The organism is Streptomyces sp. NPDC020192 (genome assembly GCF_044388685.1).
Taxonomy (GTDB): Bacteria; Actinomycetota; Actinomycetes; order Streptomycetales; family Streptomycetaceae; genus Streptomyces.
The window spans coordinates 281,505-337,369 of sequence record NZ_JBIRXG010000002.1; the positions used below are offsets into that span (position 1 = coordinate 281,505).

55 protein-coding genes are annotated in these 55,865 nt (G+C 71.8%); 29 read left to right on the top strand and 26 right to left on the bottom strand.

Translation table 11 applies throughout. From position 1 onward, the window contains the following. Positions 1-112: 112 nt before the first annotated feature. Positions 113-1,828, bottom strand: a complete 1,716-nt coding sequence (locus ACH47Z_RS05720; RefSeq protein WP_399070863.1) for a carbohydrate binding domain-containing protein — start codon at positions 1,826-1,828, stop codon at positions 113-115. Positions 1,829-2,026: 198 nt separating this feature from the next. Further along, positions 2,027-2,188 carry a hypothetical protein gene (locus ACH47Z_RS05725; protein WP_399071402.1) on the bottom strand — a complete coding sequence of 54 codons (162 nt, stop codon included), beginning with the start codon at positions 2,186-2,188 and terminating at the stop codon, positions 2,027-2,029. A 155-nt stretch (positions 2,189-2,343) separates the two neighbouring features. Here ACH47Z_RS05725 and ACH47Z_RS05730 point away from each other — a divergent pair, with 155 nt between their 5' ends. Beyond that, positions 2,344-2,745 carry a hypothetical protein gene (locus tag ACH47Z_RS05730; protein WP_399070864.1) on the top strand — a complete coding sequence of 134 codons (402 nt, stop codon included), beginning with the start codon at positions 2,344-2,346 and terminating at the stop codon, positions 2,743-2,745. Here ACH47Z_RS05730 and ACH47Z_RS05735 read toward each other — a convergent pair. Beyond that, on the bottom strand, positions 2,732-3,181 hold the full coding sequence (locus ACH47Z_RS05735; protein WP_399070866.1) for a hypothetical protein: 450 nt from the start codon (positions 3,179-3,181) through the stop codon (positions 2,732-2,734). The genes ACH47Z_RS05730 and ACH47Z_RS05735 overlap by 14 nt on opposite strands. Here ACH47Z_RS05735 and ACH47Z_RS05740 point away from each other — a divergent pair. After that, a complete protein-coding gene (locus tag ACH47Z_RS05740; RefSeq protein WP_399070868.1) occupies positions 3,173-3,382 on the top strand; it encodes a hypothetical protein in 210 nt (69 codons plus the stop codon). The two genes, ACH47Z_RS05735 and ACH47Z_RS05740, sit on opposite strands and share 9 nt — an antisense overlap. Beyond that, complete coding sequence (locus ACH47Z_RS05745; protein ID WP_399070870.1) at positions 3,379-4,074, top strand: SDR family oxidoreductase; 696 nt, start codon at positions 3,379-3,381, stop codon at positions 4,072-4,074. Before ACH47Z_RS05740 ends, ACH47Z_RS05745 begins: the two co-directional genes overlap by 4 nt. Positions 4,075-4,262: 188 nt before the next feature. Here the strand turns inward: ACH47Z_RS05745 and ACH47Z_RS05750 are convergent, their stop codons facing one another. After that, positions 4,263-4,775 carry a DUF2231 domain-containing protein gene (locus ACH47Z_RS05750; RefSeq protein WP_399070872.1) on the bottom strand — a complete coding sequence of 171 codons (513 nt, stop codon included), beginning with the start codon at positions 4,773-4,775 and terminating at the stop codon, positions 4,263-4,265. A gap of 80 nt (positions 4,776-4,855) precedes the next feature. Between ACH47Z_RS05750 and ACH47Z_RS05755 the strand changes: the two genes are divergently transcribed. After that, entirely contained in the window at positions 4,856-5,974 is a 1,119-nt protein-coding gene (locus ACH47Z_RS05755; RefSeq protein ID WP_399070874.1) for a CapA family protein, read from the top strand. Positions 5,975-5,977: 3 nt separating this feature from the next. On the opposite strand, the gene ACH47Z_RS05760 is transcribed toward ACH47Z_RS05755, so the two are convergent. After that, the gene (locus tag ACH47Z_RS05760; RefSeq protein ID WP_399071379.1) at positions 5,978-6,649 is read right to left on the bottom strand and encodes a dienelactone hydrolase family protein; all 672 of its coding nucleotides are present in this window, start codon (positions 6,647-6,649) and stop codon (positions 5,978-5,980) included. Between the two features lie 179 nt (positions 6,650-6,828). Between ACH47Z_RS05760 and ACH47Z_RS05765 the strand changes: the two genes are divergently transcribed. Further along, a complete protein-coding gene (locus tag ACH47Z_RS05765) occupies positions 6,829-7,251 on the top strand; it encodes a CBS domain-containing protein (RefSeq protein ID WP_399070876.1) in 423 nt (140 codons plus the stop codon). Positions 7,252-7,258: 7 nt separating this feature from the next. On the opposite strand, the gene ACH47Z_RS05770 is transcribed toward ACH47Z_RS05765, so the two are convergent. From ACH47Z_RS05770 to ACH47Z_RS05815, 10 genes are all read right to left on the bottom strand, one after another. Next, positions 7,259-8,902, bottom strand: a complete 1,644-nt coding sequence (locus tag ACH47Z_RS05770; RefSeq protein WP_399070878.1) for an FAD-dependent monooxygenase — start codon at positions 8,900-8,902, stop codon at positions 7,259-7,261. A gap of 81 nt (positions 8,903-8,983) precedes the next feature. Beyond that, positions 8,984-9,826 carry an SAM-dependent methyltransferase gene (locus ACH47Z_RS05775; protein ID WP_399070880.1) on the bottom strand — a complete coding sequence of 281 codons (843 nt, stop codon included), beginning with the start codon at positions 9,824-9,826 and terminating at the stop codon, positions 8,984-8,986. Between the two features lie 54 nt (positions 9,827-9,880). Further along, positions 9,881-10,489, bottom strand: coding sequence for a dTDP-4-dehydrorhamnose 3,5-epimerase family protein (locus ACH47Z_RS05780; RefSeq protein WP_399070882.1), 609 nt, complete (start codon positions 10,487-10,489; stop codon positions 9,881-9,883). 58 nt (positions 10,490-10,547) lie between these two features. Then, positions 10,548-11,657, bottom strand: a complete 1,110-nt coding sequence (locus ACH47Z_RS05785) for a DegT/DnrJ/EryC1/StrS family aminotransferase (protein ID WP_399070883.1) — start codon at positions 11,655-11,657, stop codon at positions 10,548-10,550. 29 nt (positions 11,658-11,686) lie between these two features. Further along, a complete protein-coding gene (locus ACH47Z_RS05790; protein WP_399070885.1) occupies positions 11,687-12,682 on the bottom strand; it encodes an NAD-dependent epimerase/dehydratase family protein in 996 nt (331 codons plus the stop codon). A gap of 1 nt (position 12,683) precedes the next feature. Further along, positions 12,684-14,111: an NDP-hexose 2,3-dehydratase family protein gene (locus tag ACH47Z_RS05795; protein ID WP_399070887.1), complete on the bottom strand. Its 1,428-nt coding sequence runs from the start codon at positions 14,109-14,111 to the stop codon at positions 12,684-12,686. A gap of 428 nt (positions 14,112-14,539) precedes the next feature. After that, positions 14,540-15,367 (bottom strand): SAM-dependent methyltransferase, encoded by an 828-nt coding sequence (locus ACH47Z_RS05800; protein ID WP_399070889.1) that lies wholly within the window; start codon positions 15,365-15,367, stop codon positions 14,540-14,542. A gap of 22 nt (positions 15,368-15,389) precedes the next feature. Then, positions 15,390-16,637 (bottom strand): cytochrome P450, encoded by a 1,248-nt coding sequence (locus tag ACH47Z_RS05805; protein WP_399070891.1) that lies wholly within the window; start codon positions 16,635-16,637, stop codon positions 15,390-15,392. A gap of 47 nt (positions 16,638-16,684) precedes the next feature. Next, entirely contained in the window at positions 16,685-19,933 is a 3,249-nt protein-coding gene (locus ACH47Z_RS05810; RefSeq protein ID WP_399070894.1) for a ferritin-like domain-containing protein, read from the bottom strand. Positions 19,934-19,991: 58 nt separating this feature from the next. Then, on the bottom strand, positions 19,992-21,506 hold the full coding sequence (locus tag ACH47Z_RS05815; protein ID WP_399070896.1) for a flavin monoamine oxidase family protein: 1,515 nt from the start codon (positions 21,504-21,506) through the stop codon (positions 19,992-19,994). Between the two features lie 363 nt (positions 21,507-21,869). On the opposite strand from ACH47Z_RS05815, the gene ACH47Z_RS05820 reads away from it, so the two are divergent. Genes ACH47Z_RS05820 through rfbB form a run of 4 tightly spaced genes read left to right on the top strand, consistent with a single transcriptional unit; the run spans position 21,870 to position 26,416 of the window. After that, entirely contained in the window at positions 21,870-23,171 is a 1,302-nt protein-coding gene (locus ACH47Z_RS05820) for a glycosyltransferase (RefSeq protein ID WP_399071381.1), read from the top strand. Beyond that, complete coding sequence (locus ACH47Z_RS05825) at positions 23,168-24,394, top strand: cytochrome P450 (protein ID WP_399070898.1); 1,227 nt, start codon at positions 23,168-23,170, stop codon at positions 24,392-24,394. Before ACH47Z_RS05820 ends, ACH47Z_RS05825 begins: the two co-directional genes overlap by 4 nt. A gap of 10 nt (positions 24,395-24,404) precedes the next feature. Further along, positions 24,405-25,469, top strand: a complete 1,065-nt coding sequence (locus tag ACH47Z_RS05830) for a glucose-1-phosphate thymidylyltransferase (protein ID WP_399070902.1) — start codon at positions 24,405-24,407, stop codon at positions 25,467-25,469. Continuing rightward, positions 25,466-26,416, top strand: a complete 951-nt coding sequence (gene rfbB, locus ACH47Z_RS05835) for a dTDP-glucose 4,6-dehydratase (RefSeq protein ID WP_399070904.1) — start codon at positions 25,466-25,468, stop codon at positions 26,414-26,416. The genes ACH47Z_RS05830 and rfbB overlap by 4 nt, the downstream gene beginning before the upstream one ends. A gap of 19 nt (positions 26,417-26,435) precedes the next feature. On the opposite strand, the gene ACH47Z_RS05840 is transcribed toward rfbB, so the two are convergent. Beyond that, positions 26,436-29,354, bottom strand: coding sequence for a LuxR C-terminal-related transcriptional regulator (locus ACH47Z_RS05840; RefSeq protein WP_399070906.1), 2,919 nt, complete (start codon positions 29,352-29,354; stop codon positions 26,436-26,438). A 173-nt stretch (positions 29,355-29,527) separates the two neighbouring features. Here ACH47Z_RS05840 and ACH47Z_RS05845 point away from each other — a divergent pair, with 173 nt between their 5' ends. After that, the gene (locus ACH47Z_RS05845; protein ID WP_399070908.1) at positions 29,528-30,481 is read left to right on the top strand and encodes an urea transporter; all 954 of its coding nucleotides are present in this window, start codon (positions 29,528-29,530) and stop codon (positions 30,479-30,481) included. A 22-nt stretch (positions 30,482-30,503) separates the two neighbouring features. Here ACH47Z_RS05845 and ACH47Z_RS05850 read toward each other — a convergent pair whose 3' ends face one another. After that, on the bottom strand, positions 30,504-31,112 hold the full coding sequence (locus ACH47Z_RS05850; RefSeq protein WP_399070910.1) for a DUF6461 domain-containing protein: 609 nt from the start codon (positions 31,110-31,112) through the stop codon (positions 30,504-30,506). Positions 31,113-31,550: 438 nt separating this feature from the next. On the opposite strand from ACH47Z_RS05850, the gene ACH47Z_RS05855 reads away from it, so the two are divergent. Then, complete coding sequence (locus ACH47Z_RS05855) at positions 31,551-32,027, top strand: flavoprotein (RefSeq protein WP_399070912.1); 477 nt, start codon at positions 31,551-31,553, stop codon at positions 32,025-32,027. Continuing rightward, a complete protein-coding gene (locus tag ACH47Z_RS05860) occupies positions 32,024-32,182 on the top strand; it encodes a hypothetical protein (RefSeq protein ID WP_399070913.1) in 159 nt (52 codons plus the stop codon). The genes ACH47Z_RS05855 and ACH47Z_RS05860 overlap by 4 nt, the downstream gene beginning before the upstream one ends. Positions 32,183-32,231: 49 nt before the next feature. Here ACH47Z_RS05860 and ACH47Z_RS05865 read toward each other — a convergent pair whose 3' ends face one another. Then, positions 32,232-32,615 carry a hypothetical protein gene (locus ACH47Z_RS05865; RefSeq protein WP_399070914.1) on the bottom strand — a complete coding sequence of 128 codons (384 nt, stop codon included), beginning with the start codon at positions 32,613-32,615 and terminating at the stop codon, positions 32,232-32,234. A gap of 103 nt (positions 32,616-32,718) precedes the next feature. Between ACH47Z_RS05865 and ACH47Z_RS05870 the strand changes: the two genes are divergently transcribed. Both ACH47Z_RS05870 and ACH47Z_RS05875 read left to right on the top strand, forming a co-directional pair. Beyond that, entirely contained in the window at positions 32,719-33,198 is a 480-nt protein-coding gene (locus ACH47Z_RS05870; protein WP_399070916.1) for a MarR family winged helix-turn-helix transcriptional regulator, read from the top strand. A 124-nt stretch (positions 33,199-33,322) separates the two neighbouring features. Then, the gene (locus tag ACH47Z_RS05875) at positions 33,323-34,540 is read left to right on the top strand and encodes an alginate lyase family protein (protein ID WP_399070918.1); all 1,218 of its coding nucleotides are present in this window, start codon (positions 33,323-33,325) and stop codon (positions 34,538-34,540) included. A 41-nt stretch (positions 34,541-34,581) separates the two neighbouring features. Here ACH47Z_RS05875 and ACH47Z_RS05880 read toward each other — a convergent pair whose 3' ends face one another. After that, positions 34,582-35,277, bottom strand: a complete 696-nt coding sequence (locus ACH47Z_RS05880) for an alpha/beta hydrolase (protein ID WP_399070921.1) — start codon at positions 35,275-35,277, stop codon at positions 34,582-34,584. A gap of 207 nt (positions 35,278-35,484) precedes the next feature. Between ACH47Z_RS05880 and denD the strand changes: the two genes are divergently transcribed. Next, positions 35,485-36,516: a D-erythronate dehydrogenase gene (gene denD, locus ACH47Z_RS05885; RefSeq protein ID WP_399070923.1), complete on the top strand. Its 1,032-nt coding sequence runs from the start codon at positions 35,485-35,487 to the stop codon at positions 36,514-36,516. On the opposite strand, the gene ACH47Z_RS05890 is transcribed toward denD, so the two are convergent. Then, positions 36,506-37,876, bottom strand: a complete 1,371-nt coding sequence (locus tag ACH47Z_RS05890) for a Fic family protein (protein WP_399070925.1) — start codon at positions 37,874-37,876, stop codon at positions 36,506-36,508. The two genes, denD and ACH47Z_RS05890, sit on opposite strands and share 11 nt — an antisense overlap. Positions 37,877-37,954: 78 nt before the next feature. Beyond that, on the bottom strand, positions 37,955-38,809 hold the full coding sequence (locus tag ACH47Z_RS05895) for a class I SAM-dependent methyltransferase (RefSeq protein ID WP_399070927.1): 855 nt from the start codon (positions 38,807-38,809) through the stop codon (positions 37,955-37,957). 136 nt (positions 38,810-38,945) lie between these two features. On the opposite strand from ACH47Z_RS05895, the gene ACH47Z_RS05900 reads away from it, so the two are divergent. Further along, positions 38,946-39,530 (top strand): TetR/AcrR family transcriptional regulator, encoded by a 585-nt coding sequence (locus tag ACH47Z_RS05900; RefSeq protein WP_399070928.1) that lies wholly within the window; start codon positions 38,946-38,948, stop codon positions 39,528-39,530. A gap of 52 nt (positions 39,531-39,582) precedes the next feature. Here ACH47Z_RS05900 and ACH47Z_RS05905 read toward each other — a convergent pair whose 3' ends face one another. Next, positions 39,583-40,416 (bottom strand): SDR family NAD(P)-dependent oxidoreductase, encoded by an 834-nt coding sequence (locus tag ACH47Z_RS05905; RefSeq protein ID WP_399070931.1) that lies wholly within the window; start codon positions 40,414-40,416, stop codon positions 39,583-39,585. Between the two features lie 227 nt (positions 40,417-40,643). After that, positions 40,644-41,222, bottom strand: a complete 579-nt coding sequence (locus ACH47Z_RS05910) for a TetR/AcrR family transcriptional regulator (protein WP_399070933.1) — start codon at positions 41,220-41,222, stop codon at positions 40,644-40,646. A gap of 271 nt (positions 41,223-41,493) precedes the next feature. On the opposite strand from ACH47Z_RS05910, the gene ACH47Z_RS05915 reads away from it, so the two are divergent. The 10 genes from ACH47Z_RS05915 to ACH47Z_RS05960 all read left to right on the top strand — a co-directional run bounded on the left by ACH47Z_RS05915 (position 41,494) and on the right by ACH47Z_RS05960 (position 51,347). Next, positions 41,494-42,051, top strand: coding sequence for a (2Fe-2S)-binding protein (locus ACH47Z_RS05915; RefSeq protein ID WP_399070935.1), 558 nt, complete (start codon positions 41,494-41,496; stop codon positions 42,049-42,051). Continuing rightward, on the top strand, positions 42,048-43,040 hold the full coding sequence (locus tag ACH47Z_RS05920; protein ID WP_399070937.1) for an FAD binding domain-containing protein: 993 nt from the start codon (positions 42,048-42,050) through the stop codon (positions 43,038-43,040). The genes ACH47Z_RS05915 and ACH47Z_RS05920 overlap by 4 nt, the downstream gene beginning before the upstream one ends. After that, entirely contained in the window at positions 43,037-45,175 is a 2,139-nt protein-coding gene (locus ACH47Z_RS05925; protein WP_399070939.1) for a xanthine dehydrogenase family protein molybdopterin-binding subunit, read from the top strand. The genes ACH47Z_RS05920 and ACH47Z_RS05925 overlap by 4 nt, the downstream gene beginning before the upstream one ends. Beyond that, positions 45,168-46,358 carry an XdhC family protein gene (locus ACH47Z_RS05930; protein WP_399070941.1) on the top strand — a complete coding sequence of 397 codons (1,191 nt, stop codon included), beginning with the start codon at positions 45,168-45,170 and terminating at the stop codon, positions 46,356-46,358. Before ACH47Z_RS05925 ends, ACH47Z_RS05930 begins: the two co-directional genes overlap by 8 nt. 65 nt (positions 46,359-46,423) lie before the next feature. Beyond that, on the top strand, positions 46,424-47,716 hold the full coding sequence (locus ACH47Z_RS05935; protein WP_399070942.1) for an FAD-dependent oxidoreductase: 1,293 nt from the start codon (positions 46,424-46,426) through the stop codon (positions 47,714-47,716). Positions 47,717-47,753: 37 nt separating this feature from the next. Then, positions 47,754-48,542 carry a DUF6596 domain-containing protein gene (locus ACH47Z_RS05940; RefSeq protein ID WP_399070944.1) on the top strand — a complete coding sequence of 263 codons (789 nt, stop codon included), beginning with the start codon at positions 47,754-47,756 and terminating at the stop codon, positions 48,540-48,542. Between the two features lie 23 nt (positions 48,543-48,565). Continuing rightward, positions 48,566-48,988, top strand: coding sequence for a hypothetical protein (locus ACH47Z_RS05945; protein WP_399070946.1), 423 nt, complete (start codon positions 48,566-48,568; stop codon positions 48,986-48,988). A 481-nt stretch (positions 48,989-49,469) separates the two neighbouring features. Then, complete coding sequence (locus ACH47Z_RS05950) at positions 49,470-50,255, top strand: DeoR/GlpR family DNA-binding transcription regulator (protein WP_399070948.1); 786 nt, start codon at positions 49,470-49,472, stop codon at positions 50,253-50,255. 76 nt (positions 50,256-50,331) lie between these two features. Then, positions 50,332-50,685: a DUF4406 domain-containing protein gene (locus ACH47Z_RS05955; protein WP_399071384.1), complete on the top strand. Its 354-nt coding sequence runs from the start codon at positions 50,332-50,334 to the stop codon at positions 50,683-50,685. Then, on the top strand, positions 50,682-51,347 hold the full coding sequence (locus ACH47Z_RS05960; RefSeq protein ID WP_399070950.1) for an NUDIX domain-containing protein: 666 nt from the start codon (positions 50,682-50,684) through the stop codon (positions 51,345-51,347). The genes ACH47Z_RS05955 and ACH47Z_RS05960 overlap by 4 nt, the downstream gene beginning before the upstream one ends. A gap of 5 nt (positions 51,348-51,352) precedes the next feature. On the opposite strand, the gene ppk2 is transcribed toward ACH47Z_RS05960, so the two are convergent. Together ppk2 and ACH47Z_RS05970 are read right to left on the bottom strand one after the other, a co-directional pair. Further along, a complete protein-coding gene (ppk2, locus tag ACH47Z_RS05965) occupies positions 51,353-52,156 on the bottom strand; it encodes a polyphosphate kinase 2 (RefSeq protein ID WP_399070952.1) in 804 nt (267 codons plus the stop codon). Between the two features lie 59 nt (positions 52,157-52,215). Next, positions 52,216-52,593, bottom strand: a complete 378-nt coding sequence (locus ACH47Z_RS05970) for a winged helix-turn-helix transcriptional regulator (protein ID WP_399070954.1) — start codon at positions 52,591-52,593, stop codon at positions 52,216-52,218. A 74-nt stretch (positions 52,594-52,667) separates the two neighbouring features. On the opposite strand from ACH47Z_RS05970, the gene ACH47Z_RS05975 reads away from it, so the two are divergent. Together ACH47Z_RS05975 and ACH47Z_RS05980 are read left to right on the top strand one after the other, a co-directional pair. Then, the gene (locus tag ACH47Z_RS05975; protein ID WP_399070956.1) at positions 52,668-53,345 is read left to right on the top strand and encodes an NADPH-dependent F420 reductase; all 678 of its coding nucleotides are present in this window, start codon (positions 52,668-52,670) and stop codon (positions 53,343-53,345) included. Positions 53,346-53,402: 57 nt separating this feature from the next. Then, positions 53,403-53,753: an ArsR/SmtB family transcription factor gene (locus ACH47Z_RS05980; protein ID WP_399070958.1), complete on the top strand. Its 351-nt coding sequence runs from the start codon at positions 53,403-53,405 to the stop codon at positions 53,751-53,753. 5 nt (positions 53,754-53,758) lie between these two features. On the opposite strand, the gene ACH47Z_RS05985 is transcribed toward ACH47Z_RS05980, so the two are convergent. Further along, a complete protein-coding gene (locus tag ACH47Z_RS05985) occupies positions 53,759-54,484 on the bottom strand; it encodes a TetR/AcrR family transcriptional regulator (protein ID WP_399070960.1) in 726 nt (241 codons plus the stop codon). A gap of 141 nt (positions 54,485-54,625) precedes the next feature. Between ACH47Z_RS05985 and ACH47Z_RS05990 the strand changes: the two genes are divergently transcribed. Further along, a complete protein-coding gene (locus tag ACH47Z_RS05990) occupies positions 54,626-55,849 on the top strand; it encodes a saccharopine dehydrogenase family protein (RefSeq protein ID WP_399070962.1) in 1,224 nt (407 codons plus the stop codon). Positions 55,850-55,865: the final 16 nt, after the last annotated feature.

The following is a 55,865-nucleotide window of genomic DNA, read 5'->3' on the forward strand; positions in this document are numbered from 1 at the left end:
GGAGGACTCTACACCGCGCCTATAACGACTGTCATAACGGCAGTACGAAGGCGCGGCGCACCTCCTGTGGGGAGAGGTGCGCCGCACGCGGGGAGGAGCGGTCCGGGGTGGTCTAGCCGAGGGTGAAGTCGTCGGCGTACACGTCGGCTTGGCCGTACCAGCCGTGGACATACACGGTGACGGTTCCGCTGCTGCCGGTGGTGAAGGTGACTGACTGCTGGTTCCAGCTCGAGCTGTTCGACCAGGTGCTGGCGGTGGCGCCGCCGCTGACGCCGATGTAGGCGTAGGGGCCCTGGACCCAGCCGGCGAGGGTGTAGCGGTGGTTGGGGGACAGGGTGACCGTCTGGTCGCACTCGCCGGTGCTGCTGGAACTCGGGGCCACCTGGAGGCTGTGGCTGCCGGAGTGGACCGGGCCGGAGACCACCGCGCTGCCGCCCGTGCAGGTCCAGGGGCTGAGGCCGCCGGACTCGAAGCCGGCGTTGGTCAGTGAGCCCCCGCCGCCCCCGCCGCCCCCGCTGGAGGTGACGGTGAGCGTGTACGTCGCGCTGTGGCTGCCGCCCGCCGCCGTACCGGTGACGGAGATCGGGTAGCTGCCCGCCGCGACGGACGGGCCGACCGCCGCCGTCAGCGTCGACGTACCGCCGGACGTGACGGAGCCGGGGCTGAAGGAGACGCTCACGCCGGAGGGCGCGCCGGAGGCGGAGAGGCTGACCGACTCCGAACTGCCCGAGGTGACGGCGGTGCTGACGGTCGCGGTCGCGGAGCCCCCCTGGGCGACCGAGCCGGAGCCCGGCGACAGGGACAGCGAGAAGTCACTGCTCGTGCCGCCGCCCCCGCCGCCCGTGCTGCCCTCGTACGGTACGAACGCGTCCGTGAACGCGAGGCTGTTCTGGCTGATCTCGCTGCACGTGGGCAGGGAGTTGGCGCTTCCGCTGCACGGCTGGTCCCGGTTGACCGACCAGAACGCCAGCCGTCCGACGCCGTTCTGCGCGGCGAAGTTCTCCACCGTCTGGGCGTCCGCCAGGGTGAACGTGGAGCCGTCGTCGTTCTTGCCGATCATCGGGGTGATCCCGAGATCGGCGTAGGCGTAACCGGAGTCGACGGACTGCATCTGCGCCAGCGTGGCCCTGGCGGCGTCGACCGCGCCCTGGCCCATCTCGGTGCCGGTGCCCGCGTAGTAGTCCATGGCCATGATGTTGACCACGTCGATCCTGATGCCCGCGTTCTTGGCGGCCTTGAGGATGTTGACGCCGTCGTTGGTGAGACCGCTCGTCAGCACCGGCAGGGTCATCGAGAACCGCAGGTCGGGGTTGGACGCCTTGAGGTCCTTCATGGCCTGCATCTGCCGGGCTGCTGCCCCGGTGTCGGCGACGGCGGCGCCCTCGACGTCGAAGTCGAGTTGGGTGACGCCGTAGTCGTTGATGAGGGCCTGGTATCCGGCGTCGATACTGCTCTGGGTGGAGCACGTCCAGGCCAGCGGCTCACCGCTCGCCCCGCCGGAGGAGATGATGACGGACGCCCCCTCCGACTTCGCCCTGGCGATCTCGGGGTCGGTGTAGGAGTCGTTGCCGATGGGGAGCGTGTCGCCCCAGATCTGGTTGCAGCCGGTGCCGAGTACGAAGGCCGCGGTGTAGGCCTTGAGGTGGTGTCCGGTGATGGCGGTGTCGAGCAGGTTTTCCTGACCGTTCGACATGTCGACATAGGGAGCCACGGAGTAGACGCTGCTCGCCGCGGTCGCCGCGTTGCCGGCGGGTGCCAGTGCGACGACCGCGCCGGTGGCCGCGAGCGCGAGCGCGCAGGCGGAAGCCGCAAATTTTGCCAGGTGCATGACAGTGCCCCTCTCGGGGATGCCCCTCGGGCGAAGGGTGGGGTTGGTGCCGTACCGGGCCGACGTTGGTACATACCAAACAACCCGCGGGTGCACCCGTCAAGAGGACTAGACCAAATCAAAACAATCCGTGGGACGGGGCCGGTGCGTACGGCTGGTGGCAGACGTGGCAGTCCAGGGTGACCACGACGGCCTGCCTCAGCTCCTCCAAGTTCGCTTGTTCGCCTCGGACTTGGGCGGCATGAAGCGCAGGTGGTCGATCTGCTCACCGATCTGCGCGATCAGGTAGACCAACGGGCCGACCATCAGCAGCAGCCAGATCGGGGTGGTCCATACCTGGAGCCACGACTGCGATGTCACCGCACACGGCGGTGAACGCTTCGTCACTCACCGCGCACGACGCGCTCGTCCCTGGAGGCGCATGTGCGCCGCTGCAACGCCCTGGCCGATATGGACGCCGGCGAGCGCCTGCGCGCCGCCGCGCGCTGCGGGCCCTGGCACTGCTGGTGCGCGCGGTGGCCGCGTTCGGACCCCAACCCAACGGTTTCGACGAACTCGGTGCCCTGCACGCGGGCGTTGTCGCCCTCGCCGTACTCGGTGCTCCCGGCCCCGCGGCGCGCCTGCACGCGGCGGTCACCGGCCACGCCGCACGCACCGGCACCGATCCCGGCCACTGTCTGCGCTTCGCCGGACTCCCTCCCGCCGAGAGGGGCTCCATGGGCTGGGAGGAGATGGTCGCGCTGTTCACCCGTACGGCCGAGGCGCTCCCCCTCCAGCAGGGTCGCGTGCTGCAGGACGTGATGGGGCGGCACCGGGACCCCTTGCTGTGGGCCGCGTTCGACCTCCAGTTCCGGCTCTTCAACATCGTGGCCCGAGGGTTCCTGGGCGGATCGGAACGGCAGGTCAGGCGGTGGTGAGGACGAGGACGACGTTGTGGCCGCCGAAGCCGAAGGAGTGGCTGACGGCGGTGCGCAGGTCCTGGCGGCGGGGTTGTTTGGTGACGCAGTCGATGTCGAACTCGGGGGCGGGTGCCTGGAGGTTGGCGATCGGGGGGACGCGGCGGTGCTGGAGGGTGAGGACGGTCAGGGCGGCTTCGATCGCGCCGGACGCGCCGAGGGAGTGCCCGAGCACGCCCTTGGCGGAGGTGACGCTCGGGCGGTGGGGCAGGACGCGGGCGATCAGCGCGGCCTCGGTGGCGTCGTTGAGCGGGGTCGAGGTGCCGTGCGCGTTGACGTGGTCCACGTCGCAGGCAGAGAGACCGGCCTGGCCGAGTGCCGTGCGCAGGGCCGCTTCGGCACCGTGGGCGCCCTCGGGCAGTTGCGTGCCATGGCCGGCGTTCTGGTCATGCCCCACCGTTCCGCCATCACCGTACAGGCCACGTTCCGCGCGTCGGACGGCGCGACCGAGCGTCTGCCGGCTCTCATCACCGCATCCCTCGCCGAGCTGCACGAAGCCGTCACCGGTCGGCTCGACGGGCTCTCGATCGCCGACCCGCGCCGATCCGCGGACTCCCTGGCCGGCAGCACACCCGTACCCGAAGGGACAGCACGATGAGAAGCGTCGTCGTCACCGGAGCCAGCAGCGGCATCGGCCGTGCCACCGCCCTGGACCTGGCCGCCCACGGCTTCGAGGTGATCGCCACGGCCCGCACCACCGAGAAGGCCGGGAAACTCACCGCCGCCGCACGGGAGCGGGGCACCGCGCTGCGCACCGTCCTCCTGGACGTCACCGACCCGCACTCCTGCCAGGACGCGGTCACGGAGATCGACGAGCTGACCGGCGGCGGCCCCTGGGCCCTGGTCAACAATGCGGGCATCGCCGTCCCCGGGGCCTTCGAGGACGTCTCCGACTCCGACGCGCGCGCCGTGCTGGAGACCAACCTGCTGGGCGTGGCCCGCATGACCCGCCTCGTCCTGCCGGGCATGCGGCGGCGGGGCAACGGCCGTATCGTGCAGATGAGTTCCGTCGGCGGGCTCGTCTCCCTCCCGCTGAACGGCTGGTACTGCGCGAGCAAGCACGGCGTGGAGGCCCTGTCCGACGCGGTACGACGCGAGACCGCGTCCGCCGGGATCCGTGTCTCGCTCGTCGAGCCCGGCTTCATCGACACACCGATGGTCAGCCGGGCGCTGGCCGGTTTTCCACCGGCTCACCCTTCGAGCCGGCCTACGCGGCCGCGCGCCGTCTCATCACCGCACGCGGGCCCCTCACCCCCGACCTCGTGGCACGCACCGTACGCCGGGCCCTGACCGCTCGCGTACCGAGGCGCCGGTACCGGATCGGGGTCGAGGCGCTGGCGGCCCGTCTGGTTTCCTGCTCACCTCCGGCCGCCGTCGATCTGTTGCTGCGTACGGCCCTGAACCTGAACGCTCCGGGAGCAGAGCGCCGTACGGCAAGGTGATGACGGCGAGGAGGGGCCGTACGCTCCGGCGCCGGATCAGGAGCCGTCCTTCGACCCCGTCGCCGTCTTCGAGTAGGCGTCGTGCCAGGAGGCCTTCGCCCCGGAGTCGCCGATCCGGTAGACGTCCACGACCGCGCCCACCGCGACGGCCAGCGAGAGCACGCCCATGACGATCCGTACGGGCAGGGCGGACCAGCGCATGGCACCGCCCTGCCCGGGCTCCGCCTGGGGGCGTCGGCCCGCCCACCACACGGCCGCCGCCAGGACGAACAGGCCCATGGCCCACGGCAGCAGTCCGTCGCCCAGCTCGGTGTGCCGGCGTACCAGGGCGTCGTCGTTCACGTGCCGTTCGAGCCACTCGCCGGCGTGGGTGGTCACCGGCACGCTGACCAGGGCGACGAAGGCCACCAGCGGGAGCAGCACACCCAGCCGCCGGGCGGCGCGCGGCCACAGCGCCGCCGTGACCAGGGCCAGCGCGGTGAGGGGGATCAGCACGATCACCACGTGGACGAACAGGACATGGGCGGGCAGACCGTTGATCAGAGTCATCCAGACGCTCCTGAGGGGGGACGGGCGCGCCAGCCTGGCACAGCAGACTCTCAGTTACCTCTGAGTCTTAGGGTGGGTACATGAGCGGCGGTGTGGTGACGCTGTTCCTGTGCGGTGATGTGATGCTCGGGCGTGGCGTCGACCAGATCCTCGCGCATCCCGGAGACCCGGAGCTGCGTGAGGGCTATGTCGCGGACGCGCGGTCGTACGTGGAGCTGGCCGAGGCGGTCAGCGGGCCGATCCCCGCGCCCGTCGACCCTGGCTGGCCGTGGGGCGAGGCGCTGCGGGTGCTGGAGCGGTGTGCGCCGGACGCCCGGATCGTGAATCTGGAGACGGCTGTCACGCGCAGTGACGAGTTCGCGCCGGGCAAGGCGGTCCACTACCGGATGCATCCGGACAACCTCGCCGCTCTGACGGTGGCCCGGCCCGATGTGTGCGTCCTGGCCAACAACCATGTGCTGGACTTCGGCCGGCCGGGCCTGGAGGAAACGCTGGACGTGCTGGCCGGTGCGGGGCTGAGGACCGCGGGCGCGGGGCGTACGGCCGACGAGGCCCACGCGCCCACGGCGGTTCCCGTGGGATCCGGCCGCCGTGTGCTGGTCCTCGCCCTCGGCGCGCTGTCCAGCGGCATCCCGCCCGACTGGGCCGCCACCGCGGACCGGCCAGGCGTCGCCTACGTCGGTGAGCTGTCGGCAGCGGCTGCCGCGAGCGCCGTCCAGCGGCTGCGGAAGGCCAGGCGACCGGGCGACATCGTCGTCCTGTCCGTGCACTGGGGCTCCAACTGGGGCTACCTCGTTCCCCGCGAACAGAGACACGTCGCGCACGCCCTGATCGACGGCGGCGCCGACCTCGTCCACGGGCACTCCTCGCACCATCCCCGCCCGGTCGAGGTGTACCGGGACCGGCTGATCCTCTACGGCTGCGGCGACTTCATCGATGACTACGAGGGCATCTCCGGCTACGAGGAGTACCGCGACGACCTCCGGCTCGGGTACGTCGTCTCGCTGGACGCGGACACCGGGCGACTGGCCGGCCTGCGGATGTTCCCGCTGCGGGCGCGGCGGATGCGGCTGGAGTACGCGGGGGAGGAGGACCGCGCCTGGCTGCGGACGACCCTCGACCGGATCAGCCGTGGGGTGGGCATCGACGTGGAGGCAGACGGCACGCTCAGCCTTGTGTCCGGACCGGAGAGGCGCTGACTTCTACGACGGCTCCTGCTCGGCCGGTGCCGCGCGCAGACGCTCCTCGCACCAGTCCCGGACCGTGACGGCGACCTGCTCCAGGGCGCCGGGCTCCTCGAACAGGTGGGTGGCTCCCGGGATCACGCACAGGGAGTTCGCGGCCCGGAGCCGCCGTGCCGCCTCCTCGTTGAGGCGCAGCACCTCGTGGTCGTCACCGCCGACGACGAGCAGGACGGGCGCGCGTACGGCGGGCAGCGCGTCGCCGGCCATATCGGGCCGACCGCCCCGCGAGACGACGGTCAGCACGCGGTCGGGTCGCTCGGCGGCGGCCTGGAGCGCCGCGGCCGCGCCGGTGCTGGCGCCGAAGAGGACGATGGGCAGGTCACGGGTGCCGGGCTGGGCGCCGAGCCACTCCATGGCGGCGACGAGGCGACGCCCCAGCAGCGCGATGTCGAAGCGGTACTCGCCGGTCACGACGTCCTCGTTCTCCTCCTCCGCGGTGAGCAGATCGATCAGCAGGGTGGCCAACGCGGCCTCCCGCAGGGCGGCGGCCACCGCCTGGTTGCGCGGACTGTGGCGGGAACTGCCGCTGCCGTGTGCGAACAGCACCACGGCGCGTGCGGAGTCCGGCACCACCAGATCACCAGGGAGTGTGCCGCCGTCGGCGGGCACCAGAACCGTCTCGGACTTCATGGTCATCGACTTCCCCGGAGGACTGTGAAGATCCTCGGCCGTCGGGTCGTACCTCGTTCATGTCTCACGTACCCCGGTGCGCCGCGCCTACCCCGTGGCACGCCCGGCTAGCACTTGAAAGGTGAACAGGACATTGTCATCCGCTGGGTGCACGCTGGCTGAGGATGGAGGGAAGAGCGATGACAACTGCGAAAGACATCATGCACCGGGGCACCCGCTGGATACCCCGGCACGAGACGCTGGCCAGCGCGGCCCAGATGATGCGGGACCACGGAGTGGGCGCACTCCCGATCAGCGACCCCGACAACGGTGACCGTATGTGCGGCATCATCACCGACCGCGACATCGTGGTGAAGTGTGTCGCCGAAGGTCGCGACCCCGCGCGGATGACGTGCGGTGACATCGCCGAGGGCACACCGCGTTGGGTCGACGCCGCCGCCGACATCTCCGAGGTCCTGCGGGAGATGGAGGACCACCAGATCCGGCGCGTCCCGGTGATCGAGAACAAGCGAGCAGTCGGCATGATCAGCGAGGCCGACATGGCCCGGCACCTGAGCGAGGACAAGCTCGCGGAGTTCGTACAGCGGGTGTACGCGGGCTGAGTCGAGGTCAACGGCCCGCGCCGGTGAGCGCGGGCTCGGCCCGGTCGCCCCGCACCGTGTCGACGAACTCTCCGGGGTCCTGCGGGAGTTCGTCGCCGCGCCAGGCCACGTGGCCGTCCGGGCGGACCAGGACGAAGGACCGTTCGTAGAGCCTGGCGACCTCCCGGCCGGCTCCGGAGCGCACGGTCAGCGGGACGTTCCGGTGGGCGAACGCCCGCTCCACCGCCGCGAGCTGGCCGTGGTCGCCGAAGCACAGCAGGGCGAAGCCGTGGCCGAACAGGTCGAGGGTGGAGGTGCCGGCGTCCCACCAGGCGTGCGCGGCGCGGTAGCCGGGCTCGCTGCCGGGGCGCCAGTCGGCGTCCGGCTTGCCATGGCGTACCGGTACCCGGGGGTCCTCGATGATGGCGGGTGAGCGGTAGCGCAGTCCGAAGTGGATCTCCGGGGCGTCGAACTCCCGTTGCGCACCGCTGTTCTCCAGCACCTTCGCCATCCGCGTGCGGGCCAACTCGCCCTCGGGGCCGTCCAGGTGGATCTCGGGCGGCACCTGCCGGCGCATGGTGCGCTGCAGATTGAGGTTGGCCTCCTGGAGGCTCTTCACGGCGATCGGCCGGCGCTCGGTGTCGTAGGTGTCGAGCAGCCGGTGCCCGGCCCAGCCGTCGAGTGTGGCGGCGAGCTTCCAGCCGAGGTCGGCGGCGTCGCCGATGCCGGTGTTGAGCCCGAAGCCACCGGAGGGCGACAGCGTGTGCGCCGCGTCGCCGGCGAGGAAGATCCGTCCGGCCCGGTACCGGTCGGCGACGCGGTGGGTGAGATGCCACTCGCCGTCGCTCATCAGATCCACCGGCGTGTCGAAGGCGAGCGCGTCGCCGATCAGCGCCAGCGGGTCCGCACGCTCGGCGTCGTCGTCCGCGGCCACCACCAGGTTGTACAGGTCACTGCCGTTGAGCGAGCGCAGGGGGAAGCGCAGCGTGGACGACAGCATGAGGAAGTAGACGAGGGCGGCGCGGTCGCCGAGCCGCTTGTTGAGTTCGGGGGCGCGGAAGAGGATGTTGCGGAAGACCTGCGTACGGTGGCGCGCCGGAGCGTCGATGCCGCAGGCCTGGCGAATGGGGGAGGAGGCGCCGTCGCAGGCGACCACATAGCGCGCGCGGACGGTGCGGATCGTGCGGGCGGCGTGGTCGGTGACGTCCGCCTCGACGTGGTCGTCGGCCTGCCGTACCCGGTCGACCGTGCTGCGCAGCCGCAGCGGGCCGTCCGGGTGGACGCCCACCGCCTGGGTCAGCACCGGGTTCAGCCAGTGTGCCGGGCACATCTGGTCCGGCTCGGGGGTGTGCGCGAAGGCCGGGCGGTCACCGGTGGTTCCCCGGCGGTAGCGGTAGACCTCGTGCCCGCCGACCTGGGTGACCCAGGCGATGTCCAGGGGATGGTCGGCCGGCCAGCCGGCGCCGCGGACGGCGCCGGCGACGCCCCAGCGGCGGAACAGCTCCATCGAGCGCGGACCGATCGTACTCACCTTGGGATGGCGGACCCGTCCGTCACCGGCGTCGACGACCATGCAGTCGATCGCGCGGTACGACAGGTCCAGCGCGAGCGCCATTCCGACGGGGCCGCCGCCCACGATCAGCACGTCGGTCCACTCGTCGGAACGCGTCATGTCTTCCTCGCCTTTCGTGCGTGAGTCCGTTGCGGGGGAGGGGTGTCGGGTGGCCCGGGGCCGGCCACCCGACACCCCGGTTCACGGGCGTTCGGCGGTGACCAGGAGGCAGCCGAAGCTCTCGACGCCGGCCAGGTCGGCCGGGTGGAAGGCGTCGTCGGCGAAGGCGAAGTTGCTCTCGACCATGGCCTCGGGGCGTTCGCCGAGGTCCGCCAGCCTCACCAGGTGGCGGGCGGTGGGCAGTGTGGTCTGCTCCGTGACGTCGAGGAGGGCGCGCACCCGCAGGCCTGAGCGGTGGAGCATCGGTACGTAGTCGTCCACGTCCGCCATGGTCGACATCAGGTCGCGGCAGAACTTCTCGATGCCCGGGTGCCGCACCTCCGTACGCGGGATCCGGTCGAACACATCGGTCAGGACGAGCCGGCCGCCGGGGACCAGCACCCGGGACACTTCCTGGAGAACCTGCTGCCGGTCCGGCATGTGGCAGAACGACTCCAGGGCCATCACGGCGTCGAACGACGCGTCCGGGAAGGGAAGTTCCATCGCGTCGCCGTGCCGGAACACGGCCCGGCCGGCCACCCCGGCCGCGGCCGCGAGCCGGTTGGCGGTCCTGATCTGCTCCTCGCTGATGCTGATGCCGGTCACCCGCGCACCGGTGCGCTCCACCACCCGCAGCCCGGGCCCGCCCACCCCACAGCCCAGGTCGAGCACATGGGACCCCTTGTCCACCTGCATGTGCTCGATGAACACGTCGGTGAGCCGGTCCATCGCCTCCTCGATCGAGGCGTCGGAGTCCGGCGAGTCCCAGTAGCCGATGTGCACGTTGGTGTTGAACGTGCCGTCCTTCATCGCGTTCAGCGTCAGCTCGTCGTACAGCTTGCCGACGGCTCCCGGCACGGGCAGCGTCTGGGCGGAATCGGTCATGGCAGTGGCCTTTCTGGTCGAGAGCTACGAGAAGGGAGAGGAAAACCCGCTGATTCAGGCGGGGTGATGCCAGGCGCCCTCGATATCCACGCACCGGGCGTAGTCCGGCAGCAGACCCCGCCCCCGCGCCTCGGCGAGCGTGGGCGCCGCGTGGTCCCGCTCGGACAGCACCGGTTCGGTGTCCCCGGCGAGGGGCAGCCCGAGGGCCGCATCCAGGACGGACAGGGCGAGTTCGTTCTCCGGTACGTAGCTCTCGGAGAGCATGTACGCCATGACGGTGTCGTCCTCCAGCGCCACGAACGCGTGCCCCACGCCCACGGGGAAGTACATGGCCCGGTGGTCCCGCTGGTCCATCAGCACCGAGTCCCAGCGGCCGTAGGTGGGCGACCCCACCCTGATGTCGACCACGATGTCGAGGGCCGTGCCGCGGGCGCAGTAGACGTACTTCGCGGTGCCGGGCGGGGTCGCGGTGAAGTGGATGCCCCGGACCACACCGCGCCGGGACACACTGTGATTGGTCTGGGCGACGGGGAACAACGGGCCCCCGTGCGCCTCGGTGAACGCCTGCTGCTGGAACGGCGAGAGGAACGTGCCCCGGTCGTCGGGGAAGACGCGGGGGGTGAACTCGAGTGCTCCCTGGACGACGAGTTCGCGTGCTTTCATGTGCGCTCTTTCGTGACTCGGTGAACGGCTCGGCGGAGAAGGGGTGTTCAGCGGGACGTCACAGCGTGCTCAGCACCTCGCGCAGCGCGTGGATGACCTTGTCCTGCAGGTCGGGCGGGAGCGAGGGGTACATCGGCAGCGAGAAGATCTCGCCGGCCAGCGACTCGGTGACCGGCAGCGAGCCCGTGGCGTAGCCGAGGTGGGCGAACCCGGTCATGGTGTGCACCGGCCACGGATAGCTGATGTTGAGGTGTATGTCGTAGGCCTTGAGACGTTCGATGATGTCGTCGCGACGGGGGTGGCGCACGACGTACACGTAGTACACGTGGTCGTTGCCCGGGGTGGTGTGCGGGAGCCGGAGTCCGGTGTCGGCGAGGCCCTCGGCGTAGCGCCGCGCGACCGCCCGGCGGCCGGCGATGTAGGTGTCGAGCCGCCTGAGCTTACGGCGCAGGATCTCGGCCTGGACCTCGTCGAGCCGGCTGTTGTGGGCCGGTGTCCGAAGGGTGTAGTAGCGGTCCTCCATGCCGTAGTACCGCAGCCTCAGCAGCCGCTCGGCGACAGCGTCGTCCGAGGTGATGACCGCGCCGCCGTCGCCGTACGCGCCGAGGACCTTGGTCGGGTAGAAGGAGAAGGCCGCCACGGCACCCGTCGTGCCCGCCGGGATGCCGCCCTGCCGGGCTCCGTGCGCCTGGGCGCAGTCCTCCAGGACGGCCAGCCCGTGCCGGGCGGCCAGTTCCTTCAGCGGCGCCATGTCGACGCACTGGCCGTACAGGTGCACCGGGAGCAGGCACCGGGTGCGTTCGGTGATCGCGTCCGCCACCTGGCCGGTGTCCATGAGGAAGTCGTCCTCGCGGACGTCCACGAAGACGGGGGTGGCGCCGGTGGCGTCGATGGCGACCACGGTCGGTGCCGCGGTGTTCGAGACCGTGATGACCTCGTCGCCCGGTCCGATGTCCAGTGCCTGCAGCCCGAGTTTGATGGCGTTCGTGCCGTTGTCGACGCCGACGCAGCGGCCCACCCCGTGGTAGGCGGCGAACTCCTCCTCGAAGCCGCGCACGCTCGCACCGAGCACGAGCTGCCCCGAGGTGAACACCGTCTCCACGGCGTCGAGGATGTCCCGGCGCTCGGTCTCGTACTCCGGCAGGTAGTCCCATACACGCGTTGTCATGTGCTGCCAGCCTTTCCAGGAAAGGGAGTTCAGTGGCGCTCGTCCCGCTGCCGGGCCAAGGCCGCGACCGTGCGGCGCACCCCTTCGGCGAGCGGGATCCGGGGGCGCCAGCCGGTGGCCGCCCGGAACGCGGACGAGTCGATGGTCACGCTGCGGAAGTCCGTCACGGGGGCGTGCACGGGTGGTTCCACGCACCGGACGGCGACCGGGCGTGTCCCGGTGTGCTCGGCCACGGTGCGGGCGATGAGCCGGAAGGCGTCGCCGAGCGCGTCGCCCCGGCCGGCGCCGATGAGATGGTGGCCGCCCACCAGGGGGTCGGGGTGGTCGAGGGCGGCCGTGAACGCCGCGGCGACATCGTCCACATGGACCAGATCGCGCCGGACCGTGCCGTCGTGCCACATCGTGAGCGTCTGGCCGGCGAGCGCCCGTCGGGCCATAGCGGACACGACACCGCGGTCACCGGGACCGCCCGCAGCGCTCTCCCCGAACACGGTGGGCAGGCGCAGGCTGATGCCGCGCACCCGGCCCTCGGCCGTGGCCTTCAGCAGGATCTGTTCCGCCGCCAGCTTCTGCCGGTCGTAGGCGGTCTCGGGATGGTCGGGCTCGCTGCCGTCGAGCGGTTCCCGGGGCGGCACGCCGACCTGCGAGGCGGCACCGCCGTACACCACCAGCGGGGGCGCTCCGCCGGGCGGTCCGAGGACCTCGACGAGGTCCCGCATCACGCCCACGTTGACGCGCTCGGCCCCGGGGTCGGACTCCGCCGCCCGCCAGCCGCCGTCCGCCAGCAGCAGGTGCACCACCACGTCCGCTCCCGCGACCGCCTCGGCGAGCGCCGCCCGGTCGGTGAGATCGGCGGTGACGACGGCGGTCTCGGCCGGGCCGGGCGCGGGCGCGCTCGGTCCGCGCGCCACGGCCCGAAGCCGGACCGGGCGGTGGGCCAGCGCGCGCAGGACCGCCGACCCCACGAAGCCCGAGGCGCCGAGCACGGTGATCAGCGGGGTGCGGGCCGCCGGTGTGGACGTCATGTCACACCCCTTCCCGGGACCGCGTCGCCGCCGCGTTGAGGCAGGCCAGAAGCGTGCGGGCCTCGACATTGAGATAGTGGCCGTGCCGGGTCAGCGCCCTGAGCTGGGCAGGGGTGGCCCAGATGAAGCCGGGAGGCGCCTCGAGCGGAGCCTCGGCCGCGTCGACCGCGAGATACCGGCTGCGGGCGTGCAGGAAGCGTCCGCCCTCCTCCGAGTGGACGGCCTGGTAGCGGATGCGCGACGGGTCGGCGCCCAGGACCGTGTCGAGGAACGGCGGACGGTCCGCCACCGGCAGATGGGCGTGGTTGCCCGGCGTGCACTGCACGGTCGGGGCCAGCTCGACCGTGTCCAGGAACCCGCCCTCGGCGCGGGCGTTGACCAGCACATGCGGCACCCCGTCGATCTCCCGGACGAGGAACGCCACGACCCCCGGACCCACGGGCTCGATCAACGGCTGGGTCCAGCTGACCCGTTCGCGACTGCTGCCCCGCACGGACACGGCGACCACCCGGAAATAGCGGCCGTGCTCGTGCTCGATCGCCTCGACCCCGTGCTTCCAGCCCCGTACGGCGGCGAGCGGGACGCACCGCGCCAGTACGTCGTGGCGGGAGCGCTCGCCGGTGAACCAGGACAGCAACTGCGTGTCGGAGTGCAGCGCACCGCGTGTCCCGTCCGGGTACGGCACGCACGACAGCACACTCCGGGCGTTCATGTTGATCAGATCGTCCTCGTGGAGGAGTTCGGCGATCTGACCGAGGGTGAGCCAGCGGAAGTCCGTCGGCACGGTGACCTCGCCGGCGGTCTCCACGATCATGTTGCGGTTGCACTTGTGGAAGAACCACGAGCCCTGTTCCGACTGCAGGACGTCGACGATGACCCGGTCCGGGTCGGGCCGCACGAAGTGGTCGAGGAGCCGTACGTCCGTGCCCCGGTGGGCCCGGGTGTAGTTGCTGCGGGTGGCCTGCACGGTGGGCGACAGTTGGAGCAGATTGCGGTTGCCCGGCTCCATCTTGGCCTGCATCAGGAAGTGCAGCACCCCGTCGAACTCCTTGGCCAGGATGCCCAGGATGCCGACCTCGGGCTGTCTGATGACCGGCTGCTGCCACTCCCGGTAGGGGCCGTCGCCGTAGGGTCCGTCGTGCTCCACCACGTGCAGGCCCTCGACGGTGAAGAACCGTCCGCTGCGGTGCACGAGATTGCCGGTGCCCTCCTCGAAACGCCACTCGTCCAGCTCGGCGAAGGGGATGCGGGCCACGTGGAAGTCCCCCGCCGCGCGACGCTCCGCCAGCCAGGCACGGACGTCCTCGGTCCGCAGCCACGCCCCGCGTCCGGCCGCGGCGGACACCGCGATGCGGTCGGCGAGCCGGGGGTCCTCGCGCGGACGCACGGCGGCGGGCGAGCCCGGTGGTGGGCCGAGACAAGACGACATCGAACAACTCCCTGTCTGCGGGGCGACGGAGTCAGCGGGGCGACGGACTGGGGCGAGGGAGCGGGCCGGGGCGAGCCCGGTCGGTCTGTGGTCCGGGGTGCGCCTGGTCGGCGTGCGGGCCGGGGCGCACGGTTGGCGCGGGCGGTCTGGGGTGCGTTTCGTCGGTAGCGGTGCCGGGTGTGTCCGGTCGGTGTGCGGGGCGGGGTCTGCCGGGGCGGTCTGTGGTCCGGGGTGTGCCCGGTCGGCATGCGCGGTTCGGGGCGTGCCTGGCCGGTGTGCGGGCCGGGGTCCGTCCGGTCGGTATGAGGTTGGGGCTGCGGCTGGTCGGCGTGTGGTCCGGGGTGTGTGTCTTGGCCGGTATGTGCGGTCCCGGGCGTGCCTGGCCGGCATGTGGTGCCGGGTGCGGTGGGCCGGTCGTGTTCGTCGGGTCAGGGGCGTCGGGCGGTGATCAGGACGTAGCCGGCGTGTGGGTGCTTTCCGAACGCCTCCAGCAGGTCGGCCGCCGCGGTGATCCGTGCTGCCGTGGGCGGGTCGAGGGAAGCGGCGATGTCGCGGAAGGCGGCCGCGCTGTGCCCGTAGCTGGCGCGGACCTGCTCCCCGATGTCGGTCAGCTCCAGCAGCTGCCAGCCGGCCTCGGCCAGCCGCGCGCGCTGCTCGTCGGGGGCGCTGATCCTGGCGATCTCGTACACGGCCAGCAGGCCGTCGAGCACCGCCCTGTCCTCGCCGGTGAACGGCAGCCGCTGGCACAGGTCGGTGATGACCAGACGGCCGCCGGGGCGGACGACGCGGCGGAGTTCCGCGAGGGCGACGGTCTGGTCGGGCATGTGCAGCAGCGACTCGATCGCGAAGGCGCCGTCGAAGGAGCCGTCCTCGAAGGGGAGCTTCATGGCGTCCGCGAAGAGGAAGCCGACCTCGTCGCGCGCCGCCGACTTCTCCGCCAGCTCAGCTGCTCGGGCGACCTGTTGAGAGCTGACGGTGATGCCGGTGACGTGTACGCCGTGCGCTTGGGCGATGCGCAGCGCCGGGACGCCGTTGCCGCAGCCGACGTCCAGCAGCCGCTGGCCCGGTTGGAGTGCGAGGCGGCCCGCGACGAGGTCGGTGAGCTGGTCGGTGGCCTCGGTGATCGGGATGTCCTGGCCCTCCTTCCAGTAGCCCACATGGATGTTGCCGCCCAGCGCGGTCGTGGTGCCGGCGTCGGCGAACACGTCGTACGTCTCGCCGACGGAGTCGGGAGTGGTGTCGGACTGCTGTGTCACGCTCGCTTTCCTTTCGTGCGGGTCACGCAAGGCTCAGGACCAGACGCGTCGGCCCGTGGAAGACCATGTCGTCGGCGTAGTCGACCTGCTGACCGCCGCGGCTCAGCCCGGGCACGCCGTCCAGCAGCGTTCTCAGGCCGATCTCGGCCTCGGCTCGGGCCAGCGTCGCGCCCAGGCAGTAGTGGACGCCCAGCCCGAAGCCCAGGTGCCGGTCGGCGGGCCGGTGCACGTCCAGCACGTCGGGGTGGGGAAAGCGCGCAGGGTCCCGGTTCGCGGAGCCCAGCATGGCGACCACGCGGCTGCCGCGCGGCACCTCGTGCTCACCGAGGCGGGTGTCCTGGTACGCCCACCGCGTCACGGCCTGCACCGGTGAGTCGTAGCGCATCAGTTCCTCGACCGCCGCCGGTGTCAACTCGGGTCGGGCGCACAGCGCTTCGAGCACCGGCGGGTGCGCCCGGAGCGACAGCACCGCCTTCGCCAGGAAGTTGGTGGTGGTCTCGTGGCCGGCGGTGAGCAGGTGCACGCACGTGCCCACGATCCCGTCCACGCTCAGCGGTGCGCCGGCGTCCCGGGCGCGGACGAGGAGCGTGAGCAGGTCGCCGCGGTCCTCCCCGCGCCGCCGCTCCATCTCCCGCCGGAAGTAGCGGGCGAACTCCTCGGCGGCCGCCTCGGCTTGTGCGTAACCACCCGCCACGCCCCCCGATCTGCTCGTACTGGCTTCCTGGAGCGCCACGGCGTTGGCGCGCAGCCACGCCTGGTGCTCCCGCGGAACGCCGAGCAGTTCGGAGATGACGAGGATGGGAAACGGTGCCGCGAAGTCCTCGACCAGGTCGGCCTGTTGCCGTCGGCCGAGCAGCTCCAGCAGCTCGGCCGCGATCCGCGTGATCCGGGGCCGCAGACCGGCGACGACCGAGGGGGAGAACTCCGTGGTGAGCAGGGAGCGCAGCTCGGTGTGGCGCGGCGGGTCCAGGAACACCAGCCAGTTCTCGACGATGGTCCGCAGAGCCCGGCACTCGGCGGGAACCGGGACGGACATCGCGCTGGCATCGCCGGACGCCACCCGGGCGCTGCGGCCGAACAGCCGGCTCGTCAGCACCTGGACGCACGCGTCGTAGGAGAAGACGTAGAAGGTGCCCGGCCGGTCCGTGCCCGCAGGGCGGTGATGGACGGGCGCGGTCTCCCGGTAGCGCCGGTACACCGGGTACGGATCGGCTATGTCCTTGCTGTCCCAGCCCTTGAGGTCGAACCGCGGCAGCGTGGGGGAGGGCATGCGATCTCCTTCGGTCGGCGATGTGGCGGTGCCGTTTCATGCGGTGCCTAGGAGCGCGGCCGGAAGCGGTCGGCCCAGAAGGCGCTCAACTCTCCGACTCTGGCGGGGACTTGGTGGCACTTGCCGCATGCCGCCGCGAGGTGGTCCAGGCGCAGCGCGATGCCGCGTCTCGCCACGTCCGGGCGGGCCACGGGCGCGGGCTGCCCGTCCAGCTCGAACGACGGTCCGGCGGTGGTGCCCCGGCGTCCCGACGGCATGGTCACCAGGAGTTCCGCCAGCGGGCGCATGATGCCCGTCATCACGTCGATCGCCGCGTTCATCAGGTCCGAGCGCCGCAGGCTCCCGTCCGGGCGCTCACCGAAGTGCTGGGCCATGAGCTGCAGTGCCATGAAGTAGGCGCGGTTGAACAGCCGCATGACCGACCGGGCGTCGGGATCTGTGACGGTCTCCAGGGCCGGGTTTGCCTCCCCGAGCGTCGGATTGCGTACGACGGGATAGGCGGGGTTCCACCGGGCGCCGGACAGCAGATCGGCGATCCGTAGGAACGAAGCGTAATGCGATTCCTCGCCGGCGCCGGTCATGGGGCCCAGCACCCCGCCCTCGCCCTGCTCGGTGATGACGTCGATCGCGAACAGTGCGCTGGAGAGGTCGTCGACCTCCAACTGGTAGTCGGGATGGCGGCGGTTGAGGGACTCGCGCAGAAAGAGGTGGTGCTCCCCGCCTCCCCCGCCCTTCTCCACCAGGAAGAGGTCCGGGACGCGTCGCAGGCCCTCGCGGATGTCCGCGTACAGCTCGCTCAGCGAGGCGCAGGACGCGTGGGGGCGGCTGTCGTCGTGCGGTGCGGGGGCCGCCGCCGTGTCACCGCGCCGCACCTCGCCGACGAGGCCGTCCGGCCGCTCGATCCGCGCGAACCGCTCGACGCTGCCCGGTCCGAGCCGTTCGAGACAGAAGTCGAGCGGCACCGGCAGCTCGTGGTTGAGGGTGCCGAAGTCGATCCGGGGCACGTGGAACGGCTCGCCCAGCGCGGTGATGATGTTGTTGACGAGGAGGAAGTGGATCATTTCCTCGCGGGCGATGGTCACCAGCATGCCGCGGATGCCCTCGTCGGTGGTCCTGCCGCCGTCACCGCAGGCGAGCCGGAGCTGCGCGGGCGTCCACAGGCCCCGCCGTACGTACTCCCGGCCGGCGCCGTGCGTGGGCACCGAGTAGGCCGCGTACAAGTACTGGAGCATGACGGCCAGTTCGAGTGTCGCGGCCTCGCGCAGCGCCTCGATCAGCCGGCCGCGGGTGGTGATGCTTCCCTCGCCGCGGCCGGTCGCCGGCACGGTCAGGGGTACGGCATCCGGCACCTGCTGGGCCCGCAGGAACGTGAACAGCAGCTGTGCCTTCGGCTCGGACAGGTCCCGCGTCGGCGGCATGTAGTAAGTCTTCGTCTTGTTGCGCGGGTCGCACATCTGCCAGATCAGTTTCGCGTACGTCTCCACCCGGCACCGGTCCGCCAGGCTGAAGACCTCCGCCTTCATGAAGGAGTACAGGAACTCGTAGAACGCGAAGACCTCCCGGTACACCAGCTCGAAGGTCACCTCGTCCTGGGTGATCCCGGCTAGTCGCCAGTCGTCGGGGAGCACGCGCACGGACAGATAGCCGGCGCCGGGCCAGTAGCCGAGTGCGTCGTCGGCGTCGTAGCCGAGGGCGGCGGAGCCGGGGAGGTCCAGGTCGCACGGCAGGTCGTCGGTACCGGACGACAGCAGGACGCGGGCGGTACCGGCCGTCGCGCCCCGCAGGGTGAACCACCCGCGGCCCGTGTCGTCCGTGTCCAGGACACAGGTGCTGGACCAGGTGCCGGACCCGTCCCGGCGCCCCGCGCGCAGCCGCACGATGTCGATGTCGCCGCACCGCGCCTCGGGGGAGCGGGCGGCCGGGGCGCGGGGGAGCGCTCCGGGGTTGAAGAACTGCCGTACGGTGATGGCGGCGACGGCGCCCGGACGGCCGCGTACGAAGGACCGTACGCGTACCTCCACGTCCTGGTCCGCGTCGTCCGGGTTGCGGGGATGCTCCAGGAAGACGCACGCGTCGTCGACCTGGACGTTGATCTCCTTCTCGCGCAGGTGCACCACCCGACCGCCGCGACCGGTGCCCACCAGACACAGCGCCTCGCCGGCCGTGGCGTCCCCCGGGATCTCGCTGGGAACGGTCACCAGGCCGCCGGCCAGCGCGTACTGCTCACCGAGGTACGCCCGCCGGGGCACCCGCGCCACCAGTCGGTCGCCGTCCGCCGTGCGCAACTCCAGGTCGCCGACGTCGACCGGCGTGGGCGCCGCCGTGCCGAGGGTGGGCAGGGCGGTGATCATGTTGAGGGTGACATGGTCGTCCGTCAGCTCGACGGTGAGGTTGTGCAGGCCGCACGGCGCTCTGTGGGGTGCGCGGCGGTCGGGGACGAGCAGGCGGCCGGCCGGGTAGGTGCGCGGCTCGTGCGGGCGCCAGGGCGCGATCGTCCCGCGCAGCAGCCACCGGCCCGGCTGGTCGGGTGCCCGCGGAGGGGACAGGTGGCTGAGGGCGAACTGCACCACCAGACCGTCGGCCTCCGCCGACTGCGACACTGCGCGCAGCCGCCGTACGACCGGGGATACGGCGGCCTCGTCGAGCCAGGTCAGCTCCTGCCCGTCCCCGGTCACCACGAACTGGTGGACCACGGAGCGGCGCAGCCGTCCCGCCAGGACGTGCTCCCCGACATCACGCACGTGGCCGGTGTTGTGCCACCGCGGGGGATGGAAGCCGTGGACGGCGCCGGACATCATGGAGCCGACGTCGTGGGAACGGCCGTCGCGCCCGAAGCAGAACTGGCCGACCATGAGCGTCGTTGTCCAGTCGGACGCGGGATCGAGGTCGAAGACCCGGGCCCGGTTGACCGTGGTGGCGAGGTACTCGTTGTAGTGGCCCCACATGTCGACCCCACGCCCGACCACCGGGTCGGCGGTGTCGAGGTGGCCCGCGCGGCCCTCGACGCCGACGATCCGCGCGTCGACCGAGAAGTGCCCGTTTCCGGCGAAGTCCTCGCCCTTGGCGGCGCTGAAGGGCCCGTCGGGCGTCGGGCGGCCCATGGCGTCGAACCGTGGTCCCAGCCGGTCGAGACGGTCGTGGTACTCGACGGACGGGCGGTGTGCCGGGAAGGGCCGCCCGTCCTCGGTGAGGGCGGTGTTCGTCGCCAGATCGACGAGGCCGCCCCCGGCGCCGGTGGGCCGGTGTGTCGTCGCCACCCCGCGGAAGTGCAGCCGGGGCAGGTCGAAAACGCTCATGCGCGGACCGCTCCTTCCACACTCGAAACTGGCATGAAGGCAGGTGGAGTTGGGATGCTCACGCCGACTCCTCCGAACGGCTCGCCCGGGAGGCGGCGAACACGCGGCTGGCCCGCGGCTCGTACCACTCGATCTCGTGCGCGGCGTCGATCGCCGACTCGATCGCGCCCTCGATCCACGCGGGCTTCGAGGAGCAGTGCTCGCCGGCGAAGAAGAGCCCCTTCTGCGGCCGGGCCGCCTCCCGGCGCTCCGCCTCGCGGACGGCGGCCGCCTGCCCCCAGCGGACCGTAGCCGCGCCCCCCGACCAGCGGTGCGAGCCCCAGGCGCGTGCGGCGACGCCCAGGATCATGCCCGGCTGCTCCAGTTCGGGGTGCATCACGCCGAGTTCGCGTGCGACGACCGCATGGCGTTCCGCCTCGCTCATCCGGTCGAGCGCCTCGGCGTCCGGCCCGATGGTGTAGCTGGCGAGCAGAACCGCGCCGAGCGCCGGATCGCCCTCGGCGGGCGGGTAGTAGGTCTGCCCTACACGCCCGCCGGTGAAGGAGGCTCCCCCGCTGATCCCGTCCTTCTCCCAGAAGGCCTCCCGGCAGTGGAAGGCTATCTTCGTGCCCGGCCAGTACTTCGTCTGATGGATGATGTCGAGCTTCTCTCTGTCGAAGCCGGTCAGTTGCAGGCCCCTGAGCACCGTGAACGGGATGGTGCACACCACGTAGTCGCAGATCTTGGTGAGGGTGCCGGAGCCCTGACGGATCCTCAGAATCACCGCGTCGTCGCGGACATCGATGCCCGTCACCTCGAGGCCGGTCGAGATCTGGCCCCGGATCCGCGAGGCGAGCCGCCGGGGCAGTACGTCCATCCCGTCCCGCAGCCGGACGATCGTGGAGCTGGTCTCGTCCAGCACGTCGTCGAGGAAGCGTTCCAGGTGCGGTGGGCAGAACGACCGTACCTGGGGGTGGTCGGCGAAGAAGGCGTGCAGATCGATCCGGTTCTTCGTGCTGCCGCATCGGTAGGGGGCCAGATCGATATGGTCGATGCGGTCCAGCAGTTCCACGCCCATCTCGCCGCCCAGCGCGCTGTAGAACTCGCGCGGGGCGACGGCCCTCAGACTGGCGTTCAGCCAGGCACCGAACAGCAGGGTGTTCTCGCGGTAATCACCGCTCGGCAGTCCGGCGGCGAACTCGCCGACCAGCGTCTCCTGCGCGTCCCGCACCCGAAGATATCCGGAGGAACTGGGGAGATAGGCCGCGTCGTCGGAGAACAGCGTCCGGAACTCCCGCACCTGTTTCTGAAGGCCGAGTTCGGCGATGTAGTGCATGGTCAGACGGTGCCCGGCGGGGATGCGCATCGCGCCCAGCTCGGCGAACGGCCCGGTCCGGCCGGCGCCGGGAAAGCGGTACGTGTGAATACGGCCGCCGATTTCCTGACTGCCCTCGATGACCTGGACGTGATGTCCGAGGCGCTCCAGTTCATAGGCCGCCACCAGACCGGCGATGCCGGCGCCGATGACGGTGATGTTCTTCGGTCCACCGATGGCGCTGTCCAGTGCGTCTGCCTCCTGCAAGGGTCTCGTCACGGGTTTCCTCTCCAGTGCGCGACGTGTGGGGCCGGAACGCTTCCCGGATGAAACCGGCGCCCTTTCCCTGTTCCGGAAAGGCCATGCCGGAAAAGCTCAACGGCCATTGTTCGCGCGGTGGCAGCGCTCCCATATCCCCCAAGGAGCCCTGAATTTACATAGTTTGACGAGGATTCAGCTCACGCGCTGCGGTGGCATGGCTGCGTCACCCTGCGCGATCGCGCGGGGTTTGCCCCGCACCGCCGTAACGGGCCGAGGGCGGGGAAAACTGGCGGGCGTCGCCGGACGGCCGGGGTCATGGGGCCCGGGCCGTCCGGCGAGCACGGTGACACACCACCCCCGACGGAGGCGACGTTGACGCGTGTGTTGATCGCTACCACCCCGGCACCCGGACACGTCGTCGGCGTCCTCGAGGTGGCACGCGAACTGGCCCGGCGCGGCCACGAGGTGCGGTGGTACACCGGACGGACCTTCCAGGAACAGGCCGAGCAGGCCGGGGCACGCTTCGAACCCATGAGAGCCGAGCTGGACTTCGGCGGCAAGAGCCGGGAGGAGGCCTACCCCAGCCACGCTGGGCTGACCGGCATCGCCAGCTTCAAGATCGGAGTCCGGGACATCTTCTACCGCACCGCACCGGCCCAGATGGAGGATCTGCTGGCGGTGCTCGAACGGTTCCCCGCTGACTGCCTCCTCGCCGACGACATGTGCTACGGCGCCTGCTTCGCGAGCGAGCGCACCGGGATCCCGCTGGCCTGGCTGAGCAACTCCGTCTACATCCTCGGCAGCAGGGACACCGCCCCGCTCGGACATGGACTGCCGCCCAGTTCGTCGTCGCTCGGCCGGGCGCGCAACGGGCTGCTCAGGATCGTCGGCGACCAGGTGATCATGCGGGACCTGCGCTGGGAGGCCGACCGGGCCCGGGACCAGGTGGCACTGCCGCGGCTGCGGACGAGCGCCATGGAGAACATCGCGCGCCCGCCGGCCCTCTATCTGCTGGGCACCGTACCGTCCTTCGAGTTCCCCCGCAGCGACCTGCTCCCGGGCACCCACTTCGTGGGCGGGCTGTTCGGGCTGCCCCCGGAGCACTTCGACCCGCCCGGCTGGTGGGCGGAACTGCACGACAAGCGGCCGGTGGTGCTGGTCACCCAGGGCACCACGGCCAACGACGTCGACCGGCTGCTCGTTCCCGCCCTGCGCGCACTGGCCGACCAGGACGTCCTGGTCGTGATCACCACGGGCAGCGCCGTGGACGCCGGGCGGCTCGGCCCGCTGCCGGACAACGTCCGGGCGGAGCGGTTCGTCCCGTACCACCACCTGCTGCCCCACGTCGACGTGATGGTCAGCAACGGCGGCTACAACGGCATCAACGCGGCCCTCGCCGAGGGCGTGCCCCTGGTCGTCGTACCGGGCTCGGAGGAGAACCCCGATGTGGCGGCACGGGTCGCCTGGGCCGGCGCCGGTGTCGTCATCGGCCGACGGGCCGTGTCCGAAGCCCGGCTGCGCGACGCGGTGAGCACCGTACTGAACGACGAGCGGTACCGGCGGCGGGCACGCGAACTCGCCCAGGAGTACCAGAGCTGCGACGCCCCACGACGGGCCGCCGACCTTGTCGAGTCCCTGGCCGATTTCCAGGGGCAGGTTTCCACCGGAGGAGTGACACGTTGAACGCCACGACGAAGCCGGGCCTCAAGGAGGCCCCCGAGACCGCCATGCCCGTGGACCCGGGGCCCTTCGACTGCATGCCGGAGCTGCTGGCGGCCGCGAAGGTCGCGCCGGTCGTCCGCATCCCCTACCTCGGGCAGCACGCGTGGGTGGTGTGCGACCCGGAGCTGGTGAAGGCCGCGCTGACCCACCCCCAGATGGGCAAGGACGTGACCCTGGTCCCCGACTTCATGCGCCGGCCCGGCCTGATGGTCGGATCCCAGCCGGACCCGGACTACGCCCGCGCCATGATCATGAGCGACGGCGAGCACCACGCGCGGATCCGGCGCATGCACGCGCCGGTGCTGAGTCCGCGCAACACCGAGCGGTGGGGCGAGCGGGTCGGGGTGAAGGTCGACGGCTTCCTCGACGAACTGGAACAGGCCGGTTCCGGTACGCATGCCGAAGCCAACGTGGTCACGGACTACACGCACCGGATCCCGCTGGCCTTCATCTCCGAGATGCTCGGCCTGCCCCTCGAGGCCCAGCGGCAGCTGCGCGGCATCACCGACGTCATGCTCTACTCCTCCGACTACCCGGCGCGCAAAGAGGCGGTCGGGGCGCTGTACGGCGCGGTCGAGGGCTGGGTGCGAAACCCTGACCCGCTGGACGACGGGGTGATCACGGGGCTGCTGGCCTCCTCCGACGGACCGGACGCGGCGGTCACCGAGGGCGAGGTCATCGTCTGGACCCTCGGGATGATCATCACCGGCTACGAGACGACCGGGAGCCTCATCTCCGCCTCGCTGTACGAAGCGCTGCGCCGGCCGCCCGAGGAGCGGCCGCGCACCGACGCCGAGGTCAAGGCATGGGTCGAGGAGACCCTCCGGGTGCACCCGCCGTTCCCGCATCCCACCTGGCGCTTCCCCCTCACGGACATCGACCTCGGCGGCTATCTGATCCCCAAGGGCGCCCCGGTGCAGGTCAGCATTGCCGCGGCGAACCGCGACGAGAATGAGGGAGCCGACTGCTTCGAGGCCGCGCGGCAGGGCAAGGGACACCTCAGCTTCGGCCTCGGCATGCACTACTGCATCGGCGCCCCGCTCGTCCGCCTGGAGGCGAAGATCGCGGTGGGCGGATTCCTGCGCCGGTTCCCACGGGCCCGCCTGAGCAACACCACCGCCGTCGAGTGGGAGTCGGAGTGGATGATCCGGCGACTGAGCGTCCTGCCCGCCACGCTGGACTGAAAGGGCCTCGATGAAAGCGCTCGTGCTCGCCGGCGGATCCGGCCGCCGCATGCGGCCGATCACCCACACCTCGGCCAAGCAACTCGTCCCGGTCGCGAACAAACCGGTCCTGTTCTACGGCCTGGAGTCGATCGCCGAGACCGGCGTCCGGGACGTCGGCATCGTCGTCGGCGACACGGCCGCCGAGATCGAGTCCGCGGTCGGTGACGGCTCCCGGTTCGGCCTCGACGTCACCTACCTGCCGCAGGAGGCACCGCTGGGCCTCGCCCACGCGGTACGCACCGCCCGGGACTACCTCGGCGACGACGACTTCGTGATGTACCTCGGCGACAACTTCGTCGTCGGCGGCATCAGTTCGCTCGTGGACCGGTTCCGGACGCGACGCCCGGACGCCCAGATCATGCTGACCAGGGTGTCGGACCCGCGCGCGTTCGGCGTGGTCGAGCTGGACCGGCACGGCCGGGCGATCCGCCTGGAGGAGAAGCCGGAGCATCCCAAGAGCGACCTCGCGCTGGTCGGTGTCTACCTGTTCACGCCCCGCGTGCACGAAGCGGTGTCCGGGCTCAAGCCGTCCTGGCGGGGCGAGTTCGAGATCACCGACGCGATCCAGGAGCTGATCGACTCGGGCTGCCGGGTGGACTCGACCGTCATCTCCGGCTACTGGAAGGACACCGGCAACGTCGACGACATGCTGGAGGTCAACCGCCTCGTCCTCGACGGCGTCACGGCCGACTGCGCCGGGGAGGTCCACGCCAGTGAGCTGATCGGCCGGGTGGTGGTCGAGCAGGGCGCGACCGTCACCGGCTCGCGGATCGTCGGCCCGGCGGTCGTCGCGGCCGGAGCGCGGATACGCGACTCCTACATCGGCCCGTTCACCTCCATCGACCAGGACTGCGCGGTGATCGACAGCGAGGTGGAGTACTCCATCGTGCTGCGCGGCGCGTCGATCGTCGGGGTGCGGCGCGTCGAACGGTCGCTGATCGGACGGGAGGTCGAGGTCACCTCCACGCCCCGCATCCTCAGGGCCCACCGCCTCGTCCTCGGCGACCACAGCACGGTGCGGGTCGGCTCATGAGAATCCTCGTGACCGGCGGCGCCGGCTTCATCGGCTCGCACTTCGTGCGGTCGTACGCCGACGCCGCCGAGACGACCGTGCTCGACAAACTGACCTACGCCGGGAACCGGGCGAACCTCGCGCCCGTCCAGGACCGCATCACCTTCGTACTCGGCGACATCTGCGACGCCGAGCTGCTCGGGAAGGTGGTGCCGGGCCACGACCTCGTCGTCAACTTCGCCGCCGAGTCGCACGTCGACCGCTCGATCACCGCCGCCGGTGAGTTCGTCCGCAGCAACGTCCTGGGCGTAGAGACCCTCCTGCGGGCCTGCCTCGACGCCGGCACCCCGAGGATCGTGCACGTCTCCACCGACGAGGTGTACGGCAGCATCGACACCGGCTCCTGGGACGAGACGGCCCCGCTCAGCCCGAACTCCCCCTACGCCGCGGCCAAGGCCGGCGGCGACCTGATCGCGCTCGCCTACGCGCGCACCCACCACCTGCCGGTCAGCATCACCCGCTGCGGCAACAACTACGGGCCGTACCAGTACCCGGAGAAGGTCATCCCGCTGTTCGTCACCCGTCTGCTCGACGGCCGGAACGTGCCACTGTACGGCGACGGCGGCAACGTCCGTGACTGGATCCACGTGGACGACCACTGCCGGGCCGTCCGGCTGGTCGCCGAGCGCGGCGAACCCGGCGAGGTCTACCACGTCGCCGGCACCACCGAGCTGACCAACCTGGAGCTGACCGCCCGGCTGCTCGCCGCGCTCGGGGCCGACTGGCGGCGCGTCGAGCGGGTGCCGGACCGCAAGGGCCACGACCGCCGCTACTCCCTGGCCGACGGCAGGCTGCGGGCCCTCGGCTACGCCCCCCGGATCCCGTTCGAGCGGGGCCTGGCCGAGACGGTGCGGTGGTACGCCACGCACCGCTCCTGGTGGGAGCCGCTGCCGGAACGCGTTCCATGACCGCGGCGGGGCCGCTGTGTCACGCCTTGTACTGGACCAGCGCCGTACGGGACCGGATCCCCAACTTGCGGTAGATCTGCCGCAGATGGAACCCGACGGTGTGGGGGGAGATGAACAGGTGGCGCGCGGCCTGTCGGTTGGTGAGCCCGCCGGCCACCAGTTCCGCCACCTTCCGTTCCGTCTTGGTGAGGCTCTCCCAGCCCGAGACCGGGCGCTTCGCCTGGGTCCAGTGCCGGCGCCGCACCCCGAGCCGGCGCAACAGGGCCCGTACACGGGCGGCGTCCCGCTCGCCGCCCAGGCCGCCGTAGGTGCTCATCGCCCGGTTCAGCTCGCCGATCGCGGTCTGGTCGTCACCGCGGTCGAGCAGCACACCGGCCCGGTCCTCGGCCGCCGCGGCCCGGGCCCACGGGTTCCGGTGCAGCCGGCTCGCCTGGGCCAGCGCGTCCGCGTCCTTCTCGGCGAGCGCGCGGGCATGCGTGGCCGCGGCGACGATCGCGGGAACGCGCGCATTGTGCCCGCGCAGATGCTCCGTCGTGTCGACGACCGTCCGCGCGAGGTCCGGCATGTCCGCGGCGAGCGCACAGCGCACACACCAGGCCGCGGCGGCCGAGTCCTCCAGAACGAGTTCGCGGAACGCACCCGGATGCGCCCCGATCTCCGACAGCACCTCCGTCGCCACCCGTGCGTCCGCCTGGGCCTCGGCCAGCTGCGCGTTCAGCAGCAGACGCGCGGCCCACCAGGGGCTGTGGGGATGCTGGGGGAAGTCCTTCTCCAGCGTCTCGATGTGCCCCTGCGCCTGGGAGAGCTCCCCCCGGCGCAGCGCGGCGAGGGCCAGCACCAGCCACGCCTGCGGGGCGAGCATCGGCACATACGGGCCGTCCGTGCCCACCCCGGCCTTCGCCGCCTCCTCGGCCTCGTCCAGCCGGCCCTGGGCGAGATGCAGGGGCGCCTGGAGCACCGGGGGGACGGCGGCGGCCAGCGTCCTCGACCCCGGTACGACGGTCCGGGCGAAGGACTGGACGACCGCCGTGGCCTCCTCGTACTCGTCGATCCTGGTGAGCGTGAAGGCCAGGAACCAGCGCGGATCGAGGAACGGTACGTCCTCGCCCCCGCGGTCGAGCGCGACGGCCTGACGCAGTATCCCCACCGCGTCGCCGACATGGCCGTCCCGCCACTGCGTGAACGCGTGGAAGGTCATCGCGCCGACCTGCACGGCCTGCGCGTGCCGGTCGGGCGCGCTGAGGATGGTGCGCGCACGCTGCACCGCGGTCTTGTCGCCGTTCAGATAGGAGGCGGCGAGATGGGTGAGCACGGCCTCCCGGCGCGGGGAGCCGTCCTCCTGCGCCGCGAGCGCGTCGCGCGCCGCCTGGTACGCCATCGGCGCGTTCCCGAGCAGGAGCAGCGCGGCCGCCATGGACGCCCGCAACGAGCCGATGTCCGCGGCGAGTTCCGCGGGCAGGGGGATGGCGAGCCGGGCGGCCTCGTCGATGGTGTCCTTGGCCAGGGTGATGGCCCGGTCCAGCCGGCCCGCCCTGGTGAACGCGTCGACCGCGGTCTTGGCCAGGCGCACCCGCTCGGCCCGCCCCGGCGGCAGCAGCTCCATGCCGCGGGTCGCCAGCGATGCCGCGGTCGACGGATCGGTGGCCAGCAGCCGTTGGGCGCCCTCGGCGATGATGCGCAGCGCCTCCGCGTTGCCGGGCCGGGCGACGTGCACCAGCTGGAGGGCGGCGCGCTCGATGCCGTCGGGGCGCGCCAGCAGCATCTCCGCCGCCTGCCGGCGCAGCAGCGCGCACACCGGTGGCGGCACGGAGTCGAGCAGGACACGCCAGACCGGCTCAGTGCGGAACGCGAGGTCACGCTCGCCGCAGACGACGAGCCCCCGGTCGACCGCTTCGTCCACCGCCGCCAGCAGGCCCACCGGCGCTTCGCCGAGCAGGGCCGACAGATCCTCCGGCGCGAACGGCGAACCGAGCACCGCCGCCAGTCTGAGCGCCCTTATGGTGGGCTCGGACAGCGTCCGCAGATCCTTCTGGACCAGCCTGGAAAAGCGCCTGGGCACCGGCGCCGGCAGACACACACCAGCCCCACCGGAGGTGCTGTCGGCCGAGCCGGGCCGCAGCCGCGAGGTGCCGTCCACCACACATAAGTCACCGTCCTCCACGAGCCCGCGCACCAGCTCGATCACCGCACGAGGTGTGTCGTTGACACTCTCGGCCAGGGCGAGGAGCGCGGGTTCGGGTACGGCCCCGGCACAGTCGGCGACCAGTCGGCTCAGCGCGTCGCCCGAGAGCGGCCCCAACTCCCGCAGGTGGTCCACCGGGAGCCGGCCCCGGAGCTTGCCGAGGCAGGTCAGCACCGACGCGTACGGCGTGGCGCCGCCGTCCGGGGTGAAGGCGAGCAGCCAGAGGATCGGGCGGCCGCCGAGGCCCGCGACGAGGTCGCACAAGACCGCCAGATCGCGGACGTTCGCCAGATGCAGATCGTCGAGTGTGACGACGGTGCGGACCTGTTCGGCCTTGGTGCGCAGCAGGGCCCGCGCCGCTTCGATCGCGAACGAGGCGCGCGGAGCGTGGAATCCGTCCTCGACGACACCGGGCGCGGGCGGGTGCGAACCGGTGGGCGCCGGAGCCGCCCTGGCGGTGGCATCGGAGCCGCAGGGGACGCCGCCCACGACCGAGAAGCCGTTCGCACCGGCCAGGGTGGCAGCTTCGCCGAGGAGCCGGGTCTTGCCCGCGCCGGGGGCCGCCTCCACCAGGAGCACCTTGCTGCGTCGCGTACTCGTCACCGTGTGCAGATTCGCGCTGATCTGTGCCAGCTGATCTTCCCGCCCCCGCACCGGCGGCAATGGTCGTGCAGTGGGCCCCATGACGCTCCGTATCCGAAATTGAAGAGACGCAGACTGTACGTACCCGTCTCCCCGCACGGTGTACACGGACATGAGCGCCATGAGGGGAGGCGCGGAGGGCTCACTGGTACGCAGGTGGTGCACACATGGCGCACATGTGCCCTTCAGCGCCTCCACAGCTCCCACCGTCCTCCGCTCTTGAACATTTCGCCGGCGTATACTTCAACAAATTGTTGAAGTCATCGTGTCTCCTATGGGGGGAAGTCATGCCTGCAACGGGGCAGGCGGTGCAGCGGCGGGGCTGGACTGCGGCCGATTTCGGGCGCGTACAGCTGCGCGGTATCGCGCAGGTGGCGCTGAGCACGAGTCCATGGACGGGACTGCTCTTCACCGCCGCGCTGTTCGCCGGGGAGCGGCGGATCGGGCTGTACGGACTGCTCGGCGCGGCGGTGTCCACCGCGGCCGCGGCCGTGCTGGGCGCCGACCGGGCCGGCCTCGCCAAGGGCCTTGAGGGTTACTGCGGTTGCCTCACCGGCATCGCCGTGGTCGTGCGGCTCGGCGCCTCGTGGGAGACCGCACTGCTGGCCGTCGGCGCCGCGGCGGTCTGCTCCGTGGTGGGAGCCGCTGCCGGCCGCCTCCTCGGCTGTTTGGGACTGCCCGCCCTGACCGCCCCCTTCTGCCTGGTCGCCGGCGTCCTGGCGAGCGCGCTGCCGACCGGCGTGCCCGCCCCCGCGCCCCCCGCTTCCCGCGACGGGTTCACCACCCTGACGGCCGCTCAACTCGCCCGTGCCTTCTGCGACAACCTCGGCCAGGTCTTCTTCCTCCACACCTGGTACGCGGGCCTGATCCTGCTCGCGGGTCTGCTGATGGCGTCCCGGAGAGCCGCCGCGGCCGCCGCGAGCGGCAGCTGCTTCGCGATCCTCACCGCCTGTGTCCTGGGCCTGCCCGCCGACCGGATCAGCGAGGGGCTCTACGGCTACAACGCGGTCCTCGTCGCCATCGCACTGGCCGCGACCTTCCTGCCCCTGACCCCCTGGACCGCCGGCTACGCCGTGGTCGCCGCCGTGTCCTCGGTCCCCTTCACCGCCGCCTGGGCCGCCTTCGCCCAGACCTACGGAGGATCCGCCTTCAGCTGGCCGTTCGTCCTGACGACCTGGCTCTTCCTGGCGGCCGCCCCGGCACTGGACCGGCCCGGCATCTCGTCCGCGAAAGCGGAGTGACGCCATGAATCTCGCACCGCGCCTATGCGCCGTCACGGTCCGCGTCGCGTCCGGGCAGCGACATCAGCCTGCCGCTCCACCGCTCCTCGCCGTCCGCGGCCGGCGTCACGCGCAGCGCGAAGGCGTCCTCCGCGAGGGCCAGGACGCTGTGCAGTGGAGCGGGCTGCCCGGGGACGAGGCCGAGAGGGCGCATGACGGCTTCGAGCCGCCGAGGGTCCCGGCCGGTCGGGTCGATCGGCTGAAGGGTGTCGAAGCCGACCACGACGTCGCCGTCGACGGCGTACGTGAACCAGTACATAGGCTTCTCGTTGTAGTGCAGCGCGACAGCCTCCGTCCCCCGCGAGACCGCGGACAGGATCCTCTCGTCCAGCCCATGGACACCTCCCTGCTCCCACGCCCACGTCCACGCACCGTCGGTACCGGTCGTCGCCACCGGCTCGTCCTCGTCGAGCAGGCTGTCACCGAACTCGCTGTTCAGGGCGGCGAAATCGCGCAGCGCCAAGGTGTCCGGATCGACCCGCATCCGGTTCAGCAACTCCACCGGAGACAAGCCCTTGGCGAAGGTCAGCGTGTAGATCGGTATGTCCGCGCGGAGAGAGTCCAGGCCACGTTCGGCGTCCGTAGTCGTCATGTCCGGGATGCTGTCACGCACCACTGACATTCCGGGTGCCGGTCAACTCGGGCGCGTCGAGTGCCGCGAAGAAACTCATAGCCCCGGGGGTGATCCGAAGCCTCAGGGTCGTACCAGGGCCGGCCTGGGGGCATCCCGGATGCCCTGCTGCCGGGTCGGGCAGCAGTATCGGGACCATGATCTCGGAACGGGTACGGCGCCTGGGCCGTGCGTGCGCTGATCCAGCGGCTCTCGGTGAACGCCTCGATGTTCCCCGCCCCGCCGAAGCGTGCGCCGGTGCCGGAGTCGGCGACGCCGCCGAAGGGGGCCACGGCCTCGTCGTGACGCCTGGCAGCCGCTGGTCGAGTGACCACCGGGCATCGACGCCCCCCGACGCGGTAGCGATCAACGTGCCTGCCGGAGCGGTTGCCGACCCGGTGAGCCAGGAAAGGGGCCGTCGTGACCCGGCGGAACGTCACTGTTGCCGTCACGGGCGCGGGCGGCACCGGGGTGGCCAAGGCCATGCTCGCCGCACTGCAGCGGGACGACCGGGTCGGCCACATCGACCTCCTCGTCTCGGTCGACGGCCGCAAGCTGGTGGCCTACGCATTCGAGACCGGCGAGGACACGGACTCGGTCCTCCGACCCCTGGAGGCGACGTCGCCGAAAGTGCGCTCCCTGGACCCGGCCGACATGTCCGGAGCGGTGACCAGTGGCAGCTGCCCGAGCGACGCGATGCTCATCCTGCCGTGTGCGGCCGGAGTGCTCGGACGCATCGCGCACGGCCACACGGAGAGCCTCGTCGAGCGAGCCGCCGACGTGATGCTGAAGCAACGGCGCCAACTCGTCCTGTGTCTCAGGGAAGCGCCGCTGAACCTCATCCATCTGCGCAACATGGTCGCCGCACCGAGGCGGGAGCCACCGTGTACCCCATGATCCCCACGTACGACAACGTGCCGGAGACGCTTGCCCAGCTGCGGGACGAGTTCGTGGAACGCGTCCTGGAGTTCCTGGGCCTGCCGGGCACGGATCGCTACCAGGGGGACGGCAGCGCCACCGCGGCACGGCGGGAGCGCACCCAGGCGCCGTAGCGGGCGGTCCGAGGACGGCGGACGGCGGTGAACCTGGCGGGCCGGGGGCTCAGCCCACTCGGCCGCCGATGCCGGAACGCCCTTCGGGGACGGCCAGCAGGCCGACCGCCACCTGCTCGCGCACCTGCTCGCCGAGCACGCCGGTGACCGCGTCGGTGATCGCGGAGATCAGGCGCGCGGGCGCGTCCGGTACGTCCGGGTGCCGGTAGGCCGCCTCGCGCAGGCTCAGGGTGATGTTCGGGGCGACCAGGTCGGTCGGCGCCCCGCCGATGCCGCGCCGGCGCGCAGGGATGCCGATGAGGTCGACCGCGACCATACGGCCGAACTGCTCGCCGTAGATGGATCCGACCGCGTCCGCGAGCCCCCGGATCAGGCCTTCTTCAGCCTTCCCGGCGAGGGCGGTTTCGCTGATGTGCACGGTGAAGTGAGGCATGGTGGAATCTCCGTTCGTGCCCGCCGTGGTGGGCGGATCGGGTGCTGGTGTCTTTGCAAGCAAAACACCTTTGTCATCAAAGATAAAGAACGAGGGGTGCGGAATGGCCGGATCTGTGCGGCGCGAGGCCGGAGCGGGAGAGGTGGACGCCGCCGTCCGCGAACTGCTGTTGCTCATGCCGCGCATGGCCGGCCGGGTGAAGCGCATTCCCGTTCCCGAGACCCTGGCGTCACAGTCGCTGGCACCTCGCCATCTCTCCCTGCTCTCCTACCTGTTGTTCGACGGCCCCATGACGGTCAACGACCTGGCGGCGCGTCTGGAGGTGGCGCCCACCACGGTCAGCCTGATGGTCGGGGACCTCAGTGAGAAAGGCATCCTGGACCGGCGCGAGGACCCCTCCGACCGGCGCCGCCGGATCGTGGCCATCGCCCCCGACCAGCACGAGGCGATCGCCGCCTGGCTCGCCCCCGGCGCCGAGGCCTGGCGTCGCGTCCTCACCCCGCTGACCCCGGCGCAACGGCGCCTCTTCGTCGACACCCTGCGGGCGTATGAGGCGGCGGTGGCGGAGGAGCGGGAGCGATAAGTCGTGCCGCTGTGAACGCCCTGCGTTTCTCGGCTACTTGACGGGTGTTTGGTCCGTACCTATGGTCATCGGTCAGCGCCACGTTCAAGCTGCCGCATGCTGTTCACATACGAGGACGTGTCTCATGCAGGAGATACCCGCTCGACGTCGTCGCAAGTCCCCCCGATCCGCTCTCGCGCTCGCCGCGGCGGCCGCCCTGCTGGCCACCGGCCTGCTCTCCTGGCCCGGCACCCAGCGGGCAGCGGCCGCTCCCGTCACCTTCGTCCACCCGGGCGTCACCGTCTCGCGTGCCCAACTCGACTTCGCGCGCGGCAAGGTGCTCGCGGGCGCCGAGCCCTGGAAGAGCGCCTACGACCAGATGATGGCCAGCCAGTACGCCAGCCTCGGCCGAACTCCCAAGCCCCGGGCGGTCGTCGAGTGCGGCCCCTACTCCAACCCCAACTACGGCTGCACGGACGAGCGTGAGGACGCCATCGCCGCGTACACCGACGCGCTCGCCTGGTACATCACCCGGGACGACCGGTACGCGAAGAAGGCGATCGAGCTGATGGACGCCTGGTCCGCCACGCTCACGGACCACACCAACAGCAACGCGCCCCTGCAGACCGCCTGGGCGGGAGCCTCCTGGGCCAAGGCCGCCGAGCTCATCACGCACACGTACACCGGCACCTGGGCCAACGCCGGCCGGTTCGCCACCCTGCTCCGCACCGTCTATCTGCCCGAGGTCATCAACGGCTCCAACTCCAACGGGAACTGGGAGCTGACGATGATGGAGGCCGCCATCGGCATCTCCGTCTTCCTCGAGGACAAGGTCTCCTACGACTCGGCCATGGCGCGCTTCCGCACCCGCGCGGCCGCCTACGTGTACCTCTCCTCCGACGGCGACCTGCCGAAGACCGTGCCGAGCCAGAACCTGAACACCCGGGACAAGATCGTCTCGTACTGGCAGGGCCAGTCCACCTTCGTGACCGGCCTCACCCAGGAGACCTGCCGCGACTTCACGCACACCGGATACGGCATCTCCGCCATCTCGCATGTTGCCGAGACCAGCCGGATCCAGGGCCAGGACCTCTACGGCACCGACGTCGGCGAACGGCTGCGGCAGGCGCTCGGCTTCCAGTCGAAGTACGAACTGGGCGCCGCGGTCCCGAGCTGGCTGTGCGGCGGCTCCCTCAAGCTCGGCCTCGGCCCCGTCACCGAGGTCGGCTACAACGCCCTGCACAACCGCCTGGGCATCGCCATGACGAACACCCAGACCCTGACCGAGCGAAACCGCCCGGCCGGCACCAACAACCTCTTCGTGGCCTGGGAGACCCTCACCGACGGTGACAACCCGAACTGACCGTGGCAGCGGTCCGGTTCCGAGCCCGAACCGGCGGCCGATCACGCCGTAGCGGCGAGTTCGACGAGATGGCGGGCCGTGCCGGCCGGGTCGACGATCTGATGGAGGTGCGCGCCGGGCAGATGTGCCACCCGCCAGCCGCGTGCCCGCGCCTCGGCGGCGAGGCCGTCGTACGGCGGCCCGAACAGCAGGTAGGAGCAAGGGTGGTCGTCCCAGCCGTCCGGGACCGGGATGTGCTGCTCGTAGTAGGACAGGGGCAGGGCGGGCTGTTCCTCGATGACGGTCTGCCGCACCGTCGGATCGGAGAACATCGGCGCCACGTCGGCCTCGTCCCACCAGTCGGTCCAGCGCGGCAGCGTGCCGTTGACGGCCTTCGGGCGGAGGAAGTCCAGCAGGTCGGGTGCGGCGACGGGGGTCGGTCCGCGCCGGGCCGGCAGAGCGGCGTCCACGAAGACCGAGCCGGTCACGGGATGGTCGAGACCCGAGCGAATGACCGGGAGGAACAAGCCCGCGTTGCTGTGCGCCACCAGCGTGACGGCGCTGCCGGCCGAGACCTGCCGTAGATCGGCGCGGACCGCGTCGACGACACGGGGCCAGAAGGGCGGAGCACCGGAGCCGATGTGCAGCAAGGAGGGCACCCGCACCTGGTGTCCCGCCGCCACCAGGTGTTCGGCGACGGGACGCCAGGTCGAGGGACCGACGGACGGACTGTGCACGAGAACGAAGACCGGTTCCATGTGGTGATGGTGTCGCCTGTGCCGGGGGAGGCGCGACCGTCTCGGCCGACAGCAGAACGCTCGGTACGACGGACCCGGGCGGGTGACGGCCCCGGTCCGCGGGGAACGCGCTGTCCTGCCCCGCAATGTTCGTGGGTGCCCTTTACGGCAGATCCGCGGAGCGGGGACGCTCCTTGTGGTTCCCTGGTGTTGATCGGGAGGAGCCACATGAGGGTCGTCATCACCGGTGCGTTCGGCTTCCTGGGACGTCGGCTCGCGGCCACCCTGTTGCGGACGCGGACGTTCGGCGGCATACCGGTCGAACGACTGGTCCTCGCCGACCGCGCCGTACCGCCCGACGCGTCCGTGGCGGCCGACCCGCTGGTGGACGTCGTGCACGGCGACCTGATCGACCGCCTGGACGAGGTGTTCGCGGAACCGGTCGATGTGGTGTTCCATCTCGCCGCCGCCGTGTCGGCCGAGTGCGAGGCCGATGTCGACCTCGGTATGCGCGTCAACGTGGACACCACCCGCGCCCTGCTCGATGCCGCCCGTGCACAGGCGGCCACCGGCGGACCCGTGCCGCGAGTGGTGTTCTCCAGCAGCCTCGCCGTCTACGGCTCCGGCCCAGGTCTGCCCCTGCCCTCGCCGGTCAGCGAGTCGACCCTGCCCGTGCCGCGGTCGAGTTACGGGACGCAGAAGCTCATCTGCGAACACCTCATCGCGGACTACACCCGCCACGGTTTCGTCGACGGACGTGTCGCCCGCCTGATGACCGTCTCGGTGCGGCCCGGCACACCGAACGCGGCCGCCTCCGGCTTCCTCTCCGGCATCATTCGCGAGCCCCTGGCAGGGCTCCCCGCGATCTGCCCGGTGCGGCCCGACCTGCGCGTGGCCCTGGCCTCACCACGACGTACGGTCCAGGGGATCCTGCGCGTCGCGGAGGCCGAGCGCGGCGCCGGGCCGGGACGTCTCGACGGCCCGTTGCCGGTCAACCTTCCCGCGCTCATGGTGTCGGTCGCCGACATGCTCGCCACCCTGCGCCAGGTGGCGGGTGACGCCGTCGCCGACCTGGTGACCATCAGTCCGGACCCCGCCGTCGAGGCCATCGTGGCCTCCTGGCCCGCCGTCTTCGACCACACGCGCGCCGCCGCACTCGGCCTGGCACCCGACCCGGGCTTCCTGTCGCTCGTGCGGGACTACCTCACCGACCACGCCGACGCCGTCCGCCTCGACCTCGGGGCGGCACCTACGAGCTGACGGAGGCGGCGCCGCGGCGGGTCTCCGCGAGGTGGAGGTCGATGTACCGGGTGAGGGTCAGCGCGTCCTTGGGCTCATCGGCGTGGAAGGCGATACGGCGGAGCAGGCCCACGTCGCGGAGCGTCACTCCTTCGCGGGCGAGGACGAAGACGAGGGCGAGGAAGGCGGACCGGGCGTTGCCGTCGTCGAACGGGTGGAAGAAGCAGACGTCGAGGTAGGCGCGAGCGGCTCGGGCGGTCAAGGGGAGCGAACCGTCGCCCTCGGCGCTCTCGGCCAGGCAGGCGTCCAGGCGCGCACGGGTCCCCGGGGAGATGCCGTACCGCTCCCGGCCGCCCTTGGCGAAGGCGGGCAGGGTGCGGAACGCGGGCGGCTGTGGCGTCCCCAGGACGTACTGCTGCCAGCCGCTGAGCAACTCGACGTCGAGCGGGGCGCTGTGTGCCGCGTCGGCGCGAAGCCGGTCGAGTGCGGTGAGCAGGCCTTCGGCCCGGGCGGGGTCCAGGGCGCCGTCGAAGGCGCGGATGTTCTCGGCCGCCCCGTCGCGCGACGGCGTCACCGGCCCGTCCCCACCTCCGGCCGGGGCTTCGTGCCAGGCCACGGTCTCACGTACGGCGAGCCACTGTTCCAAGTGGTCGCGCACCGGCGGCTCGGTGGGCCCTGCCCCGTCCTCCGGCCGCAGTGTCCGCGCGAGCCGCTCCGCGATGTCATGGACCAGTACGGTGTCGGGGCCGGTCCAGCTGTGGAACCGCCCGCCGATCGCCTGGTCGATCGCGTCCTGTGCGGCGGCGGGGGCGACTCCCCAGCGGCTGAGGAACCAGTCGAGCACCTGCCGGCAGTGCCCGTACCAGCCGCTGCCGCAGCCGGTGCGGTCGACGACCTGCAGGATCAGGTTGTGTGCCGCGCACTCCCACAGGATCCGCTGATCCTCGATGCCGGCCAGTTCCAGCGGGTACGCCGCGAACCACCCGGCGAGGCTCTCCAGCCACGCCCGCCACTCGCACAGCGCCGCGACGACGCGTTCGAGCGTCTCCTCCGGCGTGGTGATCGAGTGCTGCGGGCAGCACCAGCTCCCGACCGGACCTCCGTCGAAGTCTCCTTCGTCATGTGCCCAGCGCCAGCCCACGACCCAGCGACCGTAGCGCTCCGCCAAGGCGTACGACATGGCGTCGGCCCAGACCTTGCCCTCACCCCAGCTCCAGGCGCTCATCGCCGGACTACCGAAGGGGACATCCGGCCGGCCGGGCACGCGCCGGGCCGGACCGAGCGAGCGCACCTCCCGCGCCGCCGCCGCGCTGTCGAAGGGATGACGAGCGGGGTCCACCTCGTCCCAGCTCAGGTGACGAGGATTCAGCTCATGTATCACCGGGCGAGCCTGCCATGTCCGCCCCGGCCCCTGGCAAATGGTTAACGGAGGTGCCGGCGGACTTGGTCAGGGCCTGTTCTACGGGGCGGTCGGGCGGTCCGCCGTGACGAGCCACGAGGTGCTGCGGAGCAGGACGGTGCCGGCGGGCGTCTCGTGGGCACGGAGATGGTCGATCAGGGTGCGGCGGGCGCGGGCCTGTGTGGGCGCGTCGGTCTGGTCCATGAGGTGGCGGCCGGGGCCGGTGTTGAGCAGGAAGTCCGCCGCGTCCTCGGCCCCCTCTCCCCATTCCCCGTCCGCCTGTGCCCGGTTGACGGTGACGGCGGTGTAACCGGCCGCGGTGAGGACTTCGCGGATGCGGTCCGGGTCGGCCAGGGAGAACATGCCGGGCAGTCCCGGTCGGCCGAGGTCGCCGACCGGCAGGATGGCGCGCAGCGAGTTCACGGCCACCACCCAGCCGTTCCGCTCGGGCTCGGCCGGGCAGACGAAGGCCAGGCGGCCGCCGGGCGTCAGTGCCCGGCCGATGTTGGCGAAGGCGGCCACGGGGTCGGCGAAGAAGATCACGCCGAAGCGACTGATCGCCGCGTCGAACGCGCCCGCGTCGAAGGGGTGGACCTGCGCGTCGCCTTGTGTGAAGGAGACGTTGGTGATGCCCTCCCGCTCCGCGCGGGCCCTCGCCTCGGCCAGCATGGGGGCGGACAGGTCGAGGCCCAGTGCGTGCCCACGAGGCGCCCTGAGTGCGGCGAGGCGTGTGGTCTGTCCGGAGCCGCAGCCGATGTCCAGGATCCGATGGGTCCCGGTGAGGGCCGCCGCGTCGAGCAGCGGTTCGTCGAAGCCCTCGTTCACGGCGTTCCAGCGGTCCTGGTGGCGGGCCCAGTGGGTGCCCTCGGGGCCGTTCCATGCGCGTGCCTGCTCCGTGTTGGCGACGTCGGACACGGGTGCCTCCTGCGATGGGTGAAGGGTATGGGCGTACGCCCAAACTGTATGGGCATGTGTCCAAACCTGCAATCTCCGTTACCATCTCCGGAGTTGCGCGCCGTGCGGACGGCGGGAACGGAAGGGAAGAGGGGCCATGTCACCGCGCGGAGTGGCGACGCCGGACGTACGCGAGCAGTTGTTCGCAGCCGCCGAGCGCGTTGTGGAGAGACAGGGACCCGGCGCCCTCACCAGCCGGGCGGTCACCACCGAGGCAGGCTGCGCCAAGGGGCTGCTGCACACGCACTTCGCGGGGATGGACGAGTTCGTGGCCGAGCTCTGCCTCAACCGCTTCGCGCGGACCGCCGCGCAGGCGGAGTCGCTCTCGGAGCTGGCAGGGCAGAACACGGTGACGGGGAATCTCGATGCCGTCGCCCGTGCGCTGTTCGACTCCGGCGGCCTGGCGATATCGGGGCTCGCCATGGCCCGCCCCGGCACCATGCTGCGGGTCCGCGCGGCCCTGGAAGGCGGGGCGCTGGGCTTCGACGCGATCCAGCGGGCCATCACCGGCTATCTGCAGGCCGAACAGCGGCTCGGCCGGGTGGCGGAGTCCGTCGACCCGGGCACCGTGGCCCTTGCCATCGTCGGCACCGCCCACCACCTGCTGATGACCGGCTGGCCGGGCACGCCCGATCCCGGACCCGCCATGACGCGCCTGGTGACCGTGCTGGTGGGCGGCTAGCCGACCGCCGAGGCCGTACGACCCGCACCGGCCCTGCGTGCGACGACGGCACTCACCGGGGAGCGGTGGAATCGTGCCCGTCGCGCGGCGCGACGTGGAAGTCGAACGCGAGCGTCCCGGGATCAAGGGCCGTCGCACCGCCGTCCACGGTGAGCACCGCTCCGTTGACGTACGACGCCGCCGGGGACAGCAGCCAGCCGATCGCCTCCGCGACCTCGCGCGGCTCACCCGGTCGCCCCTGCGGCAGCAACCGGGTCGCCTCCGCGTAGGCAGCCTCCACGCCTCCGTCCCGCAGGTCCGCCACTTCCGCGAAGCGCGCCATGCGCCGGTCTGCCATCTCGGTCCGGACCCAGCCGGGGCACACGATGTTGGCACGCACCCCCTGACGCCCGTAATCGACGGCCACGGAACGGCAGAGCTGGAGCAGGGCCGCCTTGGAGGTGGCGTACGGGGCGTTGCTCGTGCCGTTGCGCAGGGCGGACACCGAGGCTACGGCGACCACCGCGCCTCCGGCCTCCAGCAGATGCGGAATCGCCGCGCGCAACAGCAGAAGCGGGCCGGTGACGTTGATGCGCAGCACCTCGTCCCAGTCCCGCAGAGACAGGTCCCCCACAGCCCCGCCGCGCCCGATTCCCGCGTTCAGGACCACCCCGTCGAGCCGCCCGTACGCGGTCAGGGCCGCCTGGACGAGCCCCTCGGCCGCCTCGGGCTCCCCGACATCCGACGGGTGGGCCAGAGCCCCGGTCTCCTGCGCGAGGCGTTGGAGGGGTTCGGCGCGGCGACCGGAGACGACCACGTGATGGCCCTCCTCACGCAACAGCCGGGCCGTGGCCTCCCCGATGCCCGTGCCTGCGCCGGTCACGACGACAACTCGCTTGTCCGCCACGGTAGTCAGGCCCCCTCCGTCGAGATCATCCGGAGCATCCGACTCTAGGACCGACGGCTCGCGCGTCGGCGACTTCCGGCCAGGGAGGGCCGCCCGGACGCTCTCGAGAGCGCCGGACGGTTCCGGAGACAGCGCCCTGCCCGAGTGCACGCAGGGCGCCGACAACACGCACACGGTGGTCAGCACGACCACGCCACCGAAAGCGAGCTTTCACTCGCGCGCGGCGCTCACCTGCCGGCCGCTCCCGTGCGCAGGCCGTCCATGACCAGGTCGAGGAGGCGGGTGGCGCGTGGCTGCCAGTCGTCGTGGGGGTCGAGTTGCCAGAGGCCGGCGATGGCGAGGATGAAGTCGTCCGCGGTGACTCCGGACCGGATGGTGCCCGCTTCCTCGCTGGCGCGGAGCAGGAGTTCCGCCGCGGCGGTCACCGGCGTGTGGGGCGGTTTCGCCGGGCCCCCGGGGGCGCCGGTGACCTGCCGTATCGCCTCGGCCAGTCCGGCCTTGGTCATGGCGTACTCGGCGAGCCGGTCCATCCAGGCGCGCAGGGCCTCGTCGGGTGCCCGGGTCTCGAGCAGGTGGGTCGCGTGGTCGGCGACCTGCTGCGTCTCGTGGCGGTAGATCTCGAGGACCAGTGATTCGCGGTTGGGGAAGTTGCGGTAGAACGTGCCCTGCCCGACCCCGGCCTTCCTGGCGATCGTGCTCAGCGGGGCGTCCGCGCGCCGCGACAGTTCGGCGAGTGCCACTTCCAGGATGCGCTCGCGGTTGCGCTGCGCATCCGAGCGCCGGGGTGAGTCCTTCTGCTGGGGCACTCGTCCTCCTCGAGGGTCCGTGGCCGAACCCCGCCCTTGCTAACCGGACAACTGTCCGTTACGTTTCCAGGTAACGGACAGCTGTCCGGTTACGTCCACCATAGCTGCGGACACGGCCCTACGGCAGTCGCCGGCTGCCCTGTCCGGTCCCAGAATCCCGCACCCTTGCTTCGCCCTGTGGCGCGGGTCCGTACGACGCGTTTGCGGCGCCGTCCGGTACCCAGCCGCCGGACCCTTTCCGTCTGTCCCGTACATGCGAAAGAAGCGGCTCATGGACTCATCGACGTCCAGTGTCATCACTTTGAAGATCAACGGCGAGAAACACACACTGCCCGTCGACCACCGCACCACCCTGCTCGACGCACTCCGTGAGCGCCTCGACCTCACCGGCACCAAGAAGGGCTGTGACCAGGGGCAATGCGGAGCCTGTACCGTCCTGCTGGACGGGCGCCGGGCGGTCGCCTGCCTGCAACTGGCCGTGGCCGCCGAGAACCGCGAGATCACCACCATCGAGGGCGTGGCCGACGGAGACGCACTGCACCCCGTCCAGCAGGCGTTCCTCGACCTGGACGGTTTCCAGTGCGGCTACTGCACCCCGGGCCAGATCTGCTCGGCGATCGGGGTCATCGAGGAACACGCGGCGGGCTGGCCGAGCGCCGCCACCGAGGACGTCCGCCCCGGGGCGGGGCCGCCGTCGCTGACCGCCGAGGAGATCCGGGAGCGGATGAGCGGCAACCTGTGCCGCTGCGGCGCCTATGTCTCGATCGTGGAAGCGGTGGCCCGCGCGGCACAGGCCCGGGAGAACGAGGCCAAGGAGGCTGCGGCATGAGGGAGTTCGGCTATCAGCGGGCCTCCGACGTCGCCGGCGCCGTCGCGCTGCTCGGCGCCGATCCGGACACCCGCTTCCTCGGTGGCGGCACCAACCTCGTCGACCTCATGAAGAGCGGCGTCGAGCGACCTGCCCGGCTGATCGACATCCGCGAACTCCCGCTGGACGAGGTCGAGTCGACGCCCGAGGGCGGCCTGCGCATCGGGGCCACCGTCACCAACGGCGACCTGGCCGCCCACCCCGAGGTCCGGCGCCGCTACCCCGCGCTCACGCAGGCGGTGCTGGCGGGCGCCTCGGGACAGCTGCGCAACATGGCCACGGTCGGCGGGAACCTGCTGCAGCGCACCCGCTGCGGCTACTTCACCGACGTCACCAAATCCTGCAACAAGCGTGCGCCCGGCAGCGGTTGCCCCGCCATCGAGGGCGAACACCACAACCACGCGATCCTGGGCGCGTCCGGCCACTGCGTCGCCGTACACCCCTCGGACATGGCCGTGGCCCTCACCGCCTTCGACGCCGTCGTCCACTTCGAAACGGCCGACGGGCCGGGGGAGTCGGCGCTCGCCGACTTCTATCTGCCCGTCGGGGACACCCCGCACCGCGAGACCGCCCTGCCGCCGGGTGCGCTGATCACCCACGTCACGCTGCCGCCCGCCCCGGTCGCCGCCAACTCCCGCTATCGCAAGGTGCGCGAGCGTGCATCGTACGCCTTCGCCCTCGGCTCCCTCGCCGCCGCGCTCGACGTCCGTGACGGCGTCGTACGGGACGCCCGCCTGGCCTTCGGCGCCGTGGCCTCCCGGCCGTGGCGGGCCACGGCGGCCGAGCGGGTCCTGGCCGGTGCGCCGGCCGGCGAGGAGACCTACGCCGCCGCGGCGGACGCCGAGTTGGCGGCGGCACAGCCACTGGCGCACAACGGCTACAAGGTGGAGCTGATCCGCGGTCTCGTCGTGGCCGTCCTGACCGAACTCGCCGAGGAGGCCGCACGATGAGCACCCTCACCACCACAACCGCCCTGCAGGCGCCCGCTGTTGGCACCGCACACACCCGTATCGAGGGTCGGGACAAGGTCACCGGAGCCGCCCGCTACGCCGGAGAGGTACCCTTCGCCGACCTCGCGTACGGCTTGCTCGTGCTGTCGACCGTCGCGCGCGGCCGTATTCGCGCCCTCGACACCGAGCCCGTCCTCGCCATGCCCGGTGTCCTCGCCGTCCTGGACCACCGCAACGCCCTGCGCCTCGAGACCGACTACACCGGTCTGCTGGGCATGCGGCCGGACCCGACCTGCGCGGTCTTCCAGCACGATCGGGTGCCGCACCTGGGCTGGCCGGTGGCGCTGGTCGTGGCCGAGACCTCCGAGCAGGCCAGGGAGGCCGCCGAGGCGCTCGTGGTGCGCTACGAACAGGAGCCCCACGACGTCGAGTTCGGCGGCGAGCGCCCCGACGCCCACCCGGCGGAAGGGCACATGCCCGCGGTGACGGAGAAGGGCGACCTCGACGCCCAACTGGCCTCCTCGGCCGTCGTCGTGGACGCCGAGTACACCACCCCCGAAGAGCATCACCACCCGATGGAGCCCCATGCGGCGACCGCCCGCTGGGACGAGGGCCGCCTGGAAGTGATCGACTCCAACCAGGGCGCCACCTGGGTCGTCGGCGAACTCGCCAACCTCTTCACGCTCGACCCGGCCTCGGTGCACGTACGCTCCGAACACGTCGGCGGCGGCTTCGGCAGCAAGGGCGTCCGCGCCCACCAGGTGGCCGCCGTGATGGCCGCGACCGTCCTGCGGCGGCCGGTACGGGTGGTCCTGACCCGGCGTCAGATGTTCTCGCTGGCCGGCTATCGCAGCCCCACCGCCCAGCGCGTCAGGCTCGGCGCCGACGCCGACGGACACCTGCGCGCCCTGGAGCACCGCTCGCTCAGCCTCACCTCCACCGTGTACGAGTTCGTCGAGCCGAGCGCCGGGGTGGCCCGGGTGATGTACGACGCGGACGCCCACCACACCGCCAACCGCGTCGTACGGCTCGACGTACCGACTCCGACGTTCATGCGGGGGCCGGGCGAGGCGCCGGGGTCGTTCGCGCTGGAGGCCGCGCTGGACGAACTCGCCGAGAAGTGCGGGATCGACCCGATCGAGCTGCGCCTGCGCAACGAACCCGACAAGGGCCCCGTCTCCGGCCTGCCGTTCGCCGGCCGTAACCTGGCAGCCTGCTTCCGTGCGGGCGCCCGCAGGTTCGGCTGGGCGGACCGGGACCCGCGCCCCGGGATGCGCCGGGACGGCCGCTGGCTGCTCGGTACGGGCACGGCGGCGGCCTCCTTCCCGGCGGGTGCCCAACCGTCCACCGCGAGCGCGACCGCGCACCCGGACGGCACCTTCACCGTCCGGATCTCCGCGGCCGACATCGGCACCGGCGCCCGTACCGCACTCACCCTGGTCGCCGCCGACGCGCTGCGGACCTCTCCCGACCGCGTCCATGTGCGCATCGGCGACAGCGACTTCGGCCCGGCGATGATCGCGGGCGGTTCCATGGGCACCCGCTCCTGGGCCTGGGCCATCGGGATCGCGGCGGGTGAGCTGCTGGAGCGTCTGGCCCTGGGCACCGCCATCCCGCCCGAGGGAATCACGGTGCGCTCGGACTCCACCGCGGCCGTCGGGGCTCTCGCCGCCGCCGAACGGCACTCCTTCGGGGCGCAGTTCGCCGAGGTCGCCGTGGACGCCGACACCGGCGAGGTGCGGGTGCGGCGCATGCTCGGCATCTTCGCGGCGGGCCGGATCGTCAACCCGCTCACCGCACGAGGGCAGTTGCTGGGCGGCATGATCTGGGGCATCTCCATGGCCCTGCACGAGGAGGCGGTCCGGGACCTCGAGTCGGGCGGCCATGTGGGCGCCGACCTCGCGGGCTACCACGTGGCGACCCACGCCGACGTGCCCCGCATCGAGGCCGACTGGATCGACGACACCGATCCCGACGACCCGGTCGGCATCAAGGGCATCGGCGAGGTGGGCATCGTCGGCGCCGCGGCCGCCATCGCCAACGCGGTCTGGCACGCGACCGGCGTACGCCACCGCAGCCTGCCCATCCGGCCGGACCGGGTGCTGTCGGCCGCAGCGGAGGCGCCGGATGCTTGACCTGGCCGAGGAGTTGACCGGCTGGATCGAGGAGGGCCGGGAGTTCGCCGTAGCGACCGTGGTGGCCGTCGGCGGCAGCGCGCCGCGCGGACCCGGCGCCGCCCTCGCCGTCGACGGCGCGGGCACCGTCATCGGCTCGGTCTCCGGCGGCTGTGTGGAGGGCGCGGTGTACGACCTGTGCCGCGAGGCGCTGCGGACCGGGCAGAGCGTGCTCGAACGGTTCGGGTACAGCGACGAGGACGCCTTCGCCGTGGGGCTGACCTGCGGCGGGACGATCGACGTACTGATCACGCCGGTGACCGGCCCGGCGGTGACGGTTCTGGCGTCGGCCCTGTCGGCCGGCGCCCGGCGCGAACCGGCCGCCCTCGCCCGGGTCGCCCGCGGCCCGGCCGAACTCCTCGGGCGCGCCCTGCTGGTCCGGCCCGACGGTACGTACGAGGGCGGTCTCGGCGGCCATCCGGACCTGGACCGGGTGGCGGCGGCCGAGGCCCGCGCCCTGCTGGAGGCGGGCCGTACCGGCACGGTGGACCTGTCGGCGAGCGCAGCGAGACGGGGGTCCCCCCGGACGGAGTCTGGGGGAGGCTCGTACTGCCCCGGCGGTCTCACCCTGCTGGTCGAGTCGAACGTGCCGCCCCCGCGCATGATTGTCTTCGGCGCCGTCGACTTCGCCGCGGCGCTGGTGCGGGCCGGCACGTTCCTCGGGTATCACGTGACCGTCTGCGACGCCCGCCCGGTCTTCGCCACGCAAGACCGCTTTCCCGAGGCCGACGAGGTCGTCGTCGACTGGCCGCACCGCTACCTTCGGCGCACCGGGACCGACACCCGAACGGTGCTGTGCGTGCTCACCCACGACGCGAAGTTCGACGTACCCCTGCTGACGGCGGCCCTGCGGATGCCGGCGGCGTTCATCGGCGCGATGGGCTCGCGCCGCACCCACGAGGACCGGGCCCGGCGGCTGCGGTCGGAGGGCGTGACCGAGGCGGAGCTGGCCCGACTGCGCTCACCGATCGGCCTCGACCTCGGTGCCCGGACGCCGGAGGAGACGGCGCTGTCGATCGCGGCGGAGATCGTCGCTCTCCGGCGGGGCGGGACGGGCCTCCCGCTCACCGGTGCGAAGACTCCGATCCATCACGACGGCCGAGAACATGACGGCCGAGAAAGAGGGAGGCGGGCAGCGGCCTGAAGGAGTAGAATATTCATCGACCGATGAATTACTGCTCAGTGCTCTTGCGAAGGGCAGGACTGCCCATGGAACAGACCACGTGCTGCGTCGTCGGCGGCGGCCCCGCGGGCATGGTGTTCGCCCTGCTGCTGGCCCGGTCCGGCATCGACGTGACGGTCCTGGAGAAGCACGGCGACTTCCTGCGCGACTTCCGCGGCGACACCGTCCACCCCTCCACCCTGGCGCTGCTGGACGAACTCGGTCTGGCCGAGCGCTTCGCCCGGCTGCCGCAACGCCGGGTCCGCACCGTGCAGCTGCCGGTCGGACCCGGCCGCTCGACGGTCACGGTCGCGGACCTCTCCGTGCTGCCCGGTCCCTACAACTACGTCGCGATGGTGCCCCAGTGGGACCTGCTGGACCTGCTCGCGGACGAGGCCGCCCGCGAGCCGTCCTTCCACCTGCGGATGAACACGGAGGCGACCTCCTTCCTGGTCGAATCCGGACGCGTGACCGGGGTGCGCTACCGCACCTCCGACGGCCGCACCGGCGAGCTGCGCGCCCTCCTCACCGTCGCCTGCGACGGCCGCGGCTCCCTGGCCCGCTCCCGGCCCGAACTGCGACTGCGCAGCTTCGCCTGCCCGATGGACGCCTGGTGGTTCCGGCTGCCGCGCCGGGAAGGCGACCCCCAGGGACTCGTCGGCGCCGCCGGTGACCGCTTCCTCACCGCGATGATCGACCGCGGTGACTACTGGCAGTGCGCCGGACTCATCCCCAAGGGCACGGACAGTCGGCGCCGCGCCGCCGGCCTCGACCGATTCCTGGCCGAGTTCACGGCTGCCGCGCCCTGGATGGCCGACCGCGCGCACGCCCTGCGCTCGTGGGACGACGTCAAGCTCCTCGACGTACGCCTGGACCGGCTGCGCCGCTGGCACCGACCCGGTCTGCTGTGCATCGGCGACGCCGCGCACGCCATGTCCCCGGTCTTCGGCATCGGCATCAACCTCGCGGTGCAGGACGCCGTGGCCGCCGCCCGCTGTCTCACCGTGCCGCTGCGCCGGGGGACCGTGGGCCTGCGCGACGTACGCCGCGTGCAGCGCCGCCGCCGTCCGACCACGGTCGTCACCCAGGCCCTCCAGCGGGCGGCCCACGCCCGGGTCATCGCCCCCGTCCTGCAGGGCCGGCCACCGCTCGGCAGCGCGGACCGGGCCCAGCGCGTGGCACGCCTGGTCGCCGAGTCGCGCTGGATCCGTCGGATCCCCGCGTACTTCGTGGCCTACGGCGCCCTCAGGGAACGGCCACCTGAGGCGGCGGTCCGCCGAATGCCGTCAGCCACCGCGCCGCTCGGCGAGAAAGGCCCTGCGGCCAAGGCGTCTCCCTGAAACCGCGGAAACTGCCGGGGCGGTGTACGGCGGGATCGTGGAACGGTTCGCGAAGCACCGCGCCGACGGCACCATCGTCGAGGTGCCGGACCTGGACGCCGCCCTGAAACCGGCGGCGAGCTCCCGGTGCCCGACGGCTGGGTGGAGGTGCGTCCGATTGACGAGCGCTGACCCGGCCGGCGCCCGGGACACCCGGTCGCTGATCGAGCGGCTCATCCGCGAGGAGGCGGGCCGGCTGACCGCCGGCCTGGTCCGGCTCCCGGGCGACTTCGACCTGGCCGAGGAGATGGTCGGCGAGGCCGTCGTGGAGGTTTTGCGGCCCCGGCCGAGCACCTGCTGCCCTCCCGCGCTGGACGCGGACGCCCAGGTCGCCCTGACCCTGCGCGCGGTGGTGGGCCTGACCACCGCAGAGATCGCGCGCGTTCCTGGTGCATGCGCGTACCTGCTCTTCAACGAGGGCTGCTTCACCACCGGGGCAGACCTGGGGGTACGGCGCGCGTTGATCGACGACGCGGAACGGCTCGCCGCGCTTCTTGCCGGCGCCCTGCCCCAGGAGCCGGAGCCACTCGGCCCGCTGGCCCTGATCCGCCTGCACGCGGCCCGCCGGCCCGGCCGCCTGGACACCGACGGACGGCTCGTCCTGCGCAGCGGATCCGCAGCGCATCCGCCCTCATCGAGCGGGCGGCCGTGTTCGACAGGCCCGGCCCCTGGCAGATCGAGGCCGCCATCGCCGCCGTGCACTGCGAGGCGCCCAGCTGGAAGGAGACCGACTGGCCCCAACTCCTACGGCTCTACGGCATGTTGCTGGCCGTCGACCCCTCACTGAGAGCGGAACTGATGCCCCCGTCGGTGAGCGACGAGCGCGTGGACGAACTGGGGCGTGAGATCTCGCGGATCGCCGACCTGGTGCTGCGCGGGACCGAGAGCGCGGACGAGGAGATCAGGGCGTTCAACGCGCGGACCGGCCACGGCTACGCGGCTCTCGACTTCGCCGGGTACCACGGCAGCCGGGACCTGGCCGACTTCGCGCGGGAGGCCGCTCGGCCGGCCCGGCCCCGGATCGCGGACATCACCCGGGACGAACTGGTCGAGATCGTCCGCAGGCTCCTCGCCGGCACCCCGGAGAGCGACCACCACCTACGGCTCCTCGAAGCCAACGTGCCGCATCCCCGGGGCGGCGGCCTGCTCTTGCACCCTCCGGCCGACCTGCGAAACGCCTCGGCCGAGCAGATCACCGACAGAGCCCTCGGACACCGCCCGATCGCCCTGTGAACTGGATGACGTCCCCTCAGCGCAGGTTCTGTCCGAACCGTGCCGTGATCCACGCGGCGCCGCGTTCGGCCAGGGCCCGCCGTCGTGCCCATCGGGAGCGGCGCGCGACGGTGGGCAGGGGGCGTGTCTGTGTCGGGAGGGCTGCCAGGGTGGCGAGACGGGCGGCGGCGTGCGCCAGTTCCGCCTGAAGCCGTTGGCGCCGTTCGGAGGAACCTGCCCTCAATAACGCCGAGTAGAGTCCCTCGATCTCGGCCACGGCAGCGCCCAGTCGCAGATTCGCATCGCGTACTCGCTGCATGTCCCCGCGTGGCATGAACGCACTTCCTTCCCCCGATGCCGAGGTCACCCTCGTCGGATTTAATTATTGCGCAATGCGGCAAGTGCCGCTTGCTCTTATGTCCCACCGTGCGTCGGCAGTCATTCCTGTACGGGCTCGCACATATCAGTGTTCATTCGCACTCCGCTGTGTTAGAAATCTGCCATGGGTGTCGCCAGTCGTTTGGACCTGACCCTGCGGTTGGTGCAGGGCTCCGACCGGGTCTCCGTGTCGGAGCTCTCCCAGCGCCTGGGCGTGTCGGAGATGACCGTGCGCCGGGACCTGGACGCGCTGGAGCGCCAGGGCCTGGTGCGCCGGGTGCACGGTGGTGCCGTCGCCGTGCGTGCGCATGACGGCGCTGCCGGGTTCTCCGTCCGGGAGGGCTGGCAGGCCGCCACCAAGGACAGGCTCGGGGCGGCCGTCGCCGGGCTCGTGGAGCCGGGCTCGCGGGTGTTGCTCGACGCCGGGACCACGACCGTGCACGTCGCCGAACACCTGGCGGCACGGGCCCCGCTCACCGTCGCGGTGCTGAGCCTGCAGGCCGCCGTACGGCTCGCCGACCGGCCGGGGATCGAGCTGCTGGTGGTCGGGGGCCTGTCCCGCCCCGGCGAGCGGTCCTTGGTCGGACCGCTGGCGCTGCGCACCCTGGAGACCCTCGCGTTCGACTGCTTCGTGATGTCCATCGGCGGCGTGCACGCCGAGCACGGCTGGTCGGAGTTCTCGCTGGACGACGCCGCCGTCAAACAGGCCGGGCTCGCCCAGGCCGGCCGTGTGATCGCGGTCGCCGACGCCACCAAGCTGGGCGTACGGGCCTTCAGCCAGGTCGCCCCGCTCGACGCCGTACACGCCTTCGTCACCGACACCGCCGCCACCGACCCGGCCACCCACCCCGGTGGCCCCGCCACGCTGGACGCGCTGCGCGACGCCGGCGTCGAGACGCTGCTCGCCTGACCGTCCCTCTACAGCCTCCGATTACCGTGTTTCCCTGGGGAGTTGATTCACCGTGACCACCACACCCCGCCCGTTGATGATCCTCGTCGCCGGGCCCTACCGCTCCGGTACGAGCGACGACCCCGCCCTGCTGAAGGCCAATGTCCGCGCGATGAACGACGTCGCGCTCGACCTCTTCCGTGCCGGACACCTGCCCGTCACCGGCGAAGCCCTCGCGCTGCCGCTCCTGGAGAGCGCGGGCAGCACCGGGCCCGGTGACGCGCTCTTCCAGGAGATCTTCCATCCCGCCGCCGAGCGGCTCCTCGCGCGCTGCGACGCGGTGCTGCGCATCGGCGGGCCGTCCGAGGGCGCGGACCGGATGACCGACCAGGCCCGCGCCGCCGGCAAGGCCGTCTACGCCCGCCTCGCCGACATCCCGGCCGCCCGATGACCGCCGGCCTCGACACCCCCGACCGCCGCGGCCGTACCCGCCTCGACCAGCAGGGCCGCGATCTGACCGGCAACCCCCGGGTGCGCGTGCGCGAGGTCGAGGTGCTGTCCTGCGACTGGTACGTCCTGCGCAAGACCACCTTCGACTACCAGCACAGCGACGGACACTGGAGCCGTCAGCAACGCGAGACCTACGACCGTGGCGACGGCGCCACGATCCTGCTGTACAACGCCGAACGCCGCACCGTCCTGCTCACCCGTCAGTTCCGCTTTCCCGCCTACGTCAACGGACACCCCGACGGCATGCTGCTCGAGACCGCCGCCGGACTGCTGGACGGGGACAGCCCCGTGGACGCGATCCGCCGCGAGGCCGCGGAGGAGACCGGACACGACATCGGCACCCCCGAGCACCTCTTCGACCTCTACATGAGCCCCGGCTCGGTCACCGAACGCCTGCACTTCTACGCGGCCCCCTACGACGCCCCCGCCCCGCAGGCCACGCACGGTGTCGCGGCCGAGGGGGAGGACATCACCACCGTGGAACTGCGCTTCACCGACGCCCTCGCCATGATCCGCAGCGGCGCCATCGCGGACGCCAAGACCGTCGTCCTGCTCCAATGGGCCGCCCTCCACGGCCCCTTCCGCCCCGACGGCCTCGCCTGACCGGTTCAGAGCTGCGCCGTGTGGTCGGGGACGTAGGTCTGCAGATCACGCGGCGGTCGCTCGTAGCCCGTGGACGGCGGCGGCTCGGGGAGCTCCAGCACCGGTGGCGGTACCTCGTGGTAGGGGACGGACGCCAGCAGGTGGGCCATCATGTTCAGCCGCGCACGTCGCTTGTCGTCGCTCTCGACGACGTACCAGGGTGCCTCCGCGATGTCGGTGTGCACCATCATGTCGTCCTTCGCCCGGGAGTACTCCTCCCAACGCGTGATCGACTCCAGGTCCATCGGCGACAGTTTCCAGCGCCGCAGGGGATCCTCCAGGCGCCGCCGGAACCGCTCCAGCTGTACCGCGTCGCTCACCGAGAACCAGTACTTGCGCAGCAGGATCCCGTCCTCGACCAGCATCCGCTCGAAGATCGGGCACTGCCGCAGGAACAGTTGGTGTTCCTCCTTGGTGCAGAAACCCATGACGCGCTCGACCCCGGCCCGGTTGTACCAGGACCTGTCGAAGAGGACGATCTCCCCGGCGGCGGGCAGACGCTCGACGTACCGCTGGAAGTACCACTGGGTGCGCTCGCGTTCCGTCGGCTTGGGCAACGCCGCGATCCTGGCGACACGAGGGTTGAGATATTCGGTGACCCGCCGGATGGCGCCGCCCTTGCCGGCCGCGTCCCGCCCCTCGAAGACCACCACCAGCCGGGCGCCCTCGGCCCGCACCCACTCCTGCAGTTTCACCAACTCGGTCTGCAGACGCAGCAGTTCGGCTTCGTACGTCTTGCGCGGCAGCGTCTCCGGGTTCTTGTCCTTCATGGTCCCATTGTCCCCTCGGCACCGCCTTCCGGCTGGTTCAGCGCAGGCGCGGCGTACTCCTACGGCGTGAACGGTCGGTCCCCGTCGGCGGAGCACGCCGCTTCCTGGGCCGCCATGACCTCGTCGCCGTACTCGAAGGCCCAGGCGCCGAAGGCGTCGATGGGGGCCAGCAGGGTCCGGCCCAGCGCGGTGAGCTCGTACTCGACCCGTGGGGGTGCCCCGGGGTGGGCGTGCCGCTCGACCAGGCCGTTGAACTGCAGGCGCCGTAGCGTCTCGGTGAGGACCTTGGAGCTGATGCCTCCGATCCGCTCCCGGAGTTCGACCGGACGCATGGGGCCGTCGCGCAGCGCCCAGAGCACCACGGCGTTCCAGGTGTTGGAGAGCAGATCGAAGGCGAGTCGGGCGCGGCAGTCGGCGAGGAAGGCGTCGGTCGTCACGTACCACATGGTGCCCGACGGGCCCCCTAGCGTCGGAGTGAACGGTCGAAGCCGACGCGGAGAGGGAACGTGTGATGAGGATCGGTGTACTGGGCACGGGCAACATGGCCGACGCGCTCGCCACCCACTGGGCGCGGGCCGGGCACGAGGTGACCATCGGGGGACGGGACCCGCACAGGGCGGAGCGGCTTGCGTCGCGCGTCGGAGGCGGTACGAAGCCCGCCGGGCTGCGTGCGGCGGCCGAGTACGGCGACGTGGTGCTGGCCGCGCTGCCCTTCGGGGCGGGAGCGGAGGTGGTACGGGAGTTGCGCGCGGCCCTGGACGGCAAGGTGCTGCTGGACTGTTCCAACCCGGTCGGGCCGGGCTTCCGGCTGCTGACGGAGGGCGGACCCTCGGCGGCCCGGCGACTGGCCGCGGCAGCACCGGGAGCCCATGTGGTCAAGGCCTTCAACCTCTGCCACGAGGACGTGTGGCGCATGCGCCCGCCCGTCTTCGACGGCAGGCCGCTGGCCGTTCCGGTCTGCGGCGACGACGAGACGGCCCTCGCACGCGTCCGCGAGCTGGTGCGGGACGTCGGCTGCGCACCCGTGGCCGGCGGTGGTCTCGAACGCGCCGGGCTCCTGGAAGCGACCGCCGCGCTGTTCATCGGGCTGTGGGTCGGCGAGGGGGCGGACGCCCAGGCGATCGCCCCGCCACTGGCCTACGCGACCGGCCCCGGCCACCCGGAGACGGAGGGCGGCGGCGCACCGTAGTTTCGATGGCGGTCGTATTATGGCCTGACCGTATCGAAGCCACCCCGAGGAGTCACCGTGGCCCGCCCCCGCACCGCCGCACGGACAGTGGAGCACCCCGACCTGTCGGAGGTGTCCCTGCAGCAGGTCCTGGAGGCGCTCGTGGACCCGGTGCGGCGGCTGGTGGTGTCCCAGCTGGACCGGGCGGGCGAGGACATGAGCTGCGGCACGTTCGAGGCGCCGGTGTCGCTGTCGACGCTGACCCACCACTTCAACGTGCTGCGCGAGGCGGGCGTGATCCGCCAGTACTACGTGGGGACGACGAAGTTGAACACCCTGCGCACGGACGAGATGGAGCAGCGGTTCCCCGGTCTGCTGTCGGCCGTGCTGGCCGCCTCCGCCGCGGAGGGGGAGGCGGGCGGGGCCTGAGGTCCTCACTCTCTCGTCGACCGCACCTTCGACCTCACGGGCACCTGCGCGGCGGTGTGTTCCAGCAGCATCTCCAGCGCGGCCGGATAGGCACTGTGCGGCATGCGCCGGGCGAGGAGCTGGGCCGTGGCGGCGATGTTGGGGTGGGACTCGGCGGGCAGCCGGGCGTACGCGGTGTGCCACATCTCCTCGTCCTGCGCACGCGCCTCGTCCGCCAGGGCCAGGGAGCCGGCGTCGAGGGCGGCGAAGGCGAGACTCTGGTCGATGAACGCGTGGTAGACGCGCACGGCCACCGGGTCGGGCAGCCCGGCGCCGCGCAGGATGCCGAGGATGGTCTCGTCCACCGCGATCTCGCGCGGCCGGCCGGTGACCCGGCTGGCGGTGAGCAGGGCGGCCTGGGGGTGGGCGAGGTAGGCGGCGTGGATGGCCCGGCCCAGGGCGCGTAGGTCCGTGCGCCAGTCCCCGGTGGCCGTCCAGCTGCCGAGCGCCCGGCCCATCAGCTCGTCCCCGATGGCCCGGGTCAGATCGTCCATCCCGCCGAAGTAGCGGTACAGGGTGCTGGGATCGGCGCCCAGGGCCGCCCCCAGACGGCGGGCCGTCAGCCCGGTGCTGCCGTGCTCGCGCAGCACCCGCAGGGCGGTGTCCACGATGATCGCCTCGGACAGCACGGTGCCCGTGCGCGTGGGCCGCCGCCGACGACGTGCCGTCTCCGGCACCACCTGCTTCGCCACGTCGCCCGCCTCCTGCGCCGCCCATCCAGCTGTGCCCAACCCTTATGCCAACAGGGTTGACCTTATATCCCCGCATCCCGTTGCATCGAGCCGTGTCCGGAGGCGCCTGTCTCCTGGACGGACGGAAGAAAGGTGCGTGACATGCGCGTACTCCTCGTGGGCGCGGGCGGCGTCGGAACGGCTGTCACCCGGATCGCGGCTCGTCGTGACTTCCTCACCCACATGGTCGTCGCCGACTACGACCTCGCCCGAGCCGAGGCCGCCGTCGCGGCGCTGGGGGAGCGGGGCGCCCGGTTCGGTGCGCGGCGGCTGGACGCCTCGGACCAGGACGCGGTCCGCCGGCTGCTCACCGACGAGCGATGCGACGTCCTGCTCAACGCCACGGATCCCCGGTTCGTGATGCCGCTGTTCCGGGCCGCCCTGGAGGCGGGCGCGCACTACCTGGACATGGCGATGTCACTGTCCGCGCCGCACGGCTCGCGCCCGTACGAGGACTGCGGGGTGAAGCTCGGGGACGAGCAGTTCGCGCTGGCCCGGCGCTGGGAGGAGGCCGGACGGCTGGCGCTGGTGGGCATGGGCGTCGAGCCGGGCCTGTCGGACGTCTTCGCCCGGTACGCGGCCGACGAACTCTTCGACGACATCGAGGAGATCGGCGTCCGCGACGGTGCCGATCTGACCGTCGAGGGCCATGACTTCGCACCGTCCTTCAGCATCTGGACGACCATCGAGGAGTGCCTCAATCCGCCGGTGGTCTACGAGAAGGACCGCGGCTGGTTCACCACCGCTCCGTTCAGCGAACCCGAGGTCTTCGACTTTCCCGAGGGCATCGGTCCGGTGGAGTGCGTCAACGTCGAACACGAGGAGGTGCTGCTGATCCCCCGCTGGGTGGACGCCCGCCGGGTCACCTTCAAGTACGGGCTCGGCGCCGACTTCATCGCCAAGTTGAAGACCCTGCACGAACTGAACCTGGACGCGACGGCCGAGGTGACCGTACGCGGGGACGACGGACCGGTACGGGTGTCCCCGCGGGACGTCGTGGCCGCCTGCCTGCCCGACCCGGCCGGCCTGGGCGACCGCATGACGGGCAGGACCTGCGCCGGTACCTGGGTCAAGGGCACGAAGGACGGGGCGCCGCGCGAGGTGTACCTGTACCACGTGGTCGACAACCAGTGGTCGATGCGCGAGTACGGCTCCCAGGCCGTCGTCTGGCAGACGGCGGTCAACCCGGTCGTCGCCCTGGAACTGCTGGCCGCCGGCACCTGGTCCGGCAAGGGCGTTCTCGGCCCGGAAGCCCTGCCGCCGCGCCCGTTCCTGGACCTGCTCACCGAGTACGGCTCGCCCTGGGGACTGCGCGAGCAGGGCTGACCCCTCACGGGGTCCG

Coding starts and splice junctions, on each gene's coding strand:
- ACH47Z_RS05720 (WP_399070863.1), bottom strand. CDS start 1,828: ATGCACCTGGCAAAATTTGCGGCTTCCGCCTGCGCGCTCGCGCTCGCG.
- ACH47Z_RS05915 (WP_399070935.1), top strand. CDS start 41,494: ATGGACTCATCGACGTCCAGTGTCATCACTTTGAAGATCAACGGCGAG.
- ACH47Z_RS05850 (WP_399070910.1), bottom strand. CDS start 31,112: ATGACGACTACGGACGCCGAACGTGGCCTGGACTCTCTCCGCGCGGAC.
- ACH47Z_RS05990 (WP_399070962.1), top strand. CDS start 54,626: ATGCGCGTACTCCTCGTGGGCGCGGGCGGCGTCGGAACGGCTGTCACC.
- ACH47Z_RS05770 (WP_399070878.1), bottom strand. CDS start 8,902: ATGACGCGTTCCGACGAGTGGACCGACGTGCTGATCGTGGGCGGCGGC.
- ACH47Z_RS05795 (WP_399070887.1), bottom strand. CDS start 14,111: ATGTCGTCTTGTCTCGGCCCACCACCGGGCTCGCCCGCCGCCGTGCGT.
- ACH47Z_RS05880 (WP_399070921.1), bottom strand. CDS start 35,277: ATGGAACCGGTCTTCGTTCTCGTGCACAGTCCGTCCGTCGGTCCCTCG.
- ACH47Z_RS05805 (WP_399070891.1), bottom strand. CDS start 16,637: ATGCCCTCCCCCACGCTGCCGCGGTTCGACCTCAAGGGCTGGGACAGC.
- ACH47Z_RS05975 (WP_399070956.1), top strand. CDS start 52,668: ATGAGGATCGGTGTACTGGGCACGGGCAACATGGCCGACGCGCTCGCC.
- ACH47Z_RS05775 (WP_399070880.1), bottom strand. CDS start 9,826: ATGACCGATTCCGCCCAGACGCTGCCCGTGCCGGGAGCCGTCGGCAAG.
- ACH47Z_RS05860 (WP_399070913.1), top strand. CDS start 32,024: ATGATCCCCACGTACGACAACGTGCCGGAGACGCTTGCCCAGCTGCGG.
- ACH47Z_RS05755 (WP_399070874.1), top strand. CDS start 4,856: ATGAGCGGCGGTGTGGTGACGCTGTTCCTGTGCGGTGATGTGATGCTC.
- rfbB (WP_399070904.1), top strand. CDS start 25,466: ATGAGAATCCTCGTGACCGGCGGCGCCGGCTTCATCGGCTCGCACTTC.
- ACH47Z_RS05955 (WP_399071384.1), top strand. CDS start 50,332: ATGATCCTCGTCGCCGGGCCCTACCGCTCCGGTACGAGCGACGACCCC.
- ACH47Z_RS05865 (WP_399070914.1), bottom strand. CDS start 32,615: ATGCCTCACTTCACCGTGCACATCAGCGAAACCGCCCTCGCCGGGAAG.
- denD (WP_399070923.1), top strand. CDS start 35,485: ATGAGGGTCGTCATCACCGGTGCGTTCGGCTTCCTGGGACGTCGGCTC.
- ACH47Z_RS05920 (WP_399070937.1), top strand. CDS start 42,048: ATGAGGGAGTTCGGCTATCAGCGGGCCTCCGACGTCGCCGGCGCCGTC.
- ACH47Z_RS05750 (WP_399070872.1), bottom strand. CDS start 4,775: ATGACTCTGATCAACGGTCTGCCCGCCCATGTCCTGTTCGTCCACGTG.
- ACH47Z_RS05960 (WP_399070950.1), top strand. CDS start 50,682: ATGACCGCCGGCCTCGACACCCCCGACCGCCGCGGCCGTACCCGCCTC.
- ACH47Z_RS05870 (WP_399070916.1), top strand. CDS start 32,719: ATGGCCGGATCTGTGCGGCGCGAGGCCGGAGCGGGAGAGGTGGACGCC.
- ACH47Z_RS05950 (WP_399070948.1), top strand. CDS start 49,470: ATGGGTGTCGCCAGTCGTTTGGACCTGACCCTGCGGTTGGTGCAGGGC.
- ACH47Z_RS05930 (WP_399070941.1), top strand. CDS start 45,168: ATGCTTGACCTGGCCGAGGAGTTGACCGGCTGGATCGAGGAGGGCCGG.
- ACH47Z_RS05765 (WP_399070876.1), top strand. CDS start 6,829: ATGACAACTGCGAAAGACATCATGCACCGGGGCACCCGCTGGATACCC.
- ACH47Z_RS05935 (WP_399070942.1), top strand. CDS start 46,424: ATGGAACAGACCACGTGCTGCGTCGTCGGCGGCGGCCCCGCGGGCATG.
- ACH47Z_RS05810 (WP_399070894.1), bottom strand. CDS start 19,933: ATGAGCGTTTTCGACCTGCCCCGGCTGCACTTCCGCGGGGTGGCGACG.
- ACH47Z_RS05875 (WP_399070918.1), top strand. CDS start 33,323: ATGCAGGAGATACCCGCTCGACGTCGTCGCAAGTCCCCCCGATCCGCT.
- ACH47Z_RS05900 (WP_399070928.1), top strand. CDS start 38,946: ATGTCACCGCGCGGAGTGGCGACGCCGGACGTACGCGAGCAGTTGTTC.
- ACH47Z_RS05785 (WP_399070883.1), bottom strand. CDS start 11,657: ATGACAACGCGTGTATGGGACTACCTGCCGGAGTACGAGACCGAGCGC.
- ACH47Z_RS05780 (WP_399070882.1), bottom strand. CDS start 10,489: ATGAAAGCACGCGAACTCGTCGTCCAGGGAGCACTCGAGTTCACCCCC.
- ACH47Z_RS05845 (WP_399070908.1), top strand. CDS start 29,528: ATGCCTGCAACGGGGCAGGCGGTGCAGCGGCGGGGCTGGACTGCGGCC.
- ACH47Z_RS05790 (WP_399070885.1), bottom strand. CDS start 12,682: ATGACGTCCACACCGGCGGCCCGCACCCCGCTGATCACCGTGCTCGGC.
- ACH47Z_RS05925 (WP_399070939.1), top strand. CDS start 43,037: ATGAGCACCCTCACCACCACAACCGCCCTGCAGGCGCCCGCTGTTGGC.
- ACH47Z_RS05740 (WP_399070868.1), top strand. CDS start 3,173: ATGCCCCACCGTTCCGCCATCACCGTACAGGCCACGTTCCGCGCGTCG.
- ACH47Z_RS05840 (WP_399070906.1), bottom strand. CDS start 29,354: ATGTCCGTGTACACCGTGCGGGGAGACGGGTACGTACAGTCTGCGTCT.
- ACH47Z_RS05745 (WP_399070870.1), top strand. CDS start 3,379: ATGAGAAGCGTCGTCGTCACCGGAGCCAGCAGCGGCATCGGCCGTGCC.
- ACH47Z_RS05760 (WP_399071379.1), bottom strand. CDS start 6,649: ATGAAGTCCGAGACGGTTCTGGTGCCCGCCGACGGCGGCACACTCCCT.
- ppk2 (WP_399070952.1), bottom strand. CDS start 52,156: ATGAAGGACAAGAACCCGGAGACGCTGCCGCGCAAGACGTACGAAGCC.
- ACH47Z_RS05830 (WP_399070902.1), top strand. CDS start 24,405: ATGAAAGCGCTCGTGCTCGCCGGCGGATCCGGCCGCCGCATGCGGCCG.